Source organism: Bacteroides ilei (assembly GCF_900128495.1).
GTDB lineage: Bacteria > Bacteroidota > Bacteroidia > Bacteroidales > Bacteroidaceae > Phocaeicola > Phocaeicola ilei.
Map to the genome: position 1 here is coordinate 1,208,230 of NZ_LT635801.1, position 57,671 is coordinate 1,265,900.

43 protein-coding genes (2 of these 43 only partly in view) are annotated in these 57,671 nt (G+C 43.0%); 29 read left to right on the forward strand and 14 right to left on the reverse strand.

Annotated features, from left to right (window positions below; all coding sequences use genetic code 11):
* The 8 genes from BQ7489_RS05210 to BQ7489_RS05245 all read left to right on the forward strand — a co-directional run.
* Positions 1-826 carry the 3' portion of a Fe-S cluster domain-containing protein gene (locus BQ7489_RS05210; protein ID WP_072530240.1) on the forward strand. The gene continues 146 nt to the left of window position 1, outside the view, so the window shows 826 of its 972 coding nt (coding positions 147-972); its start codon lies off the left edge, out of view; its stop codon occupies positions 824-826.
* A gap of 36 nt (positions 827-862) precedes the next feature.
* A complete protein-coding gene (gene rsxC / locus BQ7489_RS05215) occupies positions 863-2,200 on the forward strand; it encodes an electron transport complex subunit RsxC (RefSeq protein WP_072530241.1) in 1,338 nt (445 codons plus the stop codon).
* Positions 2,201-2,212: 12 nt separating this feature from the next.
* Positions 2,213-3,202 (forward strand): RnfABCDGE type electron transport complex subunit D, encoded by a 990-nt coding sequence (locus BQ7489_RS05220; RefSeq protein ID WP_072530242.1) that lies wholly within the window; start codon positions 2,213-2,215, stop codon positions 3,200-3,202.
* Positions 3,199-3,855: an RnfABCDGE type electron transport complex subunit G gene (locus tag BQ7489_RS05225; protein WP_072530243.1), complete on the forward strand. Its 657-nt coding sequence runs from the start codon at positions 3,199-3,201 to the stop codon at positions 3,853-3,855. The genes BQ7489_RS05220 and BQ7489_RS05225 overlap by 4 nt, the downstream gene beginning before the upstream one ends.
* A 14-nt stretch (positions 3,856-3,869) precedes the next feature.
* Entirely contained in the window at positions 3,870-4,454 is a 585-nt protein-coding gene (rsxE, locus tag BQ7489_RS05230; protein WP_072530244.1) for an electron transport complex subunit RsxE, read from the forward strand.
* A 21-nt stretch (positions 4,455-4,475) separates the two neighbouring features.
* Positions 4,476-5,078, forward strand: coding sequence for an electron transport complex subunit RsxA (gene rsxA, locus BQ7489_RS05235; protein ID WP_072530245.1), 603 nt, complete (start codon positions 4,476-4,478; stop codon positions 5,076-5,078).
* A 199-nt stretch (positions 5,079-5,277) separates the two neighbouring features.
* Entirely contained in the window at positions 5,278-6,312 is a 1,035-nt protein-coding gene (gene galE, locus BQ7489_RS05240) for a UDP-glucose 4-epimerase GalE (protein WP_072530246.1), read from the forward strand.
* A gap of 653 nt (positions 6,313-6,965) precedes the next feature.
* The gene (locus BQ7489_RS05245; protein WP_072530247.1) at positions 6,966-8,324 is read left to right on the forward strand and encodes an MATE family efflux transporter; all 1,359 of its coding nucleotides are present in this window, start codon (positions 6,966-6,968) and stop codon (positions 8,322-8,324) included.
* A gap of 11 nt (positions 8,325-8,335) precedes the next feature.
* Here BQ7489_RS05245 and BQ7489_RS05250 read toward each other — a convergent pair whose 3' ends face one another.
* The 4 genes from BQ7489_RS05250 to BQ7489_RS05265 all read right to left on the reverse strand — a co-directional run bounded on the left by BQ7489_RS05250 (position 8,336) and on the right by BQ7489_RS05265 (position 16,677).
* The gene (locus BQ7489_RS05250) at positions 8,336-9,076 is read right to left on the reverse strand and encodes an SDR family NAD(P)-dependent oxidoreductase (protein WP_072532039.1); all 741 of its coding nucleotides are present in this window, start codon (positions 9,074-9,076) and stop codon (positions 8,336-8,338) included.
* A 13-nt stretch (positions 9,077-9,089) separates the two neighbouring features.
* Complete coding sequence (locus BQ7489_RS05255; protein WP_072530248.1) at positions 9,090-13,391, reverse strand: AAA domain-containing protein; 4,302 nt, start codon at positions 13,389-13,391, stop codon at positions 9,090-9,092.
* 84 nt (positions 13,392-13,475) lie between these two features.
* On the reverse strand, positions 13,476-16,028 hold the full coding sequence (locus BQ7489_RS05260; protein WP_072530249.1) for a heavy metal translocating P-type ATPase: 2,553 nt from the start codon (positions 16,026-16,028) through the stop codon (positions 13,476-13,478).
* Between the two features lie 76 nt (positions 16,029-16,104).
* A complete protein-coding gene (locus tag BQ7489_RS05265; RefSeq protein ID WP_072530250.1) occupies positions 16,105-16,677 on the reverse strand; it encodes a helix-turn-helix domain-containing protein in 573 nt (190 codons plus the stop codon).
* Positions 16,678-16,846: 169 nt separating this feature from the next.
* Between BQ7489_RS05265 and BQ7489_RS05270 the strand changes: the two genes are divergently transcribed.
* The gene (locus tag BQ7489_RS05270) at positions 16,847-17,053 is read left to right on the forward strand and encodes a hypothetical protein (RefSeq protein ID WP_072530251.1); all 207 of its coding nucleotides are present in this window, start codon (positions 16,847-16,849) and stop codon (positions 17,051-17,053) included.
* Between the two features lie 10 nt (positions 17,054-17,063).
* Here the strand turns inward: BQ7489_RS05270 and BQ7489_RS05275 are convergent, their stop codons facing one another.
* The 7 genes from BQ7489_RS05275 to BQ7489_RS05305 all read right to left on the reverse strand — a co-directional run bounded on the left by BQ7489_RS05275 (position 17,064) and on the right by BQ7489_RS05305 (position 24,357).
* Positions 17,064-17,432: a hypothetical protein gene (locus BQ7489_RS05275; protein WP_072530252.1), complete on the reverse strand. Its 369-nt coding sequence runs from the start codon at positions 17,430-17,432 to the stop codon at positions 17,064-17,066.
* Between the two features lie 351 nt (positions 17,433-17,783).
* Positions 17,784-18,518, reverse strand: coding sequence for a LytR/AlgR family response regulator transcription factor (locus tag BQ7489_RS05280; protein ID WP_072530253.1), 735 nt, complete (start codon positions 18,516-18,518; stop codon positions 17,784-17,786).
* A gap of 6 nt (positions 18,519-18,524) precedes the next feature.
* The gene (locus BQ7489_RS05285; protein ID WP_072530254.1) at positions 18,525-19,589 is read right to left on the reverse strand and encodes a sensor histidine kinase; all 1,065 of its coding nucleotides are present in this window, start codon (positions 19,587-19,589) and stop codon (positions 18,525-18,527) included.
* A gap of 185 nt (positions 19,590-19,774) precedes the next feature.
* Entirely contained in the window at positions 19,775-20,995 is a 1,221-nt protein-coding gene (locus BQ7489_RS05290; RefSeq protein ID WP_072530255.1) for an ABC transporter permease, read from the reverse strand.
* 11 nt (positions 20,996-21,006) lie between these two features.
* Positions 21,007-21,759 carry an ABC transporter ATP-binding protein gene (locus BQ7489_RS05295; protein WP_072530256.1) on the reverse strand — a complete coding sequence of 251 codons (753 nt, stop codon included), beginning with the start codon at positions 21,757-21,759 and terminating at the stop codon, positions 21,007-21,009.
* A 15-nt stretch (positions 21,760-21,774) separates the two neighbouring features.
* On the reverse strand, positions 21,775-22,989 hold the full coding sequence (locus BQ7489_RS05300) for an efflux RND transporter periplasmic adaptor subunit (RefSeq protein WP_072530257.1): 1,215 nt from the start codon (positions 22,987-22,989) through the stop codon (positions 21,775-21,777).
* A 21-nt stretch (positions 22,990-23,010) separates the two neighbouring features.
* The gene (locus tag BQ7489_RS05305; RefSeq protein ID WP_072530258.1) at positions 23,011-24,357 is read right to left on the reverse strand and encodes a TolC family protein; all 1,347 of its coding nucleotides are present in this window, start codon (positions 24,355-24,357) and stop codon (positions 23,011-23,013) included.
* A gap of 146 nt (positions 24,358-24,503) precedes the next feature.
* Between BQ7489_RS05305 and BQ7489_RS05310 the strand changes: the two genes are divergently transcribed.
* From BQ7489_RS05310 to BQ7489_RS05320, 3 genes are read left to right on the forward strand one after another with little or no spacing between them, the layout of a single operon-like run.
* A complete protein-coding gene (locus BQ7489_RS05310) occupies positions 24,504-24,731 on the forward strand; it encodes a DUF4492 domain-containing protein (protein ID WP_072530259.1) in 228 nt (75 codons plus the stop codon).
* A gap of 19 nt (positions 24,732-24,750) precedes the next feature.
* Positions 24,751-26,250: a cytochrome ubiquinol oxidase subunit I gene (locus tag BQ7489_RS05315; RefSeq protein ID WP_072530260.1), complete on the forward strand. Its 1,500-nt coding sequence runs from the start codon at positions 24,751-24,753 to the stop codon at positions 26,248-26,250.
* 37 nt (positions 26,251-26,287) lie between these two features.
* On the forward strand, positions 26,288-27,439 hold the full coding sequence (locus tag BQ7489_RS05320) for a cytochrome d ubiquinol oxidase subunit II (RefSeq protein WP_072530261.1): 1,152 nt from the start codon (positions 26,288-26,290) through the stop codon (positions 27,437-27,439).
* 113 nt (positions 27,440-27,552) lie between these two features.
* On the opposite strand, the gene BQ7489_RS05325 is transcribed toward BQ7489_RS05320, so the two are convergent.
* From BQ7489_RS05325 to ispE, 3 genes are all read right to left on the reverse strand, one after another.
* Positions 27,553-28,101 (reverse strand): hypothetical protein, encoded by a 549-nt coding sequence (locus BQ7489_RS05325; RefSeq protein WP_162617777.1) that lies wholly within the window; start codon positions 28,099-28,101, stop codon positions 27,553-27,555.
* A gap of 141 nt (positions 28,102-28,242) precedes the next feature.
* On the reverse strand, positions 28,243-29,886 hold the full coding sequence (locus BQ7489_RS05330; protein ID WP_072532040.1) for a pseudouridine synthase: 1,644 nt from the start codon (positions 29,884-29,886) through the stop codon (positions 28,243-28,245).
* Positions 29,887-29,900: 14 nt separating this feature from the next.
* Positions 29,901-30,725: a 4-(cytidine 5'-diphospho)-2-C-methyl-D-erythritol kinase gene (ispE, locus tag BQ7489_RS05335; RefSeq protein WP_072530263.1), complete on the reverse strand. Its 825-nt coding sequence runs from the start codon at positions 30,723-30,725 to the stop codon at positions 29,901-29,903.
* Positions 30,726-30,995: 270 nt separating this feature from the next.
* Here ispE and BQ7489_RS05340 point away from each other — a divergent pair, with 270 nt between their 5' ends.
* From BQ7489_RS05340 to BQ7489_RS05425, 17 genes are all read left to right on the forward strand, one after another.
* Positions 30,996-32,312, forward strand: a complete 1,317-nt coding sequence (locus tag BQ7489_RS05340) for a serine hydrolase domain-containing protein (RefSeq protein ID WP_239496923.1) — start codon at positions 30,996-30,998, stop codon at positions 32,310-32,312.
* A gap of 91 nt (positions 32,313-32,403) precedes the next feature.
* On the forward strand, positions 32,404-33,969 hold the full coding sequence (dnaB, locus tag BQ7489_RS05345) for a replicative DNA helicase (RefSeq protein ID WP_072530264.1): 1,566 nt from the start codon (positions 32,404-32,406) through the stop codon (positions 33,967-33,969).
* A gap of 94 nt (positions 33,970-34,063) precedes the next feature.
* Positions 34,064-36,526: a phenylalanine--tRNA ligase subunit beta gene (gene pheT / locus BQ7489_RS05350; RefSeq protein WP_072530265.1), complete on the forward strand. Its 2,463-nt coding sequence runs from the start codon at positions 34,064-34,066 to the stop codon at positions 36,524-36,526.
* A gap of 284 nt (positions 36,527-36,810) precedes the next feature.
* Positions 36,811-37,548, forward strand: coding sequence for a YebC/PmpR family DNA-binding transcriptional regulator (locus tag BQ7489_RS05360; RefSeq protein WP_072530267.1), 738 nt, complete (start codon positions 36,811-36,813; stop codon positions 37,546-37,548).
* A gap of 112 nt (positions 37,549-37,660) precedes the next feature.
* Positions 37,661-37,906 (forward strand): TIGR03905 family TSCPD domain-containing protein, encoded by a 246-nt coding sequence (locus BQ7489_RS05365; RefSeq protein ID WP_072530268.1) that lies wholly within the window; start codon positions 37,661-37,663, stop codon positions 37,904-37,906.
* A 755-nt stretch (positions 37,907-38,661) separates the two neighbouring features.
* Positions 38,662-39,516 (forward strand): helix-turn-helix transcriptional regulator, encoded by an 855-nt coding sequence (locus BQ7489_RS05370; protein ID WP_072530269.1) that lies wholly within the window; start codon positions 38,662-38,664, stop codon positions 39,514-39,516.
* A 92-nt stretch (positions 39,517-39,608) separates the two neighbouring features.
* Positions 39,609-40,151 (forward strand): DUF3575 domain-containing protein, encoded by a 543-nt coding sequence (locus BQ7489_RS05375; RefSeq protein WP_072530270.1) that lies wholly within the window; start codon positions 39,609-39,611, stop codon positions 40,149-40,151.
* Between the two features lie 17 nt (positions 40,152-40,168).
* On the forward strand, positions 40,169-41,947 hold the full coding sequence (locus tag BQ7489_RS05380) for an OmpA family protein (RefSeq protein WP_072530271.1): 1,779 nt from the start codon (positions 40,169-40,171) through the stop codon (positions 41,945-41,947).
* Positions 41,940-43,049 (forward strand): FimB/Mfa2 family fimbrial subunit, encoded by a 1,110-nt coding sequence (locus BQ7489_RS05385; RefSeq protein WP_072530272.1) that lies wholly within the window; start codon positions 41,940-41,942, stop codon positions 43,047-43,049. The genes BQ7489_RS05380 and BQ7489_RS05385 overlap by 8 nt, the downstream gene beginning before the upstream one ends.
* 40 nt (positions 43,050-43,089) lie before the next feature.
* Entirely contained in the window at positions 43,090-44,445 is a 1,356-nt protein-coding gene (locus BQ7489_RS05390; protein WP_162617778.1) for a hypothetical protein, read from the forward strand.
* 365 nt (positions 44,446-44,810) lie between these two features.
* Positions 44,811-49,106, forward strand: a complete 4,296-nt coding sequence (locus BQ7489_RS05395; protein ID WP_072530274.1) for a hypothetical protein — start codon at positions 44,811-44,813, stop codon at positions 49,104-49,106.
* A 47-nt stretch (positions 49,107-49,153) separates the two neighbouring features.
* Positions 49,154-50,359: a FimB/Mfa2 family fimbrial subunit gene (locus BQ7489_RS05400; protein ID WP_162617779.1), complete on the forward strand. Its 1,206-nt coding sequence runs from the start codon at positions 49,154-49,156 to the stop codon at positions 50,357-50,359.
* A 51-nt stretch (positions 50,360-50,410) separates the two neighbouring features.
* The gene (locus BQ7489_RS05405; RefSeq protein ID WP_072530276.1) at positions 50,411-51,850 is read left to right on the forward strand and encodes a hypothetical protein; all 1,440 of its coding nucleotides are present in this window, start codon (positions 50,411-50,413) and stop codon (positions 51,848-51,850) included.
* Between the two features lie 178 nt (positions 51,851-52,028).
* Positions 52,029-53,294 (forward strand): GTPase HflX, encoded by a 1,266-nt coding sequence (gene hflX / locus BQ7489_RS05410; protein WP_072530277.1) that lies wholly within the window; start codon positions 52,029-52,031, stop codon positions 53,292-53,294.
* Between the two features lie 17 nt (positions 53,295-53,311).
* Positions 53,312-55,300 (forward strand): DUF4954 family protein, encoded by a 1,989-nt coding sequence (locus BQ7489_RS05415; RefSeq protein WP_072530278.1) that lies wholly within the window; start codon positions 53,312-53,314, stop codon positions 55,298-55,300.
* Between the two features lie 16 nt (positions 55,301-55,316).
* Positions 55,317-57,089, forward strand: coding sequence for a TlpA family protein disulfide reductase (locus BQ7489_RS05420; protein ID WP_072530279.1), 1,773 nt, complete (start codon positions 55,317-55,319; stop codon positions 57,087-57,089).
* Between the two features lie 91 nt (positions 57,090-57,180).
* A protein-coding gene (locus tag BQ7489_RS05425; protein WP_072530280.1) for a fumarate hydratase crosses the window boundary here: on the forward strand, positions 57,181-57,671 show its start. It continues 1,159 nt past the right edge of the window; 491 of the gene's 1,650 nt are visible here — the first part of the coding sequence; its start codon is at positions 57,181-57,183; the stop codon falls past the right edge of the window.

Consider the following 57,671-nt stretch of genomic DNA (forward strand, 5'->3'; position numbering starts at 1 on the left):
TGGTGGATGTGGTTATCCTGGATGCTCCGGTTTTGCTGCCGCATGTGTTAAGGCCGGTTCATTGGAAGGTAAGCTCTGTCCTGTAGGTGGTCAGCCTACAATGGAGAAGGTCGCTAGTATTTTGGGGTTGGAAGCTGTTGCTTCTGAACCGAAGGTGGCGGTAGTGAGATGTAACGGGACTTGTGCCAATCGTCCTAAAATTACACAGTACGATGGCGTTCGTTCTTGCGTTGTTGCAAATTCTACTTATGGAGGAGAAACTGGATGTACATTCGGTTGTTTGGGATGTGGTGATTGTGTAGCAGTCTGCCAGTTTGGTGCGATTCACATGAATCCGGAAACCGGTTTGCCCGAGGTTGATGAAAACAAGTGTACTGCATGTGGAGCTTGTAGCAAGGCCTGTCCGCGTAACATTATCGAAATCCGTCCGAAGGGGAAGAATAACCGGCGTGTCTATGTTCAGTGTGTGAATAAAGATAAAGGTGCGGTGGCCCGCAAAGCTTGTACTGCAGCTTGTATCGGGTGCGGTAAATGTGTGAAGGTCTGTCCGTTTGAAGCCATCACGCTGGAAAATAACCTGGCTTATATAGATCCTGCGAAATGTAAGTCCTGCCGTAAATGTGAAATGGAATGTCCGCAGAATGCCATTATTGCGGTGAATTTTCCTCCACGTAAACCGAAACCGGCTGAAACCGCTCCTGTAGCTGACGCTTCTTCTAAAAAAACTGAAGCTCCGAAGGCAGAAGCATCGGTAGCCCCGAAATCTGCAGAGACTTTGCAATCCGGAACAGATACAAGGTCAGAAACTCCGAAAGCCGAAGCTTAATCAGAATTTATTTGTAAACAATTAAAAGATATAACAGTGAAGACATTTAGAATTGGTGGAGTTCATCCAGCAGAAAATAAATTGTCAGCCGGTAAAGCCATAGAGACATTGGCGCTTCCTAAGCAGGCGGTGTTTCCATTGTCTCAGCATATAGGTGCTCCTGCCACTCCGATTGTGAAGAAAGGTGATGTGGTTAAGGTGGGTACCAAGATTGCTGAAGCTGGAGGTTTTGTATCGGCAGCTATCTTTTCATCTGTATCAGGTAAGGTGAATAAGATAGATAGCGTTATCGATGCGAGCGGTTATCGTAAGCCCGCAATTTTCATCGATGTGGAAGGTGATGAATGGGAAGAGTCAATTGACCGTAGCACTACTCTTGTTAAGGAATGTCTCCTCTCTCCGGAAGAAATTGTTGCCAAAATCAAGAATGCCGGTGTCGTAGGTATGGGTGGAGCTTGTTTCCCTACTCACGTAAAGTTGACCCCTCCTCCAGGATGTAAGGCTGAATGTGTCATTATCAATGCCGTTGAATGTGAGCCGTATCTGACGGCCGATCATCGTCTGATGCTTGAAAAGTCTGATGAAATCATGGTAGGTGTATCTCTTCTGATGAAAGCTGTCAAGGTGAACAAGGCTTACATAGGCATTGAAAACAATAAGCCTGATGCAATCAAACTGATGACTGAAAAGGCTGCCAATTATGCAGGAATTGAAGTAGTTCCTTTGAAAGTGAAATATCCGCAGGGTGGTGAGAAACAGTTGATTGATGCTGTCATTGGCCGTCAGGTCCCTGCTCCTCCTGCCATCCCGATCAACGTAGGTGCCGTGGTTCAGAATGTAGGTACTGCTTATGCCGTTTATGAAGCTGTACAGAAGAACAAACCATTGTTTGAGCGTGTGGTTACGGTAACGGGTAAGTCTTTAAAGAACCCTTCAAACTTTTTGACCCGTATGGGTACTCCGATGAGCCAGCTAATAGAAGCTGCCGGTGGCTTGCCTGAAGATACAGGAAAAGTAATCGGTGGTGGTCCGATGATGGGTAAGGCATTAGCCAATACGGAAGTTCCGATCTGTAAAGGAAGTTCGGGCGTATTGATTATGAATGACAAGGAGGCACGTCGTGCTGAACCTCAACCGTGTATTCGTTGTGCCAAGTGTGTAAGCGCTTGTCCTATGGGGCTGGAACCGTTCCTGTTGGCTACATGTTCTGCTCACGGAGATTGGGAACGGGTTGAACACGAGATGATCATGTCTTGCATCGAATGTGGTTCTTGTCAGTTCACTTGTCCGTCACATCGTCCGATGTTGGATTATATCCGTTTAGGTAAAGGTAAGGTGGGCGGTATCATCCGTGCACGTAACGCTAAAAAATAAGTTTGTAAAATTATGGCAAATAAATTAATAGTATCATTATCGCCCCACGTGCATAGCGGTGACAGCGTACAGAAAAATATGTACGGTGTGCTGATTGCGTTGATACCTGCCTTGCTTGTATCATTCTATATGTTCGGTTTGGGGGCAGTTATTGTCACGCTGACTTCGGTCATTGCGTGTGTCTTTTTCGAATGGGCCATTACAAAGTTCATCCTGAAACGTGAACGTACTACTATCATGGATGGTTCGGCTATATTGACCGGTGTATTGTTGGCTTTCAATCTTCCTTCTAATCTTCCATTGTGGATTATTATTATCGGTGCCTTGGTTGCTATCGGTATAGGTAAGATGACTTTTGGTGGCTTGGGATGTAATCCGTTTAATCCGGCATTGGTCGGACGTATTTTCCTGTTGATCTCTTTCCCTGTACAGATGACTTCATGGCCGGTGGTTGGCCAACTGACAAGTTATACCGATGCAGAAACGGCTGCGACTCCATTGGCTTTGATGAAGATGGCTGTACATGGAGATACAAATGCTTTGAGTCAGCTCCCTGATACGATGAGCCTGTTCCTTGGAAATAATCCAGGGTGTATCGGTGAGGTCAGTGCTTTGGCTTTGTTGTTGGGACTGGTATATATGTTATGGAAGAAGATCATTTCATGGCATATTCCGATATCGATTCTGGTTACAGTATTTGTTTTTTCCGGTTTGATGCATCTGGCCAATCCTGAAGTTTATGCTTCACCGTTCGCACATTTGTTTACCGGTGGATTAATGTTGGGAGCTATTTTTATGGCAACCGATTATGTAACATCTCCTATGACTCATAAGGGTATGGTTATCTATGGTGTTGCAATCGGATTCCTGACAGTCGTTATTCGTCTGTTCGGTGCTTATCCGGAAGGTATGTCATTTGCAATCTTCATAATGAATGCATTTACTCCGTTGATTAACACTTATTGCAAACCTAAACGTTACGGGGAGGTAGTAAAGAAATGAAAAAGCTTGAATCATCATTAAAGAATATGGCGTTGGCATTGACCGGGTTTTCAGTTGTTGCCGGTGGTTTGCTGGGATGGGTTAACGATGTTACAGCCGGACCTATTGCAGAAGCTAATGCAAAGACATTGAGTGACGCCATTGCAGTGGTTGTGCCAGGGTTTGACAACAATCCTGCCGAAGCACCGGAAACTGTTGATGTGAACGGTGTGTCTTATACCGTATATAAAGCAACAAAGGGCGGTGAATTTATCGGTGCCGCAGTCCAATCTACTTCGAACGGTTTCGGTGGCCCATTGACTGTTTTGGTCGGTTTTGATGCAGACGGCAATATCATAGACTATTCTCTGTTGAGTCATGCTGAGACACCCGGATTAGGCTCGAAGGCTGCCGATTGGTTCAAGAAAGGAGCCAAAGGTGACATTACAGGTAAGAATCCAGGTGAAACTCCTTTGACTGTAAGTAAAGACGGTGGTCAGATTGATGCCATAACAGCCTCTACCATTACATCGCGAGCTTTCTTATTGGCAGTGAACAATGCTTATGCAGCCTATAAGAACCAGCATGTCGACGGTGCGAGCGGCGCTACACAGCAAGCTACTCCGAAAGTTGAAGTACCGTCCGATTCTATAAATGTTGAAACTAATAATTAAGAAAGGAGCAGGCTATGAATAATTTTAAAGTATTGATGAACGGGGTTGTAAAGGAAAACCCGACGTTTGTACTCCTTTTGGGTATGTGTCCTACTTTGGGTACTACATCTTCAGCCATAAACGGTATGGGTATGGGACTTGCTACCATGTTTGTACTGATCTGTTCAAATGTGGTTATTTCCCTTATCAAGAACTTGGTTCCTGATATGGTGCGCATTCCTATTTTCGTTGTAGTTATCGCATCTTTTGTGACGTTGCTGCAGATGGTTATGCAGGCTTATGTTCCTGCCTTGTATGCAACATTGGGTCTGTTCATTCCGTTGATTGTAGTGAACTGTATTTTGTTGGGACGTGCTGAAGCTTTTGCTGCCAAGAACGGTCCTCTGCCTTCATTCTTCGACGGTTTGGGAATGGGACTAGGTTTTACCATTGCGCTGACATTGCTGGGAGCTGTCCGTGAATTCTTGGGTACAGGTAAGATATTCAGCATTACGATTATGCCTGAACAGTATGGTATGTTGATATTTGTCTTGGCTCCGGGTGCGTTTATCGTATTGGGTTACCTGATTGCCATAGTAAACCGTTTGAAAAAAGCATAATCCCTAAAAGACAAAACAGATATGGAATATATATTAATATTTATCACTGCTATTTTTGTGAACAACATTGTGTTGTCACAATTCCTCGGAATCTGTCCGTTCTTGGGCGTGTCCAAGAAGGTGGAAACCGCAATGGGTATGGGAGCTGCTGTTGCATTCGTATTGACATTGGCTACCATTGTAACTTATGTAATTCAGAAATTTGTACTTGATGCGTTCGGACTGAGCTATTTACAGACAATTGCATTTATTCTTGTCATTGCGGCATTGGTACAGATGGTGGAAATTATCTTGAAAAAGGTATCTCCGGCCTTGTATCAGGCATTAGGAGTGTTTTTGCCTTTGATTACGACAAATTGCTGTATTCTAGGTGTGACCATATTGGTTATCCAAAAGGATTATGACCTGCTTACAGGAGTTATCTATGCGTTTTCTACAGCTTTGGGATTTGCTCTGGCTTTGATTGTATTTGCAGGAATCCGTGAACAGTTGAGTCTGGTGAACATTCCGAAGGGAATGCGTGGCATGTCAATCGCATTGGTTACAGCCGGATTGCTGGCTATGGCATTTATGGGATTCTCTGGCGTAGATAAAGGCTTGTCTGTATTGTTCGGTTTAGGATAATTACTGAACCTGATTATTGTTTTTTATATAACCTGAAGGGAGAAGGAACCGGTTGAAATGCAATCGGAATCTTTCTCCCTTCGGATTTTATAAACTGATCATTTTTATTGTTTTTTCTCGTAATAGAATCGCTAATTCAATAATTATTCTTATTTTTGTTGAAGTTAAAGATACTTAAGTATAATACCTTAAGAGAATTATGAAAGAAAGGATTTTAGTGACCGGTGGAACCGGGTATATCGGTTCACACACTGTTGTGGAATTGCAGAACAGTGGGTATGATGTCGTTATTGTAGATAACCTGTCAAACTCCCGTGCGGAGGTAGTAGATAACATTGAAAAGATTACCGGGATACGTCCGGCGTTCGAAAAGGTTGATTGCTTGGATTATCCGGCATTAGAAGGTGTATTTCAAAAATATCCGGGTATTAAAGGCATTATTCATTTTGCTGCAAGTAAGGCTGTCGGTGAATCGGTCCAAAAGCCTTTGCTTTATTACCGTAACAATCTTGTGTCATTGATCAATATTTTGGAGCTTATGCCTAAATATGGTGTATCGGGAATCATATTCTCTTCTTCATGTACAGTATATGGCCAGCCTGACAAGTTGCCGGTAACGGAACAAGCTCCGATCAAGAAAGCTGAATCTCCTTATGGTAATACCAAGCAAATTAATGAAGAGATTATTCGTGATACCATTGCATCAGGATCTCCAATTCATGCGATTTTATTACGCTATTTCAATCCGATAGGTGCGCATCCTACAGCTTTAATCGGTGAACTGCCTAATGGCGTTCCGCAGAATCTGATTCCTTATCTGACTCAGACAGCTATCGGTATCCGCGAAAAATTGAGTGTGTTTGGTGATGATTACAATACTCCGGACGGATCATGTATCCGTGATTATATTTATGTTGTGGATTTGGCCAAGGCTCATGTAATAGCTATGGATCGTATTTTGAAAGGCAAACAGAAGGATACGGTAGAAGTTTTCAATATTGGTACAGGACGAGGAGTTTCTGTCTTGGAATTGATTCATGAATTTGAAGCTTCTACGGGTGTGAAACTGAATTATCAGATTACTGGTCGCCGTGCTGGAGATATAGAACAGGTTTGGGCCGATCCGACATATGCTAATGAAGAACTTGGATGGAGGGCTGAAACATCTCTTGCCGACACTTTACGTTCTGCATGGAATTGGCAGTTGAAGTTGCGTCAAGATGGTATTCAGTAATATCTTGGGCATTGATAAATTTTGAAAAACGTAAATCAATATAAACGTACCGTTGTACGTTTCATGCCGGCATTTTCAAGTCCATTGGTATATGTGAATATGCGGAGGGATGTCTATCTCTTTTTCGGAAGGTAGAGAAATGCCGATTGCATAGTAGTTTTGTCGTGTTTTATTTTGTGTTTGTGTTGTAGCTGTTCCTCGACGTGAGTCGGGGAACAGTTTTTATATAAATTATGTATTATAGAATAATTATTGTCAATCAGAGGTGGTGTTTGGCTATGGTTTTTGCTGATATTTTAAAATGTGTTTAAATGCATATTCCGGGTATGGCCATAGACAGGTAGATGTTAAGAGCTTTTTATCCGTGAATTTAAGATGGGAGTTATTTAAGATGGGGTTACAGGTTAATAGATTGAATCATAACATTTCAAATCCAGAGTCAGAGTTGATTTCCAACTGTTGATTCATATAATTATAGAGAAGGATTTCTGGTTTTACTTCAATTTAAATTATGGCAATGGAAAAAGCCGATTGGAGCTGAAAATTTTGATTTAGCTTAAGAATTTATTCGGAATTAAGATAGATTTCACTTCTTTGCTGTTCTCTTTTCATCAGTTTGCAGTAATTTTGCATGCGATTAGTTCGAAACAGGTATGGCACAGATGAAAGAAATGACGGCAGGTCCATCATTGCCGTTGATTTTTAATTTTACATTACCCTTGCTGTTGGGTAATGCACTGCAGCAGACATATTCATTGGTAGATGCTGCAATTGTTGGGAAGTTTTTAGGAATAAATGCCTTGGCCTCTGTAGGAGCAAGTACATCCGTAGTCTTTTTGATTTTGGGTTTCTGCAATGGATGTTGCGGTGGGTTTGCCATTCCTGTAGCTCAGAAGTTTGGGGCAAGGGATTATCTTTCCATGCGGCGTTTTGTCTCGGTCAGCCTGAAACTGGCAGCGGTAATGTCTGTAGCAGTGGCTGTCATTACTAGCCTGCTTTGTGCTTTTATATTGCGTAGTATGCAGACTCCTGATAATATTTTTGAGGGTGCTTATTATTATCTGTTGATTACGTTTATAGGGGTTCCTTGTACATTCTTTTATAATTTGTTGTCGAGTATTATCCGTGCTTTAGGTGACAGTAAGACTCCGTTCTGGTTTCTATTGTTTGCTACGGTTTTGAATATTATCCTGGATCTGTTCTGTATATTGGTTTTAGGATGGGGAGTAGCCGGTGCGGCTATTGCTACGGTAGTTTCACAAGGCTTGTCTGCTTTGTTGTGCTATCGGTATATGTATCGGAAATTTGATATTTTAAGGACAACTCCATCCGACCGTAAATTCCGTACGGATCTGGCAAAGCAATTGTTGTCTATCGGAATGCCCATGGGGCTTCAGTTCTCTATTACGGCTATCGGTAGTATCATGTTACAGAGTGCGAACAATGCGTTGGGTACGGCATGTGTGGCTGCTTTTACTGCTGCCATGCGTATCAAAATGTTCTTTATGTGTGCGTTGGATAGTTTAGGAATGGCAATGGCTACCTATAGTGGTCAGAATTACGGAGCTGGTAAGCCTGATCGTATCTGGCAAGGAATCAAATCGGCAGTATTGATGATGATAATCTATATTGCTGTTGTTGATGTTATCATCTGGCTGTGGGTGGAGGATTTTGCTACCTTATTCATTGATTCTAGTGAAACAGAAGTGCTCACTTATACTGCTCGCTTTTTACATATTAACGTATGTTTCTTCCCATTGTTGGGCTTGTTAAGTGTGTTGCGTTACTCTATACAGGGAGCCGGATATACCAAATTGGCCATGTTTTCCGGTGTATCTGAAATGGTTGCCCGTATTTTGGTGAGTGTCATAGCGGTTCCATTATGGGGATTCTGGGGAGTGTGCTTCGGTGATCCTACGGCTTGGTTGTTTGCAAATCTGTTCTTGGTTCCAGCATTCATTTATGTTTACCGTCAGTTGCATGTAATTGTGGCCAGACAGCAGGTGGTGTAATATGGAAAATGTCAGTTTCTTATAGGAAGACGTTTCCAGATGTAGGAAGGTATCAGTTTCCAGAAAAATACGAGAATACAGAATTTCCAATCTATTACCAGTATTCGTTTGCGACGGTATAGGCCCTCGACAATTGAATTGGCTACCTTTTCCGGCTGCATCAGTAAGGGATAGTGTTTATGGTCGTTGAGGATGGCTGTGGCTACAAATCCAGGTCGTATATCGGTGAAGGTTATGTCCATTTTCTGCATGTGGGCCAGTTGCTCCAAAGCATCAATGTATGTGTTTTGAAAACGTTTGGTGGCTGAGTAGGAAGGTGCGACTCCCAGACCCTTAGTACCGGCAATGGAACTGATAACCGCTATATGTCCTTTACCTTGTTTACGAAAATAATGAAAAGCTGTTGTAACCATACGGGTAAATCCGGTCCCGTTAGTTTCCAATGTATCCAATTCTATTTTTAGGTCCAGGTTTGTATTTTGATGTCCTATTCCTGAGCTGTGAAGATAAAGGTCCATTCCTCCTGTTTCTTCAATCAAGTGTAGCAGTTCCTGTCCGGCATTTTCTTTCCGGATATCAATGACGCAGATACTGATACGGTCGGGATCCTTGTCCCGGATATTTTCCAACTTGTCTTTCCGGCGTCCGGCTATTCCCAAACGCCATCCTTTTTTCAGAAGTAACATTGCTACTTCATAGCCTATTCCGGATGTGGCTCCTACGATGATTGCTTTCTTTTCTTTTGAATCCATAAGATTTTTGCGGTTATTGGTTTGATCGGATTTCATATAGGAATGTTTCGTCTGTCGGAATGTTTCTGCCATTTTTTGCATAATATAATTTTCCTTGTAGAGGCATCTGTTCATTTAGCGGTCGCAGCTCTTTTGTTAGATGGGAACAGAAGACATTGTATGTATGGTTGTTCATCCGTGTGCCTGCATCGTCCCGATATATGGTTACGTAATGATTCAGTGGTCGAGCGTGGATCAGTTGGTTTATGTCTTGTGCCAGTGAGCGAGCTTCTTGCGGAGAGATTCGGTCGAACAGATTGGAAAGGTTGAATATTATAAGTTCGGATAATAAAGCATGTGAATTCCAGAATTGGGGAGGGACAGCCCCCAGGCGGGGATAGTAGATACATGTAGTACATTTATATTCCTCTGTGTTGAAGAGAGCCTTCGACATCCGTTCCATTTCTTCTGTGGAATATATCCCTAAATAGATTAAATCCAAGTGGGACATTCGTTTGCAGATATCTGTAAATGCGAGTCCTGATGCTCCGTTCTCGAAACTTAGATCGCAGAAGACAATACGTCCCGAAACATTGTGTATAGAGCCGTTCAGCCAGTTTCCTGTTGTTTCGAATAAAGCTCGGGCTGCACAGTATTGACGGCGCATGTAGAGGTAAGCATAGATTCCATTTCTGTCGGCCGTTGTCATAGATTCAGTCTGTTTGCCGTCTTCTGCATAAGATTTTAAGTCATATCGCCCGTATGCAGTTGTTTCCCGTATATAGGTGTCACTGAGCTGCAGTCTTTCCTTGAGTTTTTGGAAAGGCTGCTCTACCAGAAATCCGAACATCCGGTTGAAGTGTTCCGGCAGTTCATAGTTTTCTGTTTGGAGATCCCAGTCGGTTTCATATTCTGGAATATTGAATTCACCTTTACAGAACCTGTCGACTGTCGTTTCGATATAGCCGTTATGTATGCGGATGAATTCCATCAGTTTGTAGAAGGTGATGTTAGCTCCCAGTATCTGTGGGTTTCCGGTAAGGAACAGTTGTTTACGGGCGCGGGTGATAGCGACATTGAGTTTCCGGTCAATACAGAATTCTCCCTCACGAAAGGTGTTGGCTGTCAGGAAATTCAGTTGACTGAAATTCCTGACAGTAAAGGAATAGATGATAACATCGCGTTGGCTCCCCTGATAGCGTTCTACGGTGTCGATGGAAATTTGTCTGAGTACAGGGATGTGTAAATTTTCTATTTCCTTGCGTATCATGGCTATCTGATTCCGATAGGGAACGATGACTCCGACGGTCTTGTTCGGGTCGAATCCTTCAGAAGTTATCCGGTAGATATGTTCCAGTAGGGTTGCAACAATCCGTGCTTCATTCAAGTTGGTTTTTTCTGAATAAGTGGCTATATTGGGTGCCTCGGCAGGGATAAATACCATTCTCCTGTTCATGATCAGCCTATCCAGATTATCTTGCGGTTGGGTGAAATCAGGATAAGGCATGATTCCTTTCTGGTGTTCCAATGGAACTGGTTCCAGTTGTTCTGTGTAGTAGAAGGTATGGTTGGGAAATTCGGAGATAGCAGGGTGCATACGTCCCTGTTTGTGCAGGATACTGCGGAATGATTCTTCACTGTGTCTGTAAAGACGTTCGAAAAGTGAATTGCGGCAGTTGCTCAGTCCGATGTTCTGCAACAAAGGATCAGTGATTCTGGATTCCTTTTCACTTTGCAGAGCAATGGCCGGCAGCTGTTTATAGTCGCCTATCAGTATAAATTTGTCAATGGCGTTCTGTTGGTTATGTCGTGCCGACAGAATACCTATCAGGTCGGGTTCCAGTATTTGTGATGCTTCATCGATGATTGCAGTATGGAAATGTTTCAGATTGAACAGGTGTAACTTCCCGTTGATGGCTGTAGTGGTGCCTACGAAGATACGTGTCCTAGCTATTTTATCTTGTATATCTTTCAGCTTAGGACAATCGGCCATACTGTTTTTGAGTAGGTATGGTACAAAGCGTATATCGCACGACAATTCGTTCCCTATGCGGATGAACGGGCTTTTTTCGGCGATACCTGATTCTACCAGCATAGAACAGATTTCATCTACGGCACGGTTGGTATACGAAAGCAGCAGTAAGGATTCTTCCGGTTCGGTCAATGCTTCTTCTATCATGTATCGTAGTGCACATGAAGTTTTCCCTGTACCTGGGGGGCCTACCAGCAGGAAGTAGTCGAGGGCTTGTTTTTCTTTGAGAATGGTTTCGTTAAAACGTCCGTATGAGCCGTTGAGAACAACGTTCGTATCACGTCTGGGTGTACGGAGTCCTAACAACAGTTCTTTACGGTCGGTTCGGGCGGAAAGGAATGAGTAAAGCCCTTTCATGCCATTGGTTGCCGATATGTCCGAATAATCATGTTCAATGGCGAATACATCATTTTCTTCTCCTATAATATCCTTATTCTGTTGTCCGTTTCTCAGCAGTATGGTTATATTGTCTGGTTTGATTTCCAGTATGTTCCCTTTCATCAGAATTTGTTTGCGTACATCCGGTTCTTTCTGATAGCTGTAAAATATGATAATGTCGCCAATTCGGAAATTAGGCAAAAAATCTTCTCCCTGTTGTGGTATATCCAGTTCAATGATGTTATAGCCTTTGTCGGGAGAGCTGCGCCGTTTATCGGTAATGGTCAGTCCTAACAGGATGTTTCCCGATTCAATCTTTTCCGCCAGCGGGGTATGCCAGAGTCCGGAAAATCCGTTTGTGGAATCTGTCCTTCCTCCTGTTTTACTTAGTATCTGTTCTTTAGCGACAAAGGTAAAGAACCGGTTGAAATAGGCTCTTTCCAATAGGGTACATCTCTTTAAGGTATTGATTATTTCCTGTAATTGAGGTTCCTGAAAATCGTTCCATAACCGGTTATGGACCTGACGCTCGTTCAATAGGTCGGTGTTCAGTTCTTCTACGGTACGGGCGATGCTTCCTTCTCCTAAAGACATTTCATTGACAACTATCCGGTTACGGAGAGCAAGGCTTTCACGGAAAAGTTTTTCGGCAAAATGTTCGATCATCAGTCCGTCGGGGTATTTCGAATAGAGTAGGAACGTCTGCAAATCTTCCGTTGCCTTTCCGAAGTTGTACATCAGTACACCTTGGTAAAGCATCATCTGGATGAAGTTGTCTTCCTTGTGGCGGTTGTTGAATTCGTCACGTTTTCCTGATTTCTGCTCGATCAGGACTTTAAAGTCTTTCTGAAGCATATCGACACGCCCTTGGAGCCCTAGGCGTTCACAGATGAACGATGCTTCCAGGAGAGTCTTATGTTTATCAAAAGCTTGTATGTTATGTGGTAGAATATCGTGGATAAATCTACGTATATTGGCCATTTGGGCCTGTGCCTGTTCATGGAAATTGGCCGGAATGGGGCAGGTACAGAATTCTAAGGCCGATGAAGCAAAGAATTTCTTGAGTGTTTGCGTATAGTTTACAGGTGCTGTCTTTTCTTCATTGATATAATCGTCCAGAAACTGGCTGGCCAGATTACCCATCAGAATGGGTGAGGTGTTTGGCTTCGGTTTGATTTTGTTTATGAAATAGTTCAGCGGATGCCGTCCGTATTCCCGGAAGCATGCTGCCAGAGAACTGATATCTATCAGGTAATCGGGGTGTACAATAATCAGGTTGGGAATATAATGATTGTCTTCATCTACCCGTACATCGAGCAGGTTCAGTTGCATGTTTTCGACCAGCAGGTCACGGATATAGAGTTGGTCTCCATTATATCCGCTTTGGGCATAATCGATAATGATAAATGGATCTTCGTCGTTGTCGCAAGTTGCGAAGATACGGGTCTCATCCCAACTGCTGACTGATACGCGCAGATACGGAATGCGTGATAACCGTGTCCCTTTGTATGGACGGTTGGAGTGGGGAATTTGAGGGAGGAGTACAGCTGGAATATCTTCACCATAGGCCAGTGATACAAAGCGTATGATAGCTCTCAGATCGTATAGGTATTCTTCCATGACCGGCTGGAAATCATCGTTCATGGCAGTTTTGCAGTTCCGCCGCATGGTCTGTATGGCATACTTGTCCGAGGGGGTCATCTTCTTTTCCTTGCAGATATAATCTAGTCGTGAGAACAGATTGGCAAAGGAGAAGGTAACCCCATCGGTCAGTTCATAGCATGCCTGTTCCAGTACCTTATAAAGCTGTATGTACTTGGCCTGTATGTTGTCGGGAGCAGCAGCCGGCTGGTTATGGATCTTTTCAATCCGGTTATACAGGTCGAACGGCTGCAACTCTATGTGGCTGTCGGAAGATGTCGGCATATATTATCTTGTCGTTTTTAATCTTCCTCAAAGGTACAACTTTAAAATGAAATTCGGTTAGAACGGATTATTTACGTAGCCGTTTTATTCGGATATTGTATACTCTCCTGCTTTTTCGGTAATGATTTGTTGCAGTTCCTGTACAGATAGAGGAGTGTGGCTGTATTCAATGGTTGCTACAGGCGGTTCAAGTGTTACGTTTACTGTTGCATCTGGAATGGTACTTAACGCTTTTTCTACGTGCATACGGCAGTGGTTACACATCATACCTTCTATTTTATACACTTTTTTGGTTTTTGATTCTGTCATAATTGTTATATTTTTAGGTTCAGTTTCTTTATTTTGGGTTGTTCCCGGTTTGGATATTGTTTTATATCCGTTGTCTGTCATGTTTTCTTTATCTATTGTCTGTGAGGTTGTATGTCCGATATTTTTCCTGCGAAGCCGTAGACTGTTGGTTACTACACTTACACTACTCATGGCCATGGCTGCCCCGGCAATCATCGGGTTCAACAGAAAACCGTTGACAGGGTAAAGGATTCCTGCTGCGATGGGCACACCTATCAGATTATAGATGAATGCCCAGAAGAGGTTTTCGCGGATGGTACGTACCGTGAGAGCCGAGAGGCGGATAGCATCCGATATTCGGGTCAGGTCGGAAGAGATAATTGTCATTTTCGCTACATCCATGGCAATGTCACTTCCTTTACCCATGGCTATACTCAAATCGGCTTGAGCCAGTGCCGCACTGTCGTTGATACCGTCGCCCACCATAGCTACATGGTGTCCTTTGTCTTGTAGAGCTTTGATGAATCTGGCTTTCTGCTGAGGAAGGACTTCTGCCTGAAATTGGCGGATTCCAGCCTCTACGGCAATAGCTTTCGCTGTGGCTGGATTGTCGCCAGTAAGCATAATTACATCTATGCCTTGTGCTTGTAGATCGGTAACGGCTTGCTTTGAGCTATCTTTTATCCGGTCGTTGATAGCGGCAACAGCCAACGCTTCCTTTTGATCGGCAAACCAGATAACGGTCTTTGATTCGCTGGCAAATTGTATAGCATGGTTCAGGAGATTTTCAGGGATAGATATGGCATGGTTTTCCAACATGCGCCGGTTCCCTGCAAAATAGAGTGTGCCATTAGCTATACCTTTAATTCCTTCTCCCGTAATGCTTTCAAAATCGGTTATGCTGATAACATTTGCATTCAGGTAATCTGTGACGGCGCTGGCCAAAGGATGTTCCGACCTTTTTTCAAGGCTGTATAAAATTGTTTCCAGCTCTTTTTTTTCTGTGTTCCATATCAGGTCGGTCACTTTGGGCTTTCCTTCTGTTATGGTCCCTGTTTTATCCAAAACGATGGTATCGATTTTCCGTGCAATTTCAAGACTTTCTGCATCCTTGATCGGGATCCCCAGTTCGGCTCCTTTTCCGATTCCTACCATAATGGCTGTAGGGGTAGCGAGTCCCAATGCACATGGACAGGCTATAATCAGAACGGTTACTGCTGCCAACAGGCCATGGGTAAATCCATTGTTTGCATCCAATATTATCCATGTGATAAAAGATATCAGAGCAATGGTCATGATGGTTGGAACAAAGACAGCTGCAATCTTGTCTACCAGTTTCTGTACCGGCGCTTTGCTTCCCTGTGCATCTTGTACCATCCGGATGATATGAGCTAACATCGTATCTTCACCAACCTTTTCAGCTTGGAACCGGAAACTACCTTTCTGGTTGATGGTACCCGCATATACTTTATTACCTTTTGATTTGTAGACGGGAACAGGTTCCCCACTCAACATACTTTCATCTACATACGATGAGCCTTCACAGAGTGTCCCATCGACGGCAATCCGTTCACCGGGATGTACAAGAACTGTATCTCCTACAGTCAGTTGGCTGATATTTATGTTTTTTTCACTTCCATCTTTCAGAATAAGGGTAACTGTTTTGGGTTGTAACCCCATCAGTTTCTTGATTGCTGTAGATGTATTTCCTTTGGCTTTTTCTTCCAGTGTCCGTCCCAGTAGGATAAAGGCTATGATTACACTGGCAGCTTCGAAATAGACATGTGGAGTTACTCCTCTGGATAACCAGAAATCGGGGAAGAACAGATTGAAAAGGCTGAACAGATAGGCTATTCCCGTACTATTGGCTACGAGTGTATCCATATTGGCGGAACGGTGTTTCAGTTGTTTCCATGCATTTATATAGAAACCGCTTCCTAGCCAGAACACTACGGGGGTAGAAAGTATCCACATGATATAGTTGGCATAGGGTGTATCCATGAAAAACATACCTATAACAGCTACGGGTACAGATAATATTATGGCCCATATGGTGCGGTTTTTCAACTGTTTGAAACGTTTTTCGTGAGCTGCTTCCGCTTCCTGAGCCAAGTCATTTCCTGTATCGGTCAGTAAATCGTACCCTGCTTCCTGAATAGCTTTTTTCAGCTTTTCAGCTGAACAGACGGAAGGAGTGTATTCTACTGTGGCTGTTGCCGCCGCATAATTGACGCTGGCTGTTTTTACACCTTCCTGCCGGTTTAGGGTCTTGTCTACACGGGTAGCGCAAGCTGCACAGCTCATTCCCAATACGGGGAAAGTTTGTTTGACTGTATCATGTTGTGTCATATCTTTACTGCTTGATATTTGTATGCAAAGATAGATGTTGTATCTGTTGTATCTGTTATAGAATTATGGATATATTTTATAGAATTCTGTCTAAAGGTTTACGGAGTTGTCCTTTCTGTTTCTTAAACTGGCTAGGGGTCATTCCAGTTATATTCTTGAATTGGCTGCTGAGATGGGCTGTGCTGGAATAGTGGAGTAATTCTGAAATTTCATTTAAAGATAATTCGTCATATATGAGTAACTCTTTTACCCGTTCTATCTTTTGATTGATTACGTATTTTTCGATGGTAGTACCGGTTGCTTCCGAAAACAGTTTGCTCAGTGAACTATAGTCGGTATGGCATTTGTCGGCTAGGTAATCCGATAAATTGGTTTTCAGTTCTTTGTGCGGGTAATAAATGAGCTTGATGATTTCCTGTTTGATCTGTTCGAGCAGGCGTTGTCTTTTATTGTCAATGAGTTCAAAGCCTACATCTTCCAACAGGTGGCGGATTTTCCCAAGCTCTTCTTCCGTCAGTTTTTCCGCTAGGCATACTTTCCCCAGTTCTGTATGTAGGGGTGTATGTCCGTTTTTTCTGAGAATATCTTCCACTACCATGATGCATCGGTTACAGACCATGTTTTTGATATAAAGGGTTGTTTCTGGCATAGATGTTTAATTGTTCCGTTTTACAAAACTAAGAATTATGTATTAAACGGAGGTCATATAATACTAAAGTTTTATGAAATGAATGGAAATATTGTTGAGAAGGTATTGTCGGATGCATCTCTTGCTTTATTTTTGTATCAGTTAATAATGATTATGTATAAAATAGCTTATGAGAAAAATGCTTTGTCCTCAATGTAAGATTGCCGCAATGTACGTCAAGAATGAAAAAGGCGACAGACTCCTTGTGTATGTAATGGAAGACGGTTCGGTTGTGCCTAAAAATCCGGTCGAATCTCTTGAAGGATATGATACGGATGAGGTATATTGTTTGGGATGTTCATGGCATGGATCTCCTCGAAAACTGGTCAGATATTAATGGATGTATGTCATTTTTTATGTTCATCTGATTCAAGGGCTTTGTCCATATCTTCTCCTGTCACGTCTTTTTTCAGTAACCAATGACATACGTTCTGATTTCCGTTTGTTATAACGTAAGCCTGAACGAACTCCCATCCTTGTTTTCCGAAGTAGTTCATTGCATCCACCATCGAATTGAACTCAATGTTTTTGCCGTTCTCGTCTTTTAGGTATGATATTCCTTTCCAGAATGATGTTTCCTGTCCATAGTCTACTCTCACCTTTATTTTATTGTTGAGAAATTTTCCGGTTCCTACCAATTCACAATAAACATAGTTCTTTGCATACAGACCGATTGTTCCAATGGTCAGGGCTAGTGTAAATAATAGTTTTTTCATTTTGTCTATGCTAATATTTTTTGATTATAGATTCCATTTATCTTTTAGTTAAAAATGGATCTTATTTTTATATTTTTTGTTTCTTGAATAAGCGAGATGTCATAAATTTATAAAAATAGGTTTATAAAGCCAAGAAATATATAAAAAAGATACTCCTAGCAAACTCTATTGCCAGGAGTATCACAACACAAAAACTAAACTAGACTTAACTAAACTATTTAAATGAGAAGTTTCACAACTTCTGTTTATTATGTACATCACAAATATAGAAGTAATATTTAGAAGAGCCAAAGAAATGAAAAGAAAAAAATACATGACCGCTAAAAAAAACGTTAAAAAATGATGGCTATATCAAACAATATGTTCATTAACATAATTTTGGAGTTCCTGTTTGTAGCTGTCTGATATAGGGATGTATTCTTTACCGAATACGATGCGTCCTTTGTCGATTACTTTTATCTTTTGTTTTTGCACGATAAATGAGCGGTGTACTCTTAGGAAACGGCTGGAAGGAAGTTTTTCTTCCATGGCTCTCATGCTTACCAGTGAGAGAATGGGGCGGGGTTCGTCTTCCAGATGGATTTTGATATAATCTTTCAGTCCCTCTATATAGAGAATCTTGTCCAGATTTATCTGGATAAGCTTATAATCACTTTTTATGTAGATATAATTAGATTCAGATGATGCCTGGATGAAGTTGTTTGAATTTTCTTCAGCCTTTTGCTGTAGTTCGAACCATTTGACAGCTTTATTGACAGCCTGCATGAAATCACTGTAACTGACTGGTTTCAGCAGATAGTCGAGTGCATTGACTTTATATCCGTCAAGTGCATATTGTTCAAATGCGGTTGTGAAGATAATACGTGTATCTTGGGGAATCATTCGTGAGAATTCCAGACCGTTCAATTCAGGCATCTGAATATCGAGGAAAATAAGGTTTACAGGATTTTCCGGTAGATTTTTCATGGCCTGAATTGCACTTGAGTAGGCTCCGTTCAGTTCCAGTAACGGTGTTTTTTTTACATAACTTTCCAGCAGTCCTAACGCTAGAGGTTCATCGTCAACAATGGCGCAACGCAGTTTCATGGTTTATCAATATTTGTTGAGTGTATTATTGGGATATATTTTAATTGTAGAGGTGTATTCTTTGTTGTCTTTTGATACATACTTGTCCCATTTGTATGCATTGGGATAAACAAGCTCCAGGCGCTTTTTGACTTGTTCCAGGCCGATTCCGGAACCACTTTTATCAGTCTGGTTTTTCGGGTAATTGCTATTTCGTATGGTACAGCATATTTCGTTGTCGGTTTCTGTTATGGAAATGTCGATAAAGCTTGTTTCGGTAGAGGATATTCCGTGTTTGAATGCGTTTTCAATCAGAGAAATGAATATGAGTGGCGCAATGAAAGTGTGACTTTCCGGTTTTATGTCGAAGTTTGTTGTAATACTGACCTGTGAGGAAACCCTGATCCGCATCAGTTCTATGTAGTTACATATAAAGTCTATTTCTTTTTTTAATGGTACAAACATCTGTTGGTTATCGTATAATACATATCTGAGCAATTTGCTTAGCTCTTGTATGGCTTGTTGTGCCTTGTCTGTATCAAAAGAAATCAAGGCATAGATGTTGTTCAAGGTGTTAAGCAGGAAATGGGGATTCAATTGGTTCCTGAGATTTTTCAGTTCTGCTTCCGTGCGGCTCTTGACCGCTTCTCTTCGTGCGGTTTCAGTTTCACTCCAGCGGATACTCATACGGATTGCGACACTTAGTCCGACGGAAAATATCAGACTGGCTATGTCACGTAAATAAAAGATATAGGGAGGAGGTGTGGGCCGGTCTGTCGGAGGAGGCATAAGGCGGAAAGAATTCCAATAGTGTAATCCGATAGCCATACCTGCAATCAGTACAATATTGCTGAATACGAATTCTTTGTTTTTTTCCTTAAATAAAATAAAGGGAATAAGCAGAAAATAGTTTATATAGAAAATAATGAATAATGTGGTAGGGACAATACTGTGATGGATATAGGCCGACCAGTTGATGCTTCCGTTATTCCGTTGGGTAAAGAATAACGGGAAAGCAAAGACAAAGCCCCAACACGTGATGTGTATGAGTATTTCCAGCGTGCGGTGAGTGATATTGATGGTATGTTTCATAATATATAATTATAGGAAACGATTATAAGCAAAAATAATGTTTTTTGTAAAAAGTCCGGTTGCTTTCAGCATAAAATGCTTCCGGCAACCGGACAAGGAAACCAAAGTTATGAAGAACAAAGTTAAAAAGAGAGCTTTCACAAGCTCTATAGGAAAATTATATTGTATTATGCATTGCTTTGATATTATTCATATCTTAATGCTTCAATCGGATCCAGATCGGCTGCTTTTTTGGCAGGGTACCATCCAAAGAATACGCCGGTAAAGGTACATACAGCAAATGAGAGCAGGACACTCCATGGCTGGATGTAGACAGGCCAATGTGCTACAGTTTTGATGATGAAACTGGCGCCACACCCCAGAACTACACCGATGAGACCGCCGGTTATACTGATAAGGATGGATTCTATAAGGAATTGTGACAATATATCTACCCCACGGGCTCCTACAGACATTCTCAGACCGATTTCACGTGTCCGTTCAGTCACTGATACATACATGATATTCATAATTCCTATACCGCCGACTACCAATGATATACCGGCAATGCAGGCCAGTAGGGTTGTCATCAGATCGGTTGTAGTATTCAGCATGGAGCTGAGCTCCTGTTGTGTACGGATGGTAAAGTCATCTTCGTCACTTTCTTTCAGTTTGTGTTCGCGGCGGAGAGTTTCTGTAATTTCATCGACAGCTTCGTCGGTCATATCTTCTGTCAGGGCCGAAGCAAAAATTTCGCTGAGGTAAGTCTGGGCTAACAAACGTTTCATTACTGTAGTATAAGGCGCCAGTACGATGTCATCCTGGTCCATACCCATTGAGTTGTAGCCTTTCGATTTCAAGACACCGATAACCCGCAAAGGTATCTTATTGCAACGGATTACTTTGCCTATCGGGTCTGATCCGTCGGGAAACAGATTGTCGACAATGGTTTTACCGATTACACATACTTTTGCTGCTGTATGGATGTCATTTTCAGTAAACATTTCTCCTTCTTCTACAGTCAGTTGGCGGATTGTCAGGTAGTCAATGCTGACGCCACTGACAGAAGAGGGGTAGTTATTGGCTCCGGCAATCAATTGCCCTGAAGAAGATACGTTCGGACTGATGGCAGAAAGGAACATACATTCGTCACGTAACGTTTCATAGTTTTCCAGTTTCAGGGTTTGCATGGAGGATGGATCCTGACGGACCCCTCCACGCATCTCAGCTCCCGGATGGATCATGATCATATTCGAACCCATTTCCGAAATCTGTTTCTGGATACTTTTCTTTGAACCTTGTCCGATGGCTAGCATGGCAATGACAGAAGCGACACCGATTATGATTCCCAACATGGTCAAAAAGGCACGCAGCTTGTTGTTTGACAATGCTCTCAGTGCTATTTTAAATAGATTTGTACCGTTCATTTTTTTCTTAATTAGTCTTCATCATTTTTAGGTAAGGCTGCCAGAGCTTCTGCTGCCGAAAGAATATGGTTATTTACCGTATCTTCAATTACGTGTCCGTCACGCAGGCGGATATTGCGGCTACTGTATTGTGACAGTTCCGGGTTGTGTGTAACGAAGATGATCGTTCTTCCTTCGGCGTGCAGTTTCTGGAAAAGTACAAGAATCTCAAAAGAGGTTCGTGTGTCCAGGTTACCGGTTGCTTCATCGGCCAGGATTACAGCCGGATTGTTTACTAACGCACGTGCTATGGCAACACGTTGCATCTGTCCACCCGACATCTGGTTGGATTTATGTTCCAATCGGTCTCCTAACCCTACAGCTATCAGTGCGTCAATGGCTCGTTTACGCCTTTCGGCAGCACTTACGCTGGAGTTATACATCAACGGTAATTCCACATTCTCTATGGCTGTTGTCTTGGGCAGCAAGTTATAGTTCTGGAAAACGAAACCTATCTTACGGTTGCGCAATATGGCACGCTGAGGCTTGCTCATGGTGCGTACGGATACACCATCCAGAAGATATTCTCCACTTGTCGGAGTATCCAGACATCCCAAAGTGTTCAGTAAGGTGGATTTTCCGGACCCGGAGGTTCCCATGATTGTAACAAATTCACCTTCACGGATGGTAAATGAGATGCCTCGTAAAGCATGAACCACTTCATCGCCTACCAGGAAGTTCCGTTTGATGTTTTGTAATTCTATGACTACTTTATTATTATTCATGATCACCCGATTTTATTATTTTTTCTTGTTGTTTCCCGGAGGGCCTGGCATGAATGGACTACGTTCACTTTCACCGGAAGATCCTTCTTGTGTTTCCGGAATTGAACCTTTGAGTATTGTTTCTGTTACAACCGCGGTACCTTCTGTTATGCCTTCCAGTATTTCAGTTTTGCTCCCGTCACTGATTCCAGTCTTTACAGGATGTGCAATGAAAGTGTTGTTTTCAAGAGTCCAGACTTTCTGTTTGCCTTCACAATCTTGTATGGTCCGTTTTCCCGCAATTTGTTGGTCAGGAGTAAATCTCAAAGCTTTTGATGGTACGGTTAATACATTGTTGCGTTCATTGGTATAGATTGTGACATTGGCAGTCAGGCGTGGCTTCAGTTTCAGGTCGGGATTGTCGGCTGTAATGACAACTTCATATGTTACGACTGTAGTTGTGGTAGAGCTGCTTGTTGAACTGGAACTGTTGGTACTTCCTAGGCGTATCTGATAGACTTGCCCTTCAAATACATCGTTCGGGTAGGCATCAACAGTGAAGGTAACACGTGATCCTTCTTTTATTCCCGCAATATCTGCTTCATCAACATCGGCTACTACCTGCATTTTTGTCAGGTCGGCTGCAATTGTAAATAATGTCGGTGTTTCGAAACCGGATGCTACAGTCTGGCCTTCTTCTACATCTTTACTTGTAACTACTCCATCGATAGGCGAAGTAATGGTTGCATAAGAAAGATTACGTTGGGCTTTCGATAAAGCTGCTTCAGCTTGTTCGTAAGAACTTTTGGCACGTTGGTAGTTATATGTCGATTCTTCATAATCAGTATCACTGATCAGATTTTTCTGATGTAGCTTCTTGTTACGTTCATATAGCTTTTTCTGATAGTCATATTCTGCTTTTGCACCATCATAAGTCGCCTGGGAAGACTGTAAGTCGCTAATCAGAGTGACTTTATCCATTTCGGCTATTACTTCTCCTTTTTTGACCACAGAGTTATAATCGATATAGATTTTATCGATGATACCTGATACCTGGGTACCGACTTCAACTTCGGTTACTGGTTCAATAGTCCCTGTAGCTGTAATGGAGTTGCTTACGGAGCCTATGGATGCCTTTTCTGTTGCAAAGTCTATTTTATTCTGCACTCCCGATCCTCCGAAAATCCAGAAACCGCCTGCAATGACAACTAATACCGCTACGGCGATAATGATAATTGTTTTCTTTTTCATATGTTTGATTCCTTAGTTATTTTATAAGTTGATTTTTTCTCCTGCATAAAAATTCAGTAGGGTACGGTTCAATATCGCCATGTATTTGGCTTGTACTTTTTGTTGTTTTGCACTTAGAAGGTTGTTCTTTTCAGTAAGCAGTTCTACTGTATTTTTCATGCCCAGGTTGAATTGTTCGCTTACCATGTCATAACTGGTTTGGCAACTTTTTAATTTGCTTTCGGCTGCATTGTACTGTTGCTGTGCGTTTAATGCATCGAGCCATAATGTTTCTATGTTGCTATACAATTCTTTCTGCTTTGTTTCCAGATCAAGCTGGGTATTGCTGTATTGGATCTGGGCTTTCTGGACATTCGTCTTGTTTTGCCGGTTATCGAAAATCGGAACACTTAATGTAATACCTATTATATTGTTCCATCCATATTTTATCTGGTCTGCCCAGTTTCTGGTACTGGCACTGTTAGTGGTACTGCTGCTTGAAGCGTTCATGCTGATTGTCGGGTAATATCCTGATTTGGCAGCCGAAATTGCCAACTTTGCATTGTCGATGCTTAGTTTTCCACTCTGTATTTCAGGACGGTTGGCCAATGCGGTCTGGTATACATCAATCTGGCTTGGCAACATTTTTAGGACATCATCGTCATTTAGTTGCGGAAGAATCAGGTTCATTTCGGCTGTACCGTCAAGCTCTAGCATTTGTTTCAACTGAAGCTTGTAGTTGCGTAGGGTACTTTCGGAAGTGACCAATTGGTACTGGTCGTTCCCTACCTGTGCTTCCAGTTGGGCGAGATCGGCTTTGGAAATACTGCCTTCTTCATACAGTTCCTCCCCACGTTGATAAGTGGCCTTACTGGTTTCCAATGTATTCTGATTTATCTTTACAGACTCATCGGCATATAGAATCTGGACAAACAGTTTCGTAATTTCTTCCTGGAGCATATTTTCTGTTTCGGCTACATTCAGATTCGCTATATCACGGTTGGTCTTTTGCTGTTTGATGTTATTCAGCCGGCGGCCACCGTTCCATACAGTCCATTGTGCGCTTAAATTATAATTCCCGTTATAAGTACTTTTATCGGAACTTTGGATAATTTCTGTTCCGCTGACTGTATTACTGTTTTCCTGGTAGGGGCGGTTTACCAGGTTGTGGCTTGTACTGAAAGAGAGACTTGGAAACAATGCAGCCTTGGCACTTTTGATTTCAATTTCACTTTCTTCTAGAGCGTTTTTGTTCTGTTGAAGCTGAATGTTTTTGTCCAATGCATAATTAATGCAATCTTCCAGCGTCCATTCCTTGCTGCTTTCTTGGGCCATGAAGGGAGCGGTTGCCGAAAGAAAGGCGATGAGGCATAATGCTTTTTGTTTCATGTTTTATTGCTTTAATTGACTGATGCAAAAGTAAAATACCTTATTATGCTCTGCAAAAGAACTAGATTAATGGATAATTTATCGGGATTAAATCTTGTTTTTTACCGATAAATGACTTTTCTTTGTAATGATTATAAAATTCAATTATGACCAAAAAGTTTCTGGTATCTATATGGCATTTCTATTTAGATGGCTTTAGGAGTATGACTATAGGCCGTACATTATGGCTGTTGATTCTGATCAAGCTTTTTATCATGTTCTTTATCTTGAAATTATTCTTTTTCCCCTCTTTTCTGAAGGGTAAGACGACGGAGGAAAAGGAAGAGTTTGTCGGGAGTGAACTGGTAGACCGTGCAGCAGAAAATAATCATTAACCTTTTAAATAAGTATTTTATGTTAGGAAGCATTGACACATCGATGATTGATTGGTCAAGGGCACAGTTTGCCCTGACTGCGATGTACCATTGGCTGTTTGTTCCTCTGACTTTAGGGTTGGCGGTGATAATGGGACTGATGGAGACACTGTATGTTATTTCAGGTAATGAATTCTGGAAGCGTACAGTGAAGTTTTGGATGAAGTTGTTCGGGATTAATTTTGCGGTAGGTGTTGCTACTGGATTGATTCTGGAGTTTCAATTTGGAACTAACTGGAGCAACTATTCCTGGTTTGTAGGAGATATATTCGGAGCTCCATTGGCCATAGAAGGAATTCTGGCATTTTTTATGGAGGCCACTTTTGTAGCCGTAATGTTTTTCGGATGGAACAAGGTCAGTAAAAAGTTCCATCTGGCAGCTACATGGCTTACAGGTTTAGGTGCCACCATCTCCGCTTGGTGGATTTTGGTTGCCAATTCATGGATGCAGTATCCGGTAGGGATGGAATTCAATCCGGATACGGTTAGGAATGAAATGGTCGATTTTATGTCTGTGGCATTTTCGCCGGTGGCTGTTATGAAGTTTTTCCATACCGTTTTGAGTAGCTGGATGTTGGGCGCTGCTTTTGTTATAGGTGTCAGTGCATGGTATCTTATCCGTAAACGTGAGAAGGAATTTGCTGTAGGCAGCATGAAGGTAGCTGCATGGGTAGGTTTGTTTGCTACGTTGGTGACAGCCGGTTCCGGAGATAAGGCAGCTTATCAGGTGGCGCAGGTGCAGCCGATGAAACTGGCTGCAATGGAGGCTTTGTATGACGGTGGTACTGGAGAGCCTTTGACTGTAGTGGGTGACATCAAAATTCCTTCCATGCTTTCATTCCTGGCTACACGCGATGTGGACGGATATGTACCGGGTATCAATAATTTGTTGTTGGGAGGATATACTTTGGAAGATGGTTCAACCGCATTGCCTGTAATAGAAAAGATGGAGCGCGGAAAGAAAGCGGTCAATGCGTTGGCCGATTTCCGGCAGGCTAAACAGGAGGGTGATGAGGCCGGTATGCAAGCGTCGGAAGAGGTTATTAAAGCAAACATGCCATATTTCGGATACGGCTATATCCAGGATCCGAATACATTGGTCCCTAATGTATGGTTGCTTTTCTGGTCGTTCCGTGTTATGGTTGGTCTGGGAATGTATTTCCTTGCATTTTTTGTTGTGGTTCTGTTGGTGGCATGGAAACATAAGTTGTCAAAGCTTACTTGGTTGCATTGGATTGCTTTATGGAGCATTCCACTGGCTTATATTGCCAGTCAGGCTGGTTGGATTGTAGCCGAAGTTGGACGTCAGCCATGGGCTATCCAGGATCTGCTGCCGTTGAATGCGGCAGTATCCCGATTGGAAACCGGTGCGGTTCAGACAACGTTCTTTATCTTCTTGATTATGTTCACTGTCCTGTTGATAGCAGAGATTGGCATCATGATAAAGGCTATAAAGAAAGGCCCTGAAACAACTGATTGAATAGGAGTTAAGATAATTACATCTAAAATATAGGTTTATGGATTCTACATATATATTCTTACAGAACTATTGGTGGTTCTTGGTCTCTTTGCTTGGAGCAATATTGGTGTTCCTGTTGTTCGTGCAGGGAGGAAATTCGCTGTTGTTCCGTTTGGGACGTACAGACGAAGAACGTACGCTGCTGGTTAATTCAACCGGGAGGAAATGGGAATTTACTTTCACTACATTGGTGACGTTTGGCGGCGCTTTCTTTGCTTCTTTCCCTTTGTTCTACAGTACAAGTTTTGGTGGTGCATATTGGTTATGGATGATTATTCTCTTTAGCTTTGTATTACAGGCCGTGTCTTATGAATTTCAGTCAAAATTGGGAAATCTGTTAGGTAAACGTACTTACCAGTATTTTTTGGTTGTTAACGGAGTGGTCGGTCCTGTATTGTTAGGAGCTGCTGTAGCTACATTCTTCAACGGGTCTAACTTTATTGTAGATAAGGTGAACATGACCGATAGGATGATGCCTGTAATCAGTAGTTGGGCTAACGGATGGCACGGACTGGATGCATTCGGTGACCCTTGGAACCTGATTCTAGGTCTGGCTGTATTTTTCCTGGCCCGTCTATTGGGAAATCTTTATTTCATCAATAATATACGTGACAATGAACTGATTCCACGTTGTCGTCGTCAACTGATCAGTGATGCCGTTCCTTTCCTTGTGTTCTTTTTGGCTTTTGTTATCCGTACATTATTGAAAGATGGTTTTGCCGTAGTTGCAGAGACTGGTGAGATTGTTATGGAGCCGTATAAATATTTTCATAATCTGACAGCTATGCCGGTTTTGTTGATTGTGTTCCTAGTGGGTGTTGTCGGTGTGTTGTATGGATTAGGTATGAGTATATTTAAGACGTCGTATACCAAAGGAATCTGGTTCTCTGGCATAGGGACTGTATTGACAGTTCTGGCTTTGTTGCTATCTGTGGGATATAATGATACAGCTTATTATCCGTCTGTGGCCGACATACAAAGTTCATTGACGTTGGCGAACAGCTGCTCCAGTAAATTTACGTTGAAGACAATGGCATATGTTTCTATTCTGGTTCCGTTTGTCTTGGCTTATATCGTTTATGCCTGGAGGGCTATAGATAATAAACCGATAACATCTAAAGAGTTGAAAGAAGACGAACATGCTTATTGATTTGTATTCCGTCTGATTGTGTTATAATAGGAAAATCCCCGGTTCAATGATGAACTGGGGATTTTTCCATTCTGTTGCATATTTTTCGCAGATCTGTTCCGCGCTTTCGTTTTTCATGGGTTTTGAGGGCCTTGGTGGTGGCATCCGGCCTTGCCACATGGCTTTTCATGTCCTCCTTGCTGTGCCATGGGATTTTTGAACTGGCGTTTTCCTTTGGGACCCATTATGCCAGGACGGCCATGATTGCAGAATAATTTTTCCAGTTGGCGTGCATTCAAGATTTTTTTGAACTTATTGTAATAAGTTTCTTTTGTCTCGATTGCCTTTTTCTGCATGGCAAAACATGCTTCCATTCTCTTGCAGAGGTCCTCATCGGTCATTTCGTTTCTTTTGGGACATTCTCCTTTTTTCATTTCTTTTTTGCAATCCGGACGGCATTGTTTCATTGCTTCTATATATTCTTTATATAGAGAAGCGAATTTTTCGGATGTCTTGTCATCCAGCATCAGTTCACGTTCCATCCGTTCGATTCTCATTTCAATCCGCTCTTCTTGGGTGAGTTGTTTTCTTTGAGGAGCTTTAGAGTCTGGTTGTGCAAATACACTACTGCTGCAGCATATTGCTGCAATAACCAAAGTTGAAAGTATACGACTTTTTTTCATACGTTCTGAATTTTTTATAAGTTCTACTTTAGCGCGCTTTCTGGTGGTTTGACAGAAAGTTGGGATAAAGGTTTATTTGAATAACAAAATTTAATCTTCGGAAACATAATGTAAAGAAAGGGTAGAGATTCCTTTCCTATATCATGTTATTGAGAATCCGGATTCTTTGATAATGTGCATTTTTTTTCCTGTTACCGGATGGATGAAACTCAGTTCTGTTGCATGCAGATAAAGACGGTCGGATTTTTTTCCGTAAAGCTCATCTCCTTTAATGGGGCAGTTCAATCCTTGGTTATGAGCTGCATGTACACGCAATTGATGTGTCCTTCCTGTTTGGGGATAGAATGACACCAGGGTTTCATCAGGTGTTTTTTCCAACACTTTATAGAGTGTGACAGCCGGTTTTCCATATTCGTAGTCTACTCTTTGGCGGGGACGGTCATTGATGTCCGGACAAAGGGGGAGTGTTATTTTTCCTTCATTGTCGGGAACGTTTCCTTCCAGGATTGCCGTGTACCGTTTCTTGATTTTTCTGGTTTCAAAGAGGGCTTGCAGCTGTTGATGGATATTCTTGTCTTTGGCTGCCAGCATCAGGCCGGATGTAGCCATGTCGAGCCTATGGACAATGAGTGGGCCGGTAGCATGAGGATACAGTCTATGCAGGCGTTGGCTTACTGAATCAAGGTTGTCTTTGCCAGGGACAGACAACATGCCAGCAGGCTTGTTAATGACGACAATCCATTCATCTTCGTAGATAATTTCGAGGGGAGTGTCCTTGTGTATGTTTTCTGCCAGCGGATTTTTTTCAACCTTGAGTCCTATCAGCATATGTTTCAGTATAGGTTCGCATTTGCTTTTACAGGAAGGGTAGAAGTGTCCTTCATGGCGGATTTCATCTTTCGGCGACATTCCCCACCAGAACTCTCCCATAGCCAGTGGTTCTAACCGGTGCAGATAGGCAAATTGCAGGAGTTTGGGTAGGGCACATTCACCGGCACCGGCCGGCGGGGTCTTTTGTGGTGTATCTTTGAATATTTCACAAAGATCCTTTATTTCACCTTTTGCATTGAGAATGTGGAACTGTTCGAACAGTTGTTGCTGCAGACGGGCAGAGCGCTTCCGCCGTTCCTGCTTCAATTGGTCAATTGTCTTTTCAATTGTCTGAAGCTTTTCTGTGTAGACATTAATTTCGTCTTTCATCCTTCTTTCCATCCGTTTATACTCTGCTTTCTGGAACTGGCTTTCCCTTTCCATCCGTTTCAGTTCTGTTTCATCAACTCCTTGAGCCCTTTTCTTTTCGCGTTCTGCCTTGGCTTCTTTCAGTGCGTGTTTGGCTTTGCTTAATTGTTGTTCTGCCATAGATGTTGTTTCGGCTAACGTTGTGCGTGCAGACTGGTATTCCATGCTTTCTTCCATCTTTTTGATTTGCATGTTGATGGCAGAGATGTTGGCTTCCTCTATACGGAAAAATCCGTCGGGTTTCAGAAGGTCATATATGGGAGGAACGAAAAAGTCATGCAGGTTACTTCCCGCCAGGTTACCGGAAAACGCGGCTAGATATCCGATCTGGCCGTTGGAGGTACGTACCACAAGTACACCGAACATTTTTCCGGCGTGCAGTTCTTCTTCCCAGTCAGTACGGCTTCTTAAATAGGCTTGTACTTCATCGGCTGCCAGTATCGTCAATTTATGGGGCGTGTAGTGAAATGGAAAGGTAAAAGCAACCGGCAAGGGAATACCAGTTATTTTGTGAGAAAACCGATGGATATAATCAGTATACAGCATTACCATAACTGGATTCAGATCATTTCACGTTGGCGGCAGAAACAGCCGGCAAAGATTTCATCTACGTTCTCTATGTGCTTCTTGAAAAGTCCGTACACCGCCGATCCGGATCCCGACATGGATGCATAGATGGCGCCCATATCGTACAGTTTGTCTTTGATGGCTGCAATTTCCGGATATTTGGCAAAGACGCTGTTTTCAAAATCATTTTTCATGTGATCCTTCCAGGTGTCTACGGGCATCTGTATCACTTCCTTCAATGATATATCCGGATATTTGGGATGGATATGTGCAAAAGCGTCCCGTGTCGAGACAAAAATATTGGGTTTGACCAGAATGATATGATAACCGTTTAAAGACAATTGTATACGTTCAAATATATTTCCTATGCCTGTAGCGAATACGGGCTGGTTCTGGATAAAGAAGGCGCAGTCGGCTCCTAACTGTGCGGCGTATTCTTCCATTTCGGACAGTGTCATGCCGAGGCGGAATTTCTCGTTCAGGACTTTGATCATAAAGGCACAGTCGGAAGAGCCTCCTCCTAATCCTGCACCGGTAGGTATGTGTTTGAACAGGTGGATGTCTACGGGAGGCATTTTGTATTTCTCACTCAATAATTTGTAAGCCTTTACTACCAGATTCTGTTCTGGATCTCCGTCAATGGCTGTTCCGCTAAGTCGTAACCTGTATGGCAGAGGGCTGTTCTCGAGTCGGTTTACTTCCAATGCATCTTGTAGGTTGATAGGATAGAAAATGGTTTCCAGATTGTGGTAACCGTCAGAGCGTTTTTCAATAATATTTAATCCAAAATTTATTTTGGCGTTCGGAAAAGTAATCATAATGTATGTGTGTTTTTTATTTTTTCAAAGATATAAAAACTACTCTGATTACCGAATGGATTTATGAGAAATAATATAAACAGACGGGAATAAGGGAAATGATTGGGATATGGCAATATCATTATCGGTCGTTTTTCATTCAAAGCAACTGTCCGGCACATTTTCTGGTTTGATGTAAAAATCTATAAATATGATTCATATACTGGAAGTATTTGTATCTTTGTTTGCGGGATTCTCCCGCAAATTAAAATGCTTTACAAGTAGTCTTATATGAAAAAGAAATATATTGTATCAGTATCCGTCATTGTTGTTCTTGTCTTTATATGTGTAGTGGGAGTTTCTTCTTTTTCTTCTGTGGAAGATACTGCAGCCAGTGTCCCTGTGGATGATGAACCGGAACAGATTCATCTGAATGAAATGTTGACTAACCGGTTGTCCGATTGTGAGGAGCTGCAGAAAATGGACCGGGATATTGAACGTTTTATGCGGAAGTGGGGGATAAAGGGAGTTTCTCTGGCGGTTTCCCGTAATGATTCCTTGCTTTATGCCAAAGGCTATGGATGGGCCGAGGAGGAGAAAGGTATCAGGATGGAGCCTTCACATATTCTCCGTATGGCATCTGTATCCAAACTGGTCACGGCTGTGGGGATTATGAAGTTGCAGGAAGAAAAGAAGCTGAAACTTACTGACAAGGTTTTCGGGCCTTCCGGAATCTTGAACGATACGGCTTATGCCGGTTCCATCCGCGATAAACGGTATTATAAGATTTCGGTCGAAGACCTGTTGCGTCATAGAGCCGGATTTACCAACCGTCAGGGTGATCCGATGTTCTCTACACGGTATATTATGATCGGCAATAATCTGACTTCTGCTCCAGATCATGAAACTTTGTTGAAAATTATTTTAAGGCGGTCATTGCGGTACGATCCGGGAACCTGGCAGCGTTATTCTAATTTCGGGTATCTGTTATTGTCTATGATTATAGAAAAGGTGTCGGGGATGGATTATGAAACATTCATGAGGAAAGAAGTGCTTGAACCGGCAGGTTGCTTTGACTTTCGTATTGCCGGAAATTATTATAAGGACAAGTATCCGAATGAAGTGAAATATTATGTGCATGATAAGGCAGGACTGGTCGATGAATATAATAACAGCGGGAATCAGGTTGAACGTTGTTATGGAGGAAATGATGTCCATAATCTGGCAGGAGCCGGCGCTTGGTGTGCTTCGGCTGCAGAAATATGTAGGCTGGTGGCTTCGGTCGATATGGACTCTGTTGTCCCGGATATACTGGACCGCCGGAGTATAGAGGCTATGACTGCCTATATAGACAGGAGTACTTTCCCGTTGGGATGGGCCGATGTGAAGAAGAATGGAGAGTGGGTGAGAAGCGGGACCTTGTCGGGTACAAGTGCGTTGGTAAAGCGTTACAAAGACGGTGAATGTTGGGTTCTGATTACGAATACGAGTACATGGAGAGGCCCCTATTTTACCAGGGAAACAGCTAAACTGTTTGAAATGTGCAGAAGAAAATACGGTGCTTTGTTCCCTAATCGGAATCTTTTCGAGTCGGATAATCCGGTCTGAAATACGTTCCGTCATACAGATATTTCTAAGGGTATTGAGACTCCGGTTCTATAAATTGCTTATCTTTGCCCCACTTTAAGTTAATTGATACATGGCAGAAACAAGAAGAACGACCCGTGTTCCCAAGGCTACAAAGACGAAACCGGTAGACGAATACGGACATTTGCAACCACAGGCTCCCGAACTGGAAGAAGCGGTATTGGGAGCATTGATGATAGAGAAGGACGCTTATTCGTTGGTGAGTGAGATTCTTCGTCCCGAATCTTTCTATGAACACCGTAACCAGCTGATTTACGCTGCTATTACAGATCTGGCTATCCAGCAGAAGCCGATCGATATATTGACTGTGACCGAACAGTTGCGGTCTCGGGGTGATTTGGAGGAAGTAGGAGGACCTTTCTATATTACCCAGCTCAGTGGTAAGGTCGCTTCTTCAGCCCACATCGAATATCATGCGCGTATCATAGCCCAGAAGTTCCTGGCCCGTGAACTGATATCCTTTACCAGTAATATTCAGACAAAGGCTTTTGACGAGACGCAGGATGTTGATGATTTGATGCAGGAAGCCGAAGGCAAGCTGTTTGAGATATCTCAGCAGAATATGAAAAAGGATTATACTCAGATTAATCCGGTTATTCAGGAAGCTTACGAGATGCTTCAGAAGGCTGCTGCACGTACCGATGGTCTGAGTGGTCTTTCCAGCGGCTTTCATCAGTTGGATAAGATGACGTCCGGATGGCAGAATTCCGACCTGATTATCATTGCGGCCCGTCCGGCGATGGGTAAGACGGCTTTTGTTCTTTCCATGGCGAAGAATATGGCGGTGAATAACAAGGTCCCGGTGGCTCTTTTCTCTCTTGAAATGAGTAATGTCCAGCTGGTCAACCGTCTGATTGTGAATGTCTGTGAAATTCCTGGTGAGAAGATCAAGAGCGGACAGCTGGCTCCGTATGAGTGGGGACAGTTGGACTATAAGATAAAGGAACTGTATGACGCTCCGCTTTATGTGGATGATACTCCTTCCCTGTCGGTATTCGAACTTCGTACCAAGGCCCGCCGTCTGGTGCGCGAACATGGGGTGAAGATCATAATCATCGACTACCTTCAGCTGATGAACGCAAGCGGAATGTCGTATGGCAGCCGTCAGGAAGAGGTCAGCACCATATCCCGTTCCTTGAAGGGACTGGCGAAGGAACTCAATATTCCTATTGTAGCGTTGAGCCAGCTGAACCGTGGGGTGGAGAACCGTGAAGGTATTGAAGGCAAGCGGCCGCAGCTGAGTGATTTGCGTGAATCGGGAGCCATTGAGCAGGATGCCGATATGGTATGCTTCATACATCGTCCTGAATATTATAAGATTTATACCGATGATAAAGGGAATGACCTTCATGGTATGGCGGAAATCATTATTGCCAAGCACCGTAACGGTGCCGTGGGAGATGTGCTCCTGCGTTTCCGTGCCGAATTCGCCCGTTTCCAGAATCCGGATGACGATATGATTGTGCCGATGCCGGGTGAGGAGAATGCAGCACCCGTACTCCGTTCGAAAATGAATGACGGAGGAGGGCAGAGTTTTGTTCCGCCACCACCTTCGGTAGAAGATATGTCGCAACCGGCGAATCCTTTTGGAGGGCCGGTCAATGAGGTTCCGTTCTGATACGGATGAATAAAAAAGGGAACTCTCCTGTTGTATACCAAATATTTGTATTAAATTTGCACATCATTTCTAGAAATACATAAAACTATACCATATGAATATTTCTTATAATTGGCTGAAGGAGTATGTCAATTTTGATTTGACACCCGAAGAAGTGTCAGCCGCACTTACCTCTATCGGACTGGAAACTGATGGGGTAGAGGAAGTTCAATCCATCAAAGGCGGACTGGAGGGACTGGTTATCGGTGAAGTCCTGACTTGTGAGCCGCATCCGAATTCAGACCACATGCATATCACTACTGTCAATCTGGGACAAGGAGAGCCTGTACAGATAGTTTGCGGTGCAGCAAATGTGGCAGCCGGACAGAAAGTTGTGGTAGCTACGATAGGTACCAAGCTGTATGACGGCGACCAATGTATAACCATCAAAAGGTCAAAGCTGCGTGGCGTGGAGTCAAACGGTATGATCTGTGCTGAAGATGAAATCGGTATAGGTACAAGTCATGAGGGGATTATCGTACTGCCGGCCGATGTCGTTCCTGGAACTCTGGCCAAAGATTATTACAATATCAAGAGTGATTACGTTTTTGAAGTGGATATTACCCCTAACCGTGCTGATGCATGTTCTCATTACGGTGTAGCCCGTGACTTGTATGCATGGTTGGTTCAGAACGGTTATCAGGCTTCATTGACACGTCCTTCTGTCGATGCGTTTAAAGTCGACAATCATGATATGGATATCGATATTGTGGTGGAAAATACGGAAGCATGTCCGCGTTACGCCGGTGTGGCCATCAAGAATGTGACAGTCAAGGAAAGTCCGGAATGGCTGCAGAACAAGTTGCGTACGATTGGAGTCCGTCCGATCAACAATATTGTGGATATTACCAATTATATTCTGCATGCATACGGACAGCCTATGCATTGTTTTGACGCCGACAAGATAAAGGGCGGAAAGATTGTGGTGAAGACTTGCCCCGAAGGTACTCCGTTCGTTACGCTGGATGAGGTGGAACGTAAGTTGTCCGACCGCGATCTGATGATCTGCAATGTAGAGGAACCGATGTGTATTGCCGGTGTTTTCGGCGGTCTGGACTCGGGTACTACGGAAGCCACTAAGGATGTGTTCCTGGAAAGTGCTTATTTCCATCCTACTTGGGTGCGTAAGACTGCACGCCGCCATGGTTTGAGTACCGATTCTTCGTTCCGTTTCGAACGTGGTATTGATCCGCATGGAACAATTTATGCATTGAAGGAAGCTGCTTTATTGGTCAAGGAACTGGCCGGCGGTGAGATTGCTTCTGAAATCAAGGATAATTATCCAACTCCGATCAACGATTTCCAGGTTGAGCTGACTTTTGACTATATAAATTCATTGGTCGGAAAGGTTATTCCGGTTGAAACGATCAAGAGTATCGTGACAAGTCTGGAGATGAAAATTATCAACGAAACTCCGGAGGGCTTGTCTCTGGTTGTTCCTGCCTATCGGGTAGATGTCCAGCGCCCGTGCGACGTCGTTGAGGATATTCTCCGTATTTATGGTTATAACAATGTAGAGATTCCTACGGCCTTGAAGTCCAGCTTGAGTGTAAAGGGTGCTGTCGACAAATCAGTAAAATTGCAGAATCTGGTATCCGAACAGCTGGTAGGCTGCGGTTTCAATGAAATATTGAACAATTCATTGACGGCTGCTGCATATTACGATGGTCTGGAAACATACAGACCGGAAAATCTGGTCCGTGTGATGAATCCGCTGAGCAATGACTTGAATGTAATGCGTGCTACGCTGCTGTTCGGTGGTTTGGAAAGCATCCAGCATAACGCAAACCGTAAGAACGCCGACTTGAAGTTCTTTGAATTCGGTAACTGTTATCATTTCCATGCCGAAAAGAAGAATCCTGAAAAAGTGCTGGCTGCCTATTCAGAAGAACTGCATATGGGTTTGTGGGTGACCGGTAAGCGTGTAAGCAACTCTTGGGCTCATCCAGACGAACAGTCTTCCGTATACGAATTGAAGGCATACGTGCTGAATATTTTCCGCCGTCTGGGACTGAATTTCGGTTCATTGGTATTCGGTAACCTTACCGATGACATTTATGCTGCGGCCATTTCTGTCCATACTCGTGGCGGTAAGTTGTTGGCTACTTTCGGAACATTGCATAAGAAACTTCAGAAGAAGTTCGATATTGATAACGAAGTCTATTTTGCCGACCTGAACTGGACAGAACTGATGAAGGCTGTCAAGAACAATGTGGTTACATTCAAGGAAATTTCAAAGTTCCCTGCTGTCAAGCGTGACCTTGCCTTGCTTATCGACAAGAAGGTGCAGTTCGCAGAAATTGAAAAGGTCGCTTACGAAACAGATCGTAAGTTGCTGAAGAGTGTAGAATTGTTCGACGTTTATGAAGGCAAGAACCTGGAGGCTGGGAAGAAGAGCTATGCCGTGAGCTTCATGCTTCAGGATGAGAATGCTACTTTGAACGACAAGCAGATTGACAAGCTCATGCAGAAGCTGATTGGCAACCTGCAGAACAAGCTGGGGGCCGTACTTCGATAAGATAAAGCACTGAATGATGCGTTACGATATAAAACCAGATTATCACTTGAAAGCTAAGCGGAGATGCCTGACAGCATTTTCCGTGGGTTTGGTACTTGCGTTTCAGGCTGCAAGAGTCCTTTGGGATTTTTCTCTCAATGCGCCATGGAAGAATGGATTGGCCATTGCGGGTGGCTTGGGATGCTTACTGATTAGTGGAATAGGATACTGGAAATACAGGAAGCTTGTTCAGTATAATAAATAAAAAGAAAACTTATTAAAAATAAATTTAAAAATATAGTCCAATGGGAAGAGCGTTTGAATATAGAAAAGCTACAAAACTGAAAAGATGGGGCCATATGGCCAAAACATTTACCCGTCTAGGTAAACAGATTGCTATTGCAGTAAAGGCTGGTGGACCGGAGCCGGAGAACAATCCTACGCTGCGTTCGGTTATTGCTACATGTAAGCGTGAAAACATGCCGAAAGATAACATTGAACGTGCTATCAAGAATGCAATGGGTAAGGACCAGAGCGATTATAAAGGTATGACTTATGAAGGATACGGTCCTCATGGAGTGGCTGTGTTCGTTGATACATTGACAGACAATACAACCCGTACAGTGGCTGACGTCCGTTCTGTATTTAACAAGTTCGGCGGTAACTTGGGTACTACCGGTTCTCTGGCTTTCTTATTCGATCACAAGTGCGTGTTTACCTTCAAGAAGAAGGAAAACATGGATATGGAAGAGTTGATTCTGGATTTGATAGACTATAACGTAGAAGATGAATACGATGAAGATCCGGAAGAAGGTACTATCACTATCTACGGTGATCCGAAGAGTTATGCAGCTATCCAGAAACATTTGGAAGAATCAGGTTTCGAGGATGTCGGCGGTGATTTCACCTATATTCCGAACGATCTGAAAGATGTCACTCCGGAACAGCGTGAAACTATCGACAAGATGGTAGAACGTCTGGAAGAGTTTGATGATGTCCAGACCGTTTATACAAACATGAAGCCGGCTGAAGACGAAGAATAATTTGTCGTTTTGAATTTATTTTTGTGTCATTCTGGATAAATGCCCCATTTCCTTTCAGGAAGAGGCGGGATTTGTTCAGAATGACATTTTTTATGTTATAATCAATGTTGTTATGGTCATTAATTATAGAACTCAAGGCACGTGCAGTACAAATATTGAAATAGAGGTTGAAGATGGAATCATCCGTAATGTCCGTTATACAGGTGGATGTAACGGGAACTTGCAGGGTATTTCTGCGTTGGTAAAAGGCATGAAAGTAGAAGATGTCCTGGAACGGTTGGAAGGTATCCATTGTGGTTCTCGTCCCACGTCATGTCCCGACCAGCTTTGTAAAGCGCTTCGTACGGCTTTCAAATGATGCCAGATTCAATGCCTCATATTGTTGCTCTGGTTGAAAAGATAGGGAACATAAGAAGCCTACGATAATTAAAAAAAATAAAAAAATCAAAAAAGAGGCTGTCTCATTTTGAGACAGCCTCTTTTTTGTATCTTTAAACATCTTGTCGTTTTGTTTGAAAGATGCGTTCATTTTCCGTAGAAGATGAAGTCGTTTTGTGTATGATTCCAAGTCGTTTTTTACAGAAGATGAAGGTGTTTTCAGGAAATTCCAGGTTCTATTTCGCACGCCCGTGCGCATTGCGCATGCGTGCGCCCGAATAAGAGTATGTGTACCCGGTAAAGGCCCCTTCAGTCCTTCCGGAAAAATAACCTGCAAACAGGTAGGTGTCTCCTTCAGGGATTACTTCTGCAGGCTGCTCAGAGAATTAAAAAAGGGAAGAACGGATTACGAAAACCTGCTTCCCATGACAATATGCAAATAATAATCGTTAAATTTGTGAACTCTTTTTTAGACGGGTGCCTGCTGGCACCCGTCTAAAAGGGGCTACCCTAAAATTGGAAACTTACAGTATGCTTACATTTTTAACAATGTTATCAAATCTTAACGGGGGGCGATTTGTATTATTGTTAAAAAGACTTCCCAGATTACTGTTTTTTATGGTTTAAATGTTAATTCTATTAACGTGGGGTGTCTTGATTTTTTTTCATGCATTTCTGTAAACCATAGGAATTGTTTTTATGATAAGAATTATTTGTCTAAAAGAACTATTCTCTATGAAGTTGTACTATGTAAATGAACATTGGGGATGTAGTAACTATGCTACAGATGAAACAGCATTATTTTTTTTACGTGAGGTGAAGCCGGGTGAAACAACCATAAGAAATTATCTTGATTTCACTCTGCTTGTTTTTTTGTATGTTGGCGACATAGAAATAAATTATGGTATCGACCGTAAATTACACCTCACTGCAGGAAATGTATTTCTTTTACCTAAAAATCTTGAAATAAAAGTTACATCTTCTGATGATAATGTAGCACGTATACTTTTATGTAAATTCACTGGAGATATTAAAATGTGTTCCATGTATTCGCTCAAACAATTGGAAAAATTCATGCCAGAAAATCTTGATAACCGGTTGTTTTGTTTGCCTTTTGATGACAGAATCAGGTCGTTTGTTGATCTTACTGTCTTGGCGTTGTCGGCAGGTTTGGGTTGTACACATTATCATCAGATAAAACGTGAGGAACTGTTCATGTACCTTCGTGCCGGTTATACTAAGGAGGAACTTGCGATGTTTTTTTCTCCTGTCCTTGGAAAGGATCTTGATTTTAAGGATTTCGTCCTTACACATTATAAACAGATATTCGATGTCAGGGAGTTTGCCAAAAAGGCCAATATGAGCCAGAGCACATTTAATCGGCGTTTCAAGGAATCGTTCAATGATACAGCTCTGAAATGGCTTCTTGCCCGTAAGTCGGAAAGCATTCTGAATGATATTGTAAAGAGTAATCTGACATTTGCCGAAATCTCAGAAAAATACCGTTTCTCGTCTCCTTCGTATTTCGTAGCATTCTGTAAAAAGCACTATGGAAAGACCGCTGCAGAATTGCGTAAGGATGGTCTTTGATTCAAAATGATAATTTATTGGCGTTTTTTCGTAATTGACGGTTTTGTTAAATGTGTACTTTTGCATCCGATTTATTTCAATAACTATAACAGATGAAATTGGTATACAGAAGAGTCTTTGCCTTATGCTGTTTCGTATTTATGGCATACATGCTTAATGCGCAAAACGTTGCGATGAAGACAAATACGCTTTACTGGGCAACATTATCGCCCAATATAGGTTTGGAGGCCAAATTAGGCAGACAGTTTACTACTGACCTGCAGGCGGTGTATAATCCCTGGGAGTTTAAGAACGGGAAGAAAATGAAGTTCTGGCTTGCACAGCCCGAATTGCGATACTGGTTTTGTGAGTCGTTTGAAGGTCATTTCGTTGGAGTTCATCTTCATGCGGCACAATTTTATGCAGTTCCCAAAGACAAGGTTTACGACGGATATCTTGCGGGTGGAGGCTTTACTTACGGTTATAACTGGATTTTGTCTCCTCACTGGAATCTTGAAGCGCTTATCGGTGTAGGATATGCGCGTCTGTGGTATAAGGAATATCCTGACATGCCGTGTATGAAATGTTATGAGGACAAGAAGAAAGATTATGTGGGCCCTACCAAGATAGCCCTATCAGTATCTTATCTGTTTTAATTAAAGAGTTTTCCTGTATGAAATCAAGATATGCTTATTATCTGTTACTAGGACTGATTCCGATGGCCGTTGCAACCGGTGCGGTTCCCGATAAGTCGAAAAAGGTTACTGTAGATCCGGTAAAGACACTTACCCCCGACAGTGCCTCAGCCGTAAATGTAGATGTAATGATAAATGTTCCTGCACGTGCGTTTTCAAGCCGTAGCCGTCTGATTATTGTGCCACAACTTATCAGCAATGATACTATGGTGTCGGAATGCAGGGCAATGGTGCTTGATGCTCCTATATATTCCAAGAAGATGGAACGTCGCGTCAAGCTGGAAGGTTATGTCGATACCCTTGCCGAAAATTCAGGAAGAGTGAACAACCATGAGAATCAGTCTATACCATATATCGAACGTGTGTCTGTTCCGGAAAATATCGATGGAGGGCGCATAATTGCCGTACTTTCCACCGACGGATGCGGTGAATGCGAGGTTACAGACACTGTAGATATGGCATACATAGCAAACTTGCCTACACTTATAGAACCGAAGAAATCATTGCAGCTTAACTGGATAGAACCTGAGTTTGTAATCAAGCCAAAAGTGATGCAGGGCAAGGGCGAGGCTTTGCTGCAGTTTATAATAAACCGTTACGATATCAATCTGGAGCTTGGCGACAACCGTAAGGAAATGAATGCCATGTTGTCTACCTTGCAGAAAATTGTGAACGACAGCCTTGCCACACTCAACAGCGTAAGTATATACGGTATGGCATCGGCAGACGGTTCGTTTGCGTTTAATACTACCCTGTCGAGGAACCGTGCAAATTCAGCCAGGAAATGGCTCGTTTCACAGTTGGGTATTTCGCAGAAGCAGGCTGATGAATTCAGCATCGGTTCGCGCCCGGAAGGATGGTTGCCGGTGCTTGAGGCTATGCGCGCCGACGGGCATAAGGACACGCTGAAGGTGAAGGAAATCCTCGACAAGTACAATGCCGAGAACGATGATGTGGCAGAACGCTACATCCGCCGTCTGGCCTGCTGGAACGATATCAAAAACAGATATCTGCAGAAGGACCGTAAGGTGGAATACGAATATACATATACCATCAAGAGTTTTACTTCCGACGAGGAACTGCTCAGTATGTACAGCAAACGTCCCGACGCATTCAACGAGGAGGAACTGCTCCGTGTATCTGTGCTGAAGCAAACATCGGAAGAGAAGAAGGAGGTCTATCGCACAATACTTCGTTATTTCCCCCAGTCGAAGGTAGCCGCCAATAATCTGGCAGTTCTCCTGCTCAGGGAGGACAAGGTGGACGAGGCAGAGCAGGTAATCAATTCTGTGGAAGGATACACCCCGGAAATTATAAATACCAAGGCAGCGGTTTATGTATATAAGAACGACTACGAAAGAGCGATAGAATTGCTTCAGACCGATGTCACACTGCCTGAGGCAAAGTATAACCTCGGCATCATAAAGGCAAGTGCCAGACAGTTGGATGAGGCATATGAGCTGCTTAAGGACTATTGCGATACGAATGCCGCTGTGGTAGCGCTCAGTGTGAACCGTAACAATGAGGCATACGATATAATGTCTGCCAATGGGGATACCACGCCACGTGCCGAGTATGTACGGTCTTTGGTTTTCGCACGCCGTAACGAGGCGGACAATATGTTGTCGCATCTTGAGAGAGCCGTAGTGGAGGAAACCTACAGAAACAGGGCACGTACGGAAGCCGACTTCATGCCATACGCACAGCTGGATAAATTCATTATCCTGATAAATAATGGAGGAAAGGACCATGAATAAACTGCAACACATACTGAAATGTTCGGTAATGGCTTTGGTGCTGTTGATTATGCTGGGAGGATGTATCCGCTCAGAATTGCAGGACTGTCCGCCGCTGCAGATAACACTCATAGTAAAGGACAAGAACTATTTCAATATAGACGATGCCGTGAAACTGGGGCTGAAGGAAAGGAAGGCCGAGAACCTGCCTTTTCGCGAATATGTAAGTTCTATCTATTATATAGTTCACGATGAGGAAGGCAATGTGGTGGCCGAGCAGAAGAATACAGCAGTCGACAATGACGAGCAGACGCAGCTTATCGTCCTTCCCGTTTCGCTTCCATACGGGAAATACACTGTTACCGTATGGGGAAACATGAAGAGCGAGGCACCGCTTGGCGATAATCCCACTGAGGCGGAAATGGAAGCTGCCGGAGCATCGCTCAATGACATTTATCTGGCAAGCGGCACTTTCGACTACAGATACGGAAGCGAGGAATATACGCTCGGGATGGAACGTACCAAGGGCGACCTTCTGATAAAGGTGGAGGGAATACCGGAGAATATCGACTTCTCTACCAAGGATATAGAAGACATCTTCGGACATGTGGACAACGAGTTCAACTATTCAAAGCTGACCAATCTCCATACGGAACTTGATTGGGAGAGAAGGGTGGAGCTGCAGAGCGAAACGCTGATGTGTCCTTCGCCGACTTACGAAGGCTCTACGCTGAGCGTGATGTTTATCGACAAGTCGGCAGCAGAAAATGCCGGAAGGGCTACCTACTATCCTACACTGGTCCCTCAGGATATAAACATCACGATGGGACGTAACGAGATAACCATTCTGCGATATGTCTATCTGGAGGATGGCGGAGGAGGAACAGTAGACCCTGATCCCGACCCGAATCCGGACCCCGACCCAGATCCGGACCCTGATCCCGACCCGGACAATCCTGATAACCCTGACCCGGACGAGCCGGACAACCCTGATAATCCTGACCCGGATGAACCGGATACACCCGATCCGGACAATCCTACACCGCCTGTACAAGGTGAGTTTAAGATTTACGTCCGTGTGAACGATAATTGGGAACTGATACACAAAATGGAAATAGATTAAGCAATTAAATATTAATAACTATAATTTAAATTTTGTTAGAATGAAAAAGAATTATTTGTTCGGAATGGCTTTGATGGCATCATTGGCATTCTTTTCATGTACTAATGAAGTTATCTACGTACATGATGGCGAGAGTTCAGAACAGGTTTCTGACGAGCAGATTATCACTCTGCAGGTATCTAATGGTGGTGACGGACTGACTACCCGTGCCGGACGTCCGCTGTATAGCTCTGAGGCTAAACAGACTATTGATTATGTAAGATTGTGGATTTTTGATGCAAGTGGAAATCTTGAATATTCAACAACATTCGATGAGTGGGATGATAATGATTCTAAGGTGTATGGTGATAGTAATGAGCATGGTCGTGAAGCAAAAATCACATTGTCTGGTGATAACAAATTAGCAACTGGCACTCAATATACTGTATATGCTATAGGTTATCATTCAGATGGTGCATATAACAGTTCTATACCAGCTACTTCTGGCGTTCAAAAAGCTGCCGTTGAGAATTTACAGTTAAGTTATAGTGTAGCTACTAATGATTGTGCTGAAGAAATCTTTGCTGGTTCTCTTACTTTTACTCCTAACAAGGATGCATTTAATCAAACAATCGTTTTGAACCGTCAGGTAGCAGGTGCGTTTGTATATGTAGAAGAAATACCATTTTTTTCAGCTTCTCACCAATATTTGAAACTCATTGCTTCTGCAAAAAGCCCTAAAATAGTATTAGGACATTTTGCAAATAAAGAATATACTTCCAATGGAGCAAACACATCTACTAATGTAGTCAATGGAACAGAAACTACTGCTGGGGATGTTGTGATTAGCTGTATAGATTTGAAAACATGGTTTGGAGAAACTTTGAGTAATAAAGATGGTTTGATTGATGCAACAAGCTGGAGAAATCCTTTGAGAAAATCTGGAACCACACCAACATTCAAAAAAGGTTCTGTATTTGGTGGTACATTCCTGATTCCATTTGCAAAACAAAGTACGCAGACTTTGAAACTTGTGCTTTCTACTTCTAATGCCGCAACTTCAGAAGAAGGTGATGAAGTATGGAACATTAACCTGCCAACAGGAGATAATCAGTTACAAAGTTCTTTTGCTTTAACTACTCCATCAGTAGCTGGCGCTTCTGTTAATTGGTCAACAGCTGCTGCTGCTTCAGAAACAGCAAATGTCTATAGCATTCTTAGAAACCATCTTTACGGTGTAGGTAAGAGAACTATCGATAATCCGGGAGAAAGTGGTGGAGGAGAACCAGATCCAGATCCAGATCCAGAAAATCCAGATCCAGGTATTGACGACCCAGAATCACTGAACAACAAGCAGGAACTTACTTTACGTGTAAACGACAACTGGGAAGTTATTCACGGAATGGAGTTAGAGTAATTACATAATAGGTTTATAATTCAAAATAAGTATTGCCCATACAGGGCAATACTTATATCCGGTTTTAGCGGAGGAGGACTTTTGCCGTTTTACATTATTATATAAATAAAGCAAATCAGCTTTGCGGCGTTTAACATTTCGATGGTATTCTCTTTACACCAAGAGTGTGGCCGAATACTGCCTGTCTTTCGCAGGACTTCCATTGGATAAAAGCCAGGCAGCTTTCTGCAGCTATTGAAGAAGCGAAGCACAGCCCAGTGGTATTTATATTAATAACTATCAACGAAAAGAATTTAAACGGCTCTTAACCACAATTTAAATAGCACTTAAACAGAATATAATTAAAATAATAAACATAACAATATATGAAATCATTTTTCCAGACATCCAGACAAAGGAGTTTTCTTTCCGCCTGTCGAATAACCGGAAAGAAATGGTCTGCATCGGTGCCGCTGCTTCTGGCTGCACTGTTGGCAGTTGTATTTTATTCATGCCGCGATGAGGATTTATTTCCGTCGGCAAGTGTGAGTGAACAAAATAGTAATACACGTGCAGAAGCTGAAAATACTTCAGGATTGAATGTTTCATCTGATATTGAGGAGTTTAAAGATGGGAATAATACACTTTATAAAGGTTATACTTATTCCCCTTCCTGTCGCGTTCCTTTGGTGGGTGAAGGAAGAGTGGTGAATCACATTTCACAGGGTCTGGTAAATGTACTTTCTGATGATAATAAACTTGAATATCTGATCGATGAGGATTTATCAGAATATGCTGTTAGTTTCAGTGGTGTGGCTGATGTCAGTTTAATAGGAGATATACTGCTGTCAGTTAAGGATGTAAATCGTGTATATTACGATCCAAATGATGGTATTAAGGTGGGATTCATGTATGAAAATACTGGTGGAGCTTTAGGAGTAAATGTATTGGGGAGTGGTTTTTGGATAAAAACATATTTAAAAGGTATAGAACAGGATGGATCGACTACTATTAAAGAGGATGGAGATTTTAGTGTATTAGACCTAAATTTATTGAATGTAGCAGGTGGACTAAGTGAAATCTCTTTTAAAACAACAAAGCCTTTTGATGAAGTGCGTATAGGAAGGGTGTCAACTCTAGGTTTGGATGTTTTGAACAACCTGGAATTTTATTATGCTTTTGTTGGTGAAAATCCTGAGAAAATTGCTGCAAAAGGGCAGCATTATGCTAATGCAACAACTTATGAAGGAGGAGATTTGACAGGATTGGGCAATACTAAGAATTTGGTAGATGACAATCTTAACAATGTAGAAACAATAATCTTCTCTGGCTCTTTATGGGTCAACTTTCAGGATGATATTCCTGTAGGTAGTGAATTGGGATTTAAAATTAATAAAGGAGGAGTTTTATCTGTCAATTTAGGAGGTATCTATTTAAAAAGTCTTGATGGAAATAACAATGCAGTAGAGAACGTAAGTTTGGGTACCGGTGTCGGTATTTCTGCTATTGGCGGTAGTAGTGGAGCATTTAGTTTCGTTACTTCAGAATTGTGTCGAGGAGTAAAGTTATCAATACCATTCAGTCTTGACGTATTAAGTGGAACAGGGGCTTATTACGCCTACTCCCGTGATCCGGTTACAGTAGATGTATCCTCATATTTCAGTATCGGAAATGATACAATTTCTGGAGACCAATATACTTTACCTCCATCGAACTATAATGGGGGAACAGTGGCGTACAACTTGGTAAGTTCATATGAGGGGGTTTCTTTGGTAGGAAACCAGATAACAGGTATAACAAGCGATGGTGACTATACGGTAGAAGCTACATATTCTAAGGACGATAAAACAATCATTCAGCGAGCTATTATAACTCGAATAACTACAGACATTGATGAAGGTTGTAATAGCCCTATGATTAATACTGGAAATCAGTCTGGATTTAAAGCTCAAACTACTATAAATTCCGGTGGGCAATTGATAGATATATTCAGTTCCACACATAGTGCTAAAAACCTTGTAGATTCGGACCCGAATAACTATGCTGAGTATATCAGTGCATTAAGCCTGTTACAAGCCAAAGGTATTGTTGCAGTTACATCAGATAATAAAATTACAACAACAGGATCTACTCGTGTAGGCTTTGTAATGCAGACTAGCAATACTTTACTGAGTGCTGACGTACTACGATATTTCTTTATCCGTCTGTATAATGACAATGAGGAAGTGGCAAATAGCCTGGCACAAACTAATAATACCGTGGGTGTAGGATTGCTTGGAGGTGACGGTAGTCAGCTGCGTTTCTATCTTGAGACTCAAGGTGGGGTTACTTTCAACCGCGTTGAGCTTTGGACAGCAGGTTTACTTAACCTAAACCTTAATAAGTTCCGTTTGTATTACGCATTTTATGAACCGACAACATGTGAAAATAATACCAGTATGTCAACATCCTGTATGGAGATGATTACCTCTCAAAAGTATGGGGCTAAAATCAATTATTCCGAGACTGGCAGTTCGTCTGTATTGGGTGTTGGTAGTACCATCAGTGATATATCGAATGTGTTGGACAATAGCATGACAAGCTATGCTACGATAGGAGCTGTAGCAAGTGTTATAGGACAAAGTACTATTGCCATTAAATTTAATGAATTAGGAGCTGGTCAACCTGTTGGTGCAATCATAAGCGGTCCGGCATTATTGGCGGATGTAAGTCTTCTTAGCAAGACGTCAATAGTGGCATACATGGGAGGTACAGCAGTGGCTGATAATACAACTTCTGGAGGAGTTGCCTCTATTGAGGCTATAGGTGATGATGGTCTTAATATTATTGAGGTCACTCCAAAAACTGCATTCGATGAAGTCCGCATCACTTTCCCTTCCGTATTGGATGCACTAAAAGTTATAAAGGTGCATGGCTTCTATACGCGTCCGGACAAGAATAACAACGGTATTCCGGACTGTGCAGAGGAACCGGATGATCAGACAATTGTCAATGTATCTGGTTGGACTGAACATGTGTGTATTGATCCTGAAACAGGTGAAGGTGTTATTGATATTACGCTTTCTGGAATTGGTGACGGAAGTACATATACCGCTGATTTAATATGTTATCCATTTAATGATTCAGGTCAGACGGTTGAACGTACAGTGACATCTACTCCTGCAAATGATGGAACGGCTGTTTTGAAGGTTAGTCTTCCTGTTGGCGATTATTCAATCAGCGGTTTACCATACAACGGTCTCCGCGCTCAGGTGCATCCGCGGAAGACTACCTGGAAGAGAAATCCGTCAAATACCGACTGGAACAACTGGAACAACTGGACGGACGGTTCTCCTTGGGGATGTACCAATGTGGTGATTCCTACAGGAGCCACACGTTATCCGGTGTTGGAATCATGGAGTAGTGTAGATGAATTTTATGGCGGTAACTATTGCAATAATATCCATTTCGAACCGGGAGGAGCTGTACTCAATACTCAATATCTGAATTATAGTTATGCATACGTGGAAATGGAAATTACTGCCGGAGAGTACCACATGATTTCTACTCCACTTTGCGGAATGGTGACGGGAGATATGTTTGTTTCATCTGAAATGCCGGCGTACTTTACACAGTTGGATGATAAAACTTATCCTGAAGTGCGACACAATCCGCTTGTGAGGCAGAAAATGTACAGCCGTGCGGTAAAAACTGCAACTTCTGGAGAAAATAGTAACAATACTGTGGCTGCCATTGCAGACTGGAGCCGTACGTTCAATGCTGTGGCTCAGGAATATGATCCGGCACAGGGTATAAAGATGATGGTGGGTAATGCAGGCGACAATACTAAATATCGTTTACGATTCCCCAAAGAATATACAACATATAATTATTATAATCTGTCTGGGGTACTACAGAAAACTGAAGACTTTGGACCAAGAACGAATAATAATGGAAGATTTGCTTATGAAGATAATAATAATTCTTTTACTTTTACATTGAAAAATGAAGTAGAGGATGCTGCATATTTTGTGGCAGGCAATCCGTTTATGAGTTATATAGATGTGCAGACGTTCTTATCAAACAATACCGGAGTTAGTGCCATAAAATTAGTTGAGACAGATGAAACAATCACCAGTAGTAATGCTAATGGCACACAAATCGCTCCTATGCAAGCGTTCTATGTAGTGGCAAATGCTGCTTCCAATTTGAAAGAATTGAGCATAACTTATACCCAGGACATGTTTGTACAGCCTTCTGCAAGTACAGCAACCAGAGCTTCACGCAGTGCTTCTGTTCCATCGGCAAGTGAAATGAAGATTTCTGCAACATCAGAAGGAACTGTAAGTACATGTTTGCTCACTCTCAGTGCCGAAGCATCGGATTCATACAGTGCGAAGGAGGATGTTATTTCTCTGATTGACGAGGACTTTTTGCCGAAGGTTAAAGTATATACCGTTGCCGACAAGCGCGCTCTTGACATTCAGAAAATGAATAAAGCCAAACATGTGGATTTGGGTTTTGTAGTGAAGGATGGAACACAGAATGCCGAAATTACATTAAATTATGGCAGCAACTGGAAGGGCTGGACATTGGTTGACAAGCAAACTGGTAATCGTTACGAACTTAATGGTAATACGGTTTCGGTTAATGCCGGTGCGTTGAAGAGTAATGACTCCCGTTTCTATCTTGAAAAACAATGAAAGGAAAGTGGGTTATGATAATGAATAGAATTAAATATAGATTGTTTATGACACTTACTGTATGTGGCTTCCTCTTGTTGGGAGCCTCATGCAGCAAGGATGATGAACCGGTGCAGACAGTAGAAGGGGTTACTGTCACTATTTCAGCTCAGAGTGATTTGCAGACAAGAACTACTTTGCCGGTATATGATGGAAAAGATACAGATGGTAAACCTATTTATGGAACAAAAATCGACGGTGTTCAGCATGTAACGGATGTTTATCTCTATGTATTTGAGAAGAATAGCGGAAGTGGAGATTATGTCTGCAAGAGCATGCAGGACGTTCACTGGAGTGAGCGCATAGATCGTGATGAAAATGGTAAACTCCCAATTACAACTTCTAAATTGTCTTATACAATCAGTTATAAATTTGATAAAAATTGTATTTATCGTCTGGTGGCTGTAGGCATAGATAATGCAAAATCAAATGAAGAAATGCAGGATTATGATGGCTGGAACTCTATTCTTACCTATGGATTGCCAGATTCTATTCGGACAGGCAGTAAGCTGACTGATCCGATTACACTTCAAGAGGGTAAAACTCCGACTGATATGGCACATTCGGAATTCTTTACCGGTTATATCGATTATAATCCTTTAACTCAGGGAACCAATCTTGGTATCATTGATTTGTGGCGCAGGGTCGCAGGTCTGCAGGTTTGCCTGAATCAGATTCCAAAGGAAGTAGAGCGCGTGAGAATATTGCTTTATAATTCGCAGAATACACAAGTGAAACTATTGCCCAGTGCCCCCCAAGAAAGTGAAACGGATAAGAAGATAATTACAGATTTCATTACCAGCCCTTATGGGAATGATTCTTTCAACGAAGAGGGCAGGGTACTGATGGATAAGACCTTTACAGAGGATGATTTATATCTTCCGGGATCTAGTAAAGGAGTCGTTTCTGATTATGCTTACAAATGTTCCCTGACGGCATTTATGCTGCCCGTCAATATTCCGGACAGAGAACTGTATGACCATACGCTTGTAGCGGAGTTTATTACTACTTCCATAACCGGTATTGTAGGTACCAGCAAAAAGGTACGTCTGAATTTGCAGAATGGTAATAATCTTGTATTTGAAGATGAAACAGATATAGGTACCGGTATTATCGACGACCTCGACAAGTATCTTTTTCCTATTCAGGCAAATCATTTTTATTGTCTGGGGACACCTTCAAATCCTATAGATTGTAGTAAGGTATTGAATTAATATATTCTTTGGATAATATTTCAAGATTAAATTTTCCTATATAATTAATATATGAATCTTTTCAGACTAAAATATTTATTTTTAGCATTTGCTATTTTAACTGTATCCTGCAATAGCAATACTCTTACTGATGAAGAAAGTCCAGACTACACAAAGCCTCAGCAGCAGACCTTCACCGTAGTGGTGGAAAGTGTGGGCGAGCTTTTCGAAGGGGGAGAGGGTGTGAATCCAGGTACTTTAGCGTCACGCCGTCCTATCTCAAGCGTCACTCCTACACAGACGTTCGACAAGCTGGCTTTGTTGATTATAGAATATGCTTCGCCCGCAAAGGTGGTGTATAAACGGACTATAGACAACTGGAGTAACCCGGACAATAAGGCAAGCTATCCTTGGAGTACGGAAGAAGGACAGGGACGTTATGCTACTGTTACTCTGACTGGCGATGAGTGTCTGGAAGAAGGAAAAAACTATATGGCGTACGTGATAGGATATCAGACCGGAACTTACGGAGGGTATGAGCCGTTCAAGGATATAGAGGTGGGAGACTATTATAATCAGACAGAAGTTGTTACGGTGCCAGAAGATGGAAGTGTGGATGAGGTTTTTGCCGGAGCGGAAGTCTTTTGGGTAAAGGATGGGGTTATTCTGTCGCAGCGTAGTTCTGAGGCTGAAGTGGAACATGGCTTGATGGTGGCTCGCCGTCAGGTGGCAGGTACGTTCGGCTATTTTACCCGTATTCCGGTAACGGCGGGTGGCAAAAAGGTGGCTAAACTGCGTCTGGTTTCTACCAAAGAGAACCGTACGGTGATTTTCGGAGGTTTCCGCAGTGTGGACGATAATCTGAATTTCCATAAGGATAATGTGATAAACGGCATGAATCCGGCTACGGACTATGACTGTGTGTTGGCAGGCTCGTTGAAAAAGGATGCCTTTTCGGTATATGAAATAGACTTGTGCAAGTGGTTCCCCGGAAATACGGAGAATGCTTTGTTGCCTTTGGATGCCAATGGCGACGGCTATCTGGACAGTGCTGACACCAACTGGCAGACGGACGAGGAAAATTATCCGAAAGGTACGATTTCTCTGCCGCGTGGAACAGTGTTCGGCGACAGTTTCATGGTTTCTATCGCAATGCTGCGGGATGATGTGGATGAGGGTATTCCCACATTCCAGATGCAGATGCTTGATGCGGGCGGAAAGGTGATAAAGTATTGGGATGTTGTTTTGAGAAATCTGGATACTGTCGGTGAGACTCGTACGCTGGTATCGCTTCCGAACGGTGTAAACGGACGTACGGAGATTACGGAACTGGAAAATATTGATACGGATGCATGTTTCAGTATCGTACGTAACCGCCTTTATACGATGGGTGAGAAGAACCAGTCGCAGAATTATGGTGAGGATGAACCGATTGATTTGTCGAAAGACAACGTGCTGGTACTCGATGCCCGTCATGAATGGCAAATCATGAATTCTATTATTTTCAATTGATTTGATGATAATTCATTGTTGGGTAATTGGTGGAAGGATGCATCGGAAACTATGTCCAGGTTCTTCATAACAGACCTTACCACAGTCGGTATTATCAAAAAAAGCGTGTGTCTTCTATAAGATACACGCTTTTTTTTATCTTTGCATCAAACAATATACATGTATATACAACTTATTGATGAAAGAATTTGTGATATCTGAAGCACAGACCGAGAGAGCTGTGCTGGTGGGACTGGTTACGCAGACCCAGAATGAACGTAAAACGAATGAATATTTGGATGAACTGGCTTTCCTGGCCGAGACAGCTGGGGCGGAGGTTGTCAAGCGTTTCACCCAGAAACTGGATACGCCTAATTCCGTAACTTATGTAGGTAAAGGAAAGTTGCAGGAAATAAAGGAATATCTGTCTGTACAGAATGAGTCGGAGGAAACGGAAATAGGGATGGTTATCTTTGATGATGAGCTTTCGGCCAAGCAGATCCGTAACATTGAGAATGAACTGAAGGTAAAGATACTGGACCGTACTTCACTGATTCTGGATATTTTTGCTATGCGTGCCCAGACGGCCAATGCAAAGACGCAGGTGGAACTGGCGCAGTATAAATATATGCTTCCCCGTTTGCAGCGGTTGTGGACTCACCTGGAACGTCAGGGAGGTGGTTCCGGTGCCGGAGGTGGTAAAGGTTCGGTAGGTTTGCGTGGTCCGGGTGAAACCCAGCTTGAAATGGACCGCCGTATCATCTTGAACCGTATGGCTTTGCTGAAACAGCGTCTGGCTGACATCGATACGCAGAAATCTACTCAAAGGAAAAACCGTGGACGTCTGATCCGTGTAGCTCTGGTAGGTTATACCAATGTGGGTAAGTCTACACTGATGAATCTGTTGGCAAAGAGTGAGGTCTTTGCCGAAAACAAGTTGTTTGCTACTTTGGATACTACGGTCCGTAAGGTGATTATTGATAATTTGCCTTTCCTGCTTTCGGATACGGTAGGTTTTATCCGCAAACTTCCTACAGATCTGGTCGATTCGTTCAAGTCGACGTTGGACGAGGTGCGAGAGGCCGACCTGCTGCTGCATGTGGTAGATATTTCCCATCCTGATTTTGAAGAGCAGATTCAGGTGGTCGATAAGACCATTGCCGATTTGGGTGCTGCGGGGAAACCGACCATGATTGTTTTCAACAAGATTGATGCATATACCTATGTTGAAAAAGATCCGGATGATCTGACTCCGAAGACAAAGGAAAATACTACTTTGGAAGAACTGATGCATACCTGGATGGCGAAGATGAATGATAACTGCATCTTCATTTCGGCCAAAAACAAAACCAATATAGAGGAATTGAAGGATAAGGTTTACAAGAAAGTCCGTGAATTGCATGTACAGAAATATCCTTATAATGATTTTCTGTATCAGACTTACGATAATTACGACGAAGAATAATTAATGATGTGTGTGCTATGACTGGTTACCGTTCACTTACAGCTGCCGAAATCTCCTGCCTTGAAGCGCAGGGTTGTCGGGCTGCCGACTGGAATCTGGTCAGGGTGGCTCCTTCGTTCGTGCCGGATAACGTGATTGACGTCTGTTTTTCCGGAACGGTATACCTGGGGATTTTTGAAGATTCTTTTACTTTGCCCGGTGGAGTTGTCCGTCATTCCGGTATTTGTCATGCTGTCCTGCATAATGTTACGGTAGGGAATAATTGCCGTATTGAGTGGGTGAAGAATTACATAGCTAATTATGAAATAGACGAATATTCTTATATAAGTAATGTAGATACCTTGTTGGTTGATGGTGAAAGCTCGTTCGGCAATGGCGTGGAAGTGACGGTCCTGAATGAAACCGGCGGACGGGAAGTCGTGCTTTTCGATGCCCTTTCTGCACATGAGGCTTATATGATGGCGTTTTACCGGCATCGTCCGGTCCTGATTGAAGGGATGAGGCGGATGATCGGGGAATATGTCCGTATCTGTACCTCAGCGAAAGGGATAATCGGGAGCCGGGTTACCATCCGGAACGTGGGACGGATTGAGAATGTACGTATAGGAGACTGCTGTATGGTTCGGGGGGCTGCCCGTCTGACTAACGGATCGGTCAACAGTACGGCTGAGGCTCCAGTCGTGATAGGCGAGGGGGTATTGTGCGATGACTTTATAGTATCGAGCGGTTCCCGTATTACAGACGGTGCCATGCTTACGCGTTGCTTTGTAGGGCAGTCGGTCCATATCGGACACGGGTATTCGGCTACCGATTCCTTGTTCTTCTGTAACTGTCAGGAAGAGAACGGGGAGGCCTGTGCTGTCTTTGCCGGACCGTTTACGGTCACTCACCATAAATCTACTTTGCTTATAGGCGGTATGTTTTCTTTCATGAATGCCGGTTCGGGTTCCAATCAGAGCAATCATATGTATAAGCTGGGACCGTCACATCAGGGTATATTGGAGCGTGGATCCAAAACGGCTTCTTCATCCTATATCTTATGGCCTGCCCGTATCGGAGCCTTTTCTATGGTGATGGGACACCATGTCTCTCATCCGGATACGGCCGATCTGCCGTTTTCTTATCTCATTGAAGATAAAGGGGTGGCATTTCTGATTCCCGGTGTGAACCTGCGCAGTGTGGGGACTGCCCGCGATGTGGAGAAATGGCCGAAACGCGACGGGCGTACCGATAAGGTTATGCTGGATCTGGTAATATTCGATGCTCTTTCACCTTATACAGTAGGTAAATTGTTGGACGGAATCCGGCTTTTACGGCAGTTGGAGTCCGGAATGGAGCCTGGTGATACGCAATGTATCTGTCAGGGAATGGTGCTGAAGCGCACGGCTCTGGAAAGGGGAATCCGTCTGTATCAGGCGGCGGTCGACAAATTTTTCGGCGGACAGCTGATGAGGCGTCTTGATCCGGTGAAGTCGGATTGTTGGAGTGATTATAGGAAAAGACTGGTTCCGGAAACGTGTGCCGGAACAGGAAAATGGGTCGACCTTTCCGGATTGCTTACACCCGAATCCGAAGTGGAACGTCTGGTTAGGGATATCGAAAACAACAGGTTGACGCATCTGGTGGAGGTACGGAAAAGGCTGGAGGAAATGTATGCCGGTTACCAGGATTATGTATGGGAATGGGTGTCCGGCAAACTCCCGGAGGTGTATGGCTGGCATGAGGAAACACTTTCGGTCGAAGATGTATGTTCGGTAATCCGACGTTGGTTGGAGGCTGTGACATGGCTCGACGGGCAGGTGTACGAAGATGCTCTCAAGGAATTTTCACAGGTATCCATGACCGGTTTCGGCATAGATGGAGGTGAAAAGGAACGTAAGGATGACTTTGAAGCGGTGCGGGGAACGGCCGGGACCAATGATTTCATGAACGGTATTCTGGCCGGAAAGGCGCAGGCGGAAAAGAAAGGTAACGGATGGATAAGCCGTCTGACGGGTTTGTCTTGAAAATGAAAGGGTAATTATGAAAAGTTTATATATACTCTGCCTCATGTGTCTGTTTGGGGCGACATTGTATGCGGGTACGTATCACAAGCGGGAGGTGGAGCTTCCATGTTTTGTGACGTCCAATACTTCCAGAATTGAAATCAGAAAGATAATCATTACCGATGAACAGACTCAGGTGGATGCCGTGATGTACGGCAGGCCGGGTGAGCCGTGTGCCATTTCTGGGAATACATATCTGTGTAATGGTGTGCAGCGGTTTCCGCTGCGTGAGGCGGACCGGGTTTCTATCGGCGGCAAGGACCCTTCGGAGCAGATCGGAGAGTTGGGACACAGGTCGGTCACCTTGTCATTCGCCCCTCTGACGGTCGGAGTCCATACGGTAGATTTCGTTGAACCCGATGCAGGATGGACAATCTATGATATCCAGCTGACGGAACAGGAGCCTTATGTATATACGCCCAGTTTTCTGGATGTCCAGTCGGTAAAACCTTCGGAGAGTCTTCCGCAACCCGATCTGAAAGTAGGGAAGGCCATTGTCAACGGTTATATCCTGGGGTATGACCCGCGTATTGACCTGGATGTGGTGTTCCGCTTTGCCGACTGGTTGCTGACCAATGACTGGGGGCAGTCGGTCAAGGTGCGTGAGGACGGTTCTTTCCATATCGAACAGGATATAGTGATGCCTTGCGGAGCCAAACTGCAGATAAACAAGGCACAGCTTGATATGTTTCTGTTTCCTGGAGCAGAAATGACGGTATACATTCATCTGCCCCGTTTGAGCATGTCGGCGTCACAGCTTCTGAAAGGACGTTTCGGACAGGTACAGAAGGCTTGGTTCGACGGGAAAGGGCAGGAACTGAATACCGAGCTGGCTACTTATGGAGTGCCCTTGTCGGTTGCAGACGAGCCGGGATTTGAGTTCAGGACAGAGGGAATGGATGCGGAACAGTTGGAGGATTATGTCAATGAGCGCTGCCGGCACCTGGTTTCGCGGGTAGAGAAAGAAAAGAAGGCAGGTGACGCCTACAGGACATATGTCATGACTAATCTGGAGATGAATGCATTGGTTCTGGTAGGCGACAGGAAAGAAATTCCAAAGGGATTGGAACAGAGTCCGTATATCCGTTATGGATACGATTACGTGCCGTATCTGCAGTATTTGGAACGCAACCTGCATATTTCGGCCGACCTGTGGAATGATATCCGCCGGGCAAGGACTGTGTATCATGACATGATCAAGTTGCATAAGATTACCGGTGAAGACAAGGCCATGTATGAGGCTATTACCGAGCCTGAGCTGAGGAACTATATTGATACGCGTGCCGAAAAGCTGAAGGCTGTCATAGCGCGTAATATGGCAGCCAAGCGCAATGTGGTCCTCTCGATCGACAGCATGATGCCTGCCGAGAAGGTCTTTCCCGCCATGGTAAGCTCGCATAAAGGTAAAGTTGTTCTGGTTGATTTCTGGGCCACATGGTGTGCCCCTTGCCGTAAGAGTATGCATGTCATCGGCATGATGAAGAAACGGTTGCCGGAAGATAACATCGTATATATTTATGTTACGGGTGCCTCCTCTCCCGAATCGACCTGGAAAACCGTCATCAATGAAATAACCGGAATACATTACCGGATTACGGAAAAGCAGTGGAACTATTTGTGTAACAACTATGGTATCAAGGGCATACCGGCATATCTGGTGGTGGGACAGGACGGAAAGATACGGAACCGTTATATCGGCTTTCCGGGTATAGGTGTGTTGGAATATGATCTGCGCAAGGCAATGCGATAAAACAAAGTTTTTATTTTAATTAAGGAAAAATTTCGATAATACTTTGTACCTTTGCTGTCACAATAACTAACAATTAATTTATAATCGTATTATGGCAACAACTCCAGAATTCAAGTATCAGCCGATGTTCGAACACGGAAAAGATACTACTGAATACTATCTGCTTACTAAAGACTATGTGTCTGTAAGCGAGTTCGAAGGTAAACCTATCCTGAAGATTGAGAAGGAAGGTCTGACTGCAATGGCTAACGCCGCTTTCCATGATGTATCATTCATGTTGCGTCGTTCTCATAACGAACAGGTTGCTAAAATCCTGAGCGACCCGGAAGCTAGCGATAACGATAAATATGTAGCGTTGACATTCCTGCGTAATGCCGAAGTGGCTGCAAAGGGCGTATTGCCTTTCTGCCAGGATACCGGTACGGCTATTATTCACGGTGAAAAAGGCCAGCAGGTATGGACCGGCTATTGCGACGAAGAGGCTTTGTCACTGGGTGTGTACAAGACCTATACCGAAAATAACCTGCGTTACTCACAGAATGCTCCGTTGAGCATGTATGAAGAAGTGAATACCCGCTGCAA

Coding starts and splice junctions, on each gene's coding strand:
- ispE (WP_072530263.1), bottom strand. CDS start 30,725: ATGATTACTTTTCCGAACGCCAAAATAAATTTTGGATTAAATATTATT.
- BQ7489_RS05420 (WP_072530279.1), top strand. CDS start 55,317: ATGAAAAGTTTATATATACTCTGCCTCATGTGTCTGTTTGGGGCGACA.
- BQ7489_RS05295 (WP_072530256.1), bottom strand. CDS start 21,759: ATGAATAATAATAAAGTAGTCATAGAATTACAAAACATCAAACGGAAC.
- BQ7489_RS05315 (WP_072530260.1), top strand. CDS start 24,751: ATGTTAGGAAGCATTGACACATCGATGATTGATTGGTCAAGGGCACAG.
- BQ7489_RS05275 (WP_072530252.1), bottom strand. CDS start 17,432: ATGAAAAAACTATTATTTACACTAGCCCTGACCATTGGAACAATCGGT.
- hflX (WP_072530277.1), top strand. CDS start 52,029: ATGAAAGAATTTGTGATATCTGAAGCACAGACCGAGAGAGCTGTGCTG.
- BQ7489_RS05225 (WP_072530243.1), top strand. CDS start 3,199: ATGAAAAAGCTTGAATCATCATTAAAGAATATGGCGTTGGCATTGACC.
- galE (WP_072530246.1), top strand. CDS start 5,278: ATGAAAGAAAGGATTTTAGTGACCGGTGGAACCGGGTATATCGGTTCA.
- BQ7489_RS05405 (WP_072530276.1), top strand. CDS start 50,411: ATGAATCTTTTCAGACTAAAATATTTATTTTTAGCATTTGCTATTTTA.
- BQ7489_RS05285 (WP_072530254.1), bottom strand. CDS start 19,589: ATGAAACATACCATCAATATCACTCACCGCACGCTGGAAATACTCATA.
- BQ7489_RS05415 (WP_072530278.1), top strand. CDS start 53,312: ATGACTGGTTACCGTTCACTTACAGCTGCCGAAATCTCCTGCCTTGAA.
- BQ7489_RS05250 (WP_072532039.1), bottom strand. CDS start 9,076: ATGGATTCAAAAGAAAAGAAAGCAATCATCGTAGGAGCCACATCCGGA.
- BQ7489_RS05270 (WP_072530251.1), top strand. CDS start 16,847: ATGAGAAAAATGCTTTGTCCTCAATGTAAGATTGCCGCAATGTACGTC.
- BQ7489_RS05290 (WP_072530255.1), bottom strand. CDS start 20,995: ATGAACGGTACAAATCTATTTAAAATAGCACTGAGAGCATTGTCAAAC.
- dnaB (WP_072530264.1), top strand. CDS start 32,404: ATGGCAGAAACAAGAAGAACGACCCGTGTTCCCAAGGCTACAAAGACG.
- BQ7489_RS05255 (WP_072530248.1), bottom strand. CDS start 13,391: ATGCCGACATCTTCCGACAGCCACATAGAGTTGCAGCCGTTCGACCTG.
- rsxE (WP_072530244.1), top strand. CDS start 3,870: ATGAATAATTTTAAAGTATTGATGAACGGGGTTGTAAAGGAAAACCCG.
- BQ7489_RS05390 (WP_162617778.1), top strand. CDS start 43,090: ATGAAAAAGAATTATTTGTTCGGAATGGCTTTGATGGCATCATTGGCA.
- BQ7489_RS05370 (WP_072530269.1), top strand. CDS start 38,662: ATGAAGTTGTACTATGTAAATGAACATTGGGGATGTAGTAACTATGCT.
- BQ7489_RS05330 (WP_072532040.1), bottom strand. CDS start 29,886: ATGCTGTATACTGATTATATCCATCGGTTTTCTCACAAAATAACTGGT.
- BQ7489_RS05380 (WP_072530271.1), top strand. CDS start 40,169: ATGAAATCAAGATATGCTTATTATCTGTTACTAGGACTGATTCCGATG.
- BQ7489_RS05305 (WP_072530258.1), bottom strand. CDS start 24,357: ATGAAACAAAAAGCATTATGCCTCATCGCCTTTCTTTCGGCAACCGCT.
- BQ7489_RS05310 (WP_072530259.1), top strand. CDS start 24,504: ATGACCAAAAAGTTTCTGGTATCTATATGGCATTTCTATTTAGATGGC.
- BQ7489_RS05220 (WP_072530242.1), top strand. CDS start 2,213: ATGGCAAATAAATTAATAGTATCATTATCGCCCCACGTGCATAGCGGT.
- BQ7489_RS05300 (WP_072530257.1), bottom strand. CDS start 22,989: ATGAAAAAGAAAACAATTATCATTATCGCCGTAGCGGTATTAGTTGTC.
- BQ7489_RS05245 (WP_072530247.1), top strand. CDS start 6,966: ATGGCACAGATGAAAGAAATGACGGCAGGTCCATCATTGCCGTTGATT.
- BQ7489_RS05375 (WP_072530270.1), top strand. CDS start 39,609: ATGAAATTGGTATACAGAAGAGTCTTTGCCTTATGCTGTTTCGTATTT.
- BQ7489_RS05385 (WP_072530272.1), top strand. CDS start 41,940: ATGAATAAACTGCAACACATACTGAAATGTTCGGTAATGGCTTTGGTG.
- pheT (WP_072530265.1), top strand. CDS start 34,064: ATGAATATTTCTTATAATTGGCTGAAGGAGTATGTCAATTTTGATTTG.
- BQ7489_RS05280 (WP_072530253.1), bottom strand. CDS start 18,518: ATGAAACTGCGTTGCGCCATTGTTGACGATGAACCTCTAGCGTTAGGA.
- BQ7489_RS05260 (WP_072530249.1), bottom strand. CDS start 16,028: ATGACACAACATGATACAGTCAAACAAACTTTCCCCGTATTGGGAATG.
- BQ7489_RS05365 (WP_072530268.1), top strand. CDS start 37,661: ATGGTCATTAATTATAGAACTCAAGGCACGTGCAGTACAAATATTGAA.
- BQ7489_RS05265 (WP_072530250.1), bottom strand. CDS start 16,677: ATGCCAGAAACAACCCTTTATATCAAAAACATGGTCTGTAACCGATGC.
- BQ7489_RS05395 (WP_072530274.1), top strand. CDS start 44,811: ATGAAATCATTTTTCCAGACATCCAGACAAAGGAGTTTTCTTTCCGCC.
- BQ7489_RS05340 (WP_239496923.1), top strand. CDS start 30,996: ATGAAAAAGAAATATATTGTATCAGTATCCGTCATTGTTGTTCTTGTC.
- BQ7489_RS05320 (WP_072530261.1), top strand. CDS start 26,288: ATGGATTCTACATATATATTCTTACAGAACTATTGGTGGTTCTTGGTC.
- BQ7489_RS05400 (WP_162617779.1), top strand. CDS start 49,154: ATGACACTTACTGTATGTGGCTTCCTCTTGTTGGGAGCCTCATGCAGC.
- BQ7489_RS05360 (WP_072530267.1), top strand. CDS start 36,811: ATGGGAAGAGCGTTTGAATATAGAAAAGCTACAAAACTGAAAAGATGG.
- BQ7489_RS05325 (WP_162617777.1), bottom strand. CDS start 28,101: ATGAAAAAAAGTCGTATACTTTCAACTTTGGTTATTGCAGCAATATGC.
- rsxA (WP_072530245.1), top strand. CDS start 4,476: ATGGAATATATATTAATATTTATCACTGCTATTTTTGTGAACAACATT.